The organism is Streptomyces sp. NPDC028635, assembly GCF_040637635.1.
Classification (GTDB): Bacteria; Actinomycetota; Actinomycetes; order Streptomycetales; family Streptomycetaceae; genus Streptomyces.
The window spans coordinates 170,662-226,601 of sequence record NZ_JBEZWX010000010.1 but is presented as its reverse complement, the minus strand read 5'-3'; the positions used below and the strand labels follow the sequence as shown (position 1 = coordinate 226,601).

55 protein-coding genes, 1 pseudogene and 1 riboswitch (1 of these 57 running past the window's edge) are annotated in these 55,940 nt (G+C 72.9%); of the genes and pseudogenes, 42 read left to right on the top strand and 14 right to left on the bottom strand.

What is annotated here, in order from left to right; translation table 11 throughout:
• Positions 1–32: 32 nt before the first annotated feature.
• Positions 33–902 carry a hypothetical protein gene (locus AB0E88_RS14325; protein ID WP_361629251.1) on the bottom strand — a complete coding sequence of 290 codons (870 nt, stop codon included), beginning with the start codon at positions 900–902 and terminating at the stop codon, positions 33–35.
• Between the two features lie 129 nt (positions 903–1,031).
• Between AB0E88_RS14325 and AB0E88_RS14320 the strand changes: the two genes are divergently transcribed.
• Positions 1,032–1,991, top strand: a complete 960-nt coding sequence (locus AB0E88_RS14320) for a GlxA family transcriptional regulator (protein ID WP_361629248.1) — start codon at positions 1,032–1,034, stop codon at positions 1,989–1,991.
• 10 nt (positions 1,992–2,001) lie between these two features.
• Positions 2,002–2,637 (top strand): DJ-1/PfpI family protein, encoded by a 636-nt coding sequence (locus AB0E88_RS14315; protein WP_361629245.1) that lies wholly within the window; start codon positions 2,002–2,004, stop codon positions 2,635–2,637.
• 99 nt (positions 2,638–2,736) lie between these two features.
• Here AB0E88_RS14315 and AB0E88_RS14310 read toward each other — a convergent pair whose 3' ends face one another.
• The gene (locus AB0E88_RS14310; RefSeq protein ID WP_361629242.1) at positions 2,737–3,486 is read right to left on the bottom strand and encodes an enoyl-CoA hydratase/isomerase family protein; all 750 of its coding nucleotides are present in this window, start codon (positions 3,484–3,486) and stop codon (positions 2,737–2,739) included.
• A gap of 314 nt (positions 3,487–3,800) precedes the next feature.
• On the opposite strand from AB0E88_RS14310, the gene AB0E88_RS14305 reads away from it, so the two are divergent.
• A complete protein-coding gene (locus AB0E88_RS14305; protein WP_361629239.1) occupies positions 3,801–4,310 on the top strand; it encodes an ATP-binding protein in 510 nt (169 codons plus the stop codon).
• Positions 4,311–4,518: 208 nt separating this feature from the next.
• Here AB0E88_RS14305 and idi read toward each other — a convergent pair whose 3' ends face one another.
• Together idi and AB0E88_RS14295 are read right to left on the bottom strand one after the other, a co-directional pair.
• Entirely contained in the window at positions 4,519–5,115 is a 597-nt protein-coding gene (gene idi / locus AB0E88_RS14300) for an isopentenyl-diphosphate Delta-isomerase (RefSeq protein ID WP_361629236.1), read from the bottom strand.
• 209 nt (positions 5,116–5,324) lie between these two features.
• Positions 5,325–6,269 carry a cation diffusion facilitator family transporter gene (locus AB0E88_RS14295; RefSeq protein ID WP_361629233.1) on the bottom strand — a complete coding sequence of 315 codons (945 nt, stop codon included), beginning with the start codon at positions 6,267–6,269 and terminating at the stop codon, positions 5,325–5,327.
• A gap of 715 nt (positions 6,270–6,984) precedes the next feature.
• Here AB0E88_RS14295 and AB0E88_RS14290 point away from each other — a divergent pair.
• The 20 genes from AB0E88_RS14290 to AB0E88_RS14195 all read left to right on the top strand — a co-directional run bounded on the left by AB0E88_RS14290 (position 6,985) and on the right by AB0E88_RS14195 (position 28,412).
• The gene (locus AB0E88_RS14290; RefSeq protein ID WP_361629230.1) at positions 6,985–8,835 is read left to right on the top strand and encodes a DUF5941 domain-containing protein; all 1,851 of its coding nucleotides are present in this window, start codon (positions 6,985–6,987) and stop codon (positions 8,833–8,835) included.
• Complete coding sequence (locus AB0E88_RS14285; protein WP_361629227.1) at positions 8,832–9,584, top strand: phosphocholine cytidylyltransferase family protein; 753 nt, start codon at positions 8,832–8,834, stop codon at positions 9,582–9,584. Before AB0E88_RS14290 ends, AB0E88_RS14285 begins: the two co-directional genes overlap by 4 nt.
• Positions 9,572–10,633, top strand: coding sequence for an iron-containing alcohol dehydrogenase family protein (locus AB0E88_RS14280; protein WP_361629224.1), 1,062 nt, complete (start codon positions 9,572–9,574; stop codon positions 10,631–10,633). The genes AB0E88_RS14285 and AB0E88_RS14280 overlap by 13 nt, the downstream gene beginning before the upstream one ends.
• 13 nt (positions 10,634–10,646) lie before the next feature.
• The gene (locus AB0E88_RS14275; protein ID WP_361629221.1) at positions 10,647–11,390 is read left to right on the top strand and encodes a CDP-alcohol phosphatidyltransferase family protein; all 744 of its coding nucleotides are present in this window, start codon (positions 10,647–10,649) and stop codon (positions 11,388–11,390) included.
• Between the two features lie 11 nt (positions 11,391–11,401).
• Positions 11,402–12,274 (top strand): glycosyltransferase, encoded by an 873-nt coding sequence (locus tag AB0E88_RS14270; RefSeq protein ID WP_361629338.1) that lies wholly within the window; start codon positions 11,402–11,404, stop codon positions 12,272–12,274.
• A 102-nt stretch (positions 12,275–12,376) separates the two neighbouring features.
• A complete protein-coding gene (locus AB0E88_RS14265) occupies positions 12,377–13,306 on the top strand; it encodes an ABC transporter permease (RefSeq protein ID WP_361629218.1) in 930 nt (309 codons plus the stop codon).
• On the top strand, positions 13,299–14,078 hold the full coding sequence (locus AB0E88_RS14260) for an ABC transporter ATP-binding protein (protein ID WP_361629215.1): 780 nt from the start codon (positions 13,299–13,301) through the stop codon (positions 14,076–14,078). The genes AB0E88_RS14265 and AB0E88_RS14260 overlap by 8 nt, the downstream gene beginning before the upstream one ends.
• Positions 14,079–14,408: 330 nt before the next feature.
• The gene (hpnC, locus tag AB0E88_RS14255) at positions 14,409–15,344 is read left to right on the top strand and encodes a squalene synthase HpnC (RefSeq protein WP_361629212.1); all 936 of its coding nucleotides are present in this window, start codon (positions 14,409–14,411) and stop codon (positions 15,342–15,344) included.
• Entirely contained in the window at positions 15,341–16,291 is a 951-nt protein-coding gene (gene hpnD / locus AB0E88_RS14250) for a presqualene diphosphate synthase HpnD (RefSeq protein WP_361629209.1), read from the top strand. Before hpnC ends, hpnD begins: the two co-directional genes overlap by 4 nt.
• Positions 16,288–16,602, top strand: a complete 315-nt coding sequence (locus AB0E88_RS14245; protein WP_361629206.1) for a DUF6380 family protein — start codon at positions 16,288–16,290, stop codon at positions 16,600–16,602. The genes hpnD and AB0E88_RS14245 overlap by 4 nt, the downstream gene beginning before the upstream one ends.
• Positions 16,599–18,032, top strand: coding sequence for a hydroxysqualene dehydroxylase HpnE (hpnE, locus tag AB0E88_RS14240; RefSeq protein ID WP_361629203.1), 1,434 nt, complete (start codon positions 16,599–16,601; stop codon positions 18,030–18,032). Before AB0E88_RS14245 ends, hpnE begins: the two co-directional genes overlap by 4 nt.
• A complete protein-coding gene (locus AB0E88_RS14235) occupies positions 18,032–19,168 on the top strand; it encodes a polyprenyl synthetase family protein (RefSeq protein ID WP_361629335.1) in 1,137 nt (378 codons plus the stop codon). The genes hpnE and AB0E88_RS14235 overlap by 1 nt, the downstream gene beginning before the upstream one ends.
• A gap of 119 nt (positions 19,169–19,287) precedes the next feature.
• Positions 19,288–21,312, top strand: a complete 2,025-nt coding sequence (gene shc / locus AB0E88_RS14230) for a squalene--hopene cyclase (protein WP_361629200.1) — start codon at positions 19,288–19,290, stop codon at positions 21,310–21,312.
• Entirely contained in the window at positions 21,312–21,953 is a 642-nt protein-coding gene (locus AB0E88_RS14225) for a 1-hydroxy-2-methyl-2-butenyl 4-diphosphate reductase (RefSeq protein ID WP_361629197.1), read from the top strand. The genes shc and AB0E88_RS14225 overlap by 1 nt, the downstream gene beginning before the upstream one ends.
• Positions 21,954–21,958: 5 nt before the next feature.
• Positions 21,959–22,981 carry an adenosyl-hopene transferase HpnH gene (gene hpnH / locus AB0E88_RS14220; protein WP_361629194.1) on the top strand — a complete coding sequence of 341 codons (1,023 nt, stop codon included), beginning with the start codon at positions 21,959–21,961 and terminating at the stop codon, positions 22,979–22,981.
• Between the two features lie 4 nt (positions 22,982–22,985).
• Complete coding sequence (ispG, locus tag AB0E88_RS14215; RefSeq protein WP_361629191.1) at positions 22,986–24,149, top strand: flavodoxin-dependent (E)-4-hydroxy-3-methylbut-2-enyl-diphosphate synthase; 1,164 nt, start codon at positions 22,986–22,988, stop codon at positions 24,147–24,149.
• Positions 24,150–24,180: 31 nt separating this feature from the next.
• Positions 24,181–26,082 (top strand): 1-deoxy-D-xylulose-5-phosphate synthase, encoded by a 1,902-nt coding sequence (gene dxs, locus AB0E88_RS14210; RefSeq protein WP_361629188.1) that lies wholly within the window; start codon positions 24,181–24,183, stop codon positions 26,080–26,082.
• Entirely contained in the window at positions 26,079–27,464 is a 1,386-nt protein-coding gene (locus tag AB0E88_RS14205) for an aspartate aminotransferase family protein (RefSeq protein WP_361629185.1), read from the top strand. Before dxs ends, AB0E88_RS14205 begins: the two co-directional genes overlap by 4 nt.
• A gap of 208 nt (positions 27,465–27,672) precedes the next feature.
• Positions 27,673–28,293 carry an XRE family transcriptional regulator gene (locus tag AB0E88_RS14200; RefSeq protein WP_361629182.1) on the top strand — a complete coding sequence of 207 codons (621 nt, stop codon included), beginning with the start codon at positions 27,673–27,675 and terminating at the stop codon, positions 28,291–28,293.
• On the top strand, positions 28,290–28,412 hold the full coding sequence (locus AB0E88_RS14195; protein WP_361629179.1) for a DUF6126 family protein: 123 nt from the start codon (positions 28,290–28,292) through the stop codon (positions 28,410–28,412). Before AB0E88_RS14200 ends, AB0E88_RS14195 begins: the two co-directional genes overlap by 4 nt.
• Before the next feature lie 59 nt (positions 28,413–28,471).
• Here the strand turns inward: AB0E88_RS14195 and AB0E88_RS14190 are convergent, their stop codons facing one another.
• The gene (locus AB0E88_RS14190; protein ID WP_361629176.1) at positions 28,472–29,269 is read right to left on the bottom strand and encodes a tyrosine-protein phosphatase; all 798 of its coding nucleotides are present in this window, start codon (positions 29,267–29,269) and stop codon (positions 28,472–28,474) included.
• Positions 29,270–29,693: 424 nt separating this feature from the next.
• A riboswitch (cyclic di-AMP (ydaO/yuaA leader) is annotated at positions 29,694–29,890 on the top strand.
• A 5-nt stretch (positions 29,891–29,895) separates the two neighbouring features.
• Between AB0E88_RS14190 and AB0E88_RS14185 the strand changes: the two genes are divergently transcribed.
• Both AB0E88_RS14185 and AB0E88_RS14180 read left to right on the top strand, forming a co-directional pair.
• Complete coding sequence (locus AB0E88_RS14185; protein ID WP_361629173.1) at positions 29,896–30,795, top strand: LysM peptidoglycan-binding domain-containing M23 family metallopeptidase; 900 nt, start codon at positions 29,896–29,898, stop codon at positions 30,793–30,795.
• 284 nt (positions 30,796–31,079) lie between these two features.
• Positions 31,080–31,865 carry an SGNH/GDSL hydrolase family protein gene (locus AB0E88_RS14180; protein ID WP_361629332.1) on the top strand — a complete coding sequence of 262 codons (786 nt, stop codon included), beginning with the start codon at positions 31,080–31,082 and terminating at the stop codon, positions 31,863–31,865.
• A gap of 49 nt (positions 31,866–31,914) precedes the next feature.
• Here the strand turns inward: AB0E88_RS14180 and AB0E88_RS14175 are convergent, their stop codons facing one another.
• The 3 genes from AB0E88_RS14175 to AB0E88_RS14165 all read right to left on the bottom strand — a co-directional run bounded on the left by AB0E88_RS14175 (position 31,915) and on the right by AB0E88_RS14165 (position 34,911).
• Entirely contained in the window at positions 31,915–33,129 is a 1,215-nt protein-coding gene (locus AB0E88_RS14175) for an immunity 49 family protein (RefSeq protein ID WP_361629170.1), read from the bottom strand.
• 410 nt (positions 33,130–33,539) lie between these two features.
• Positions 33,540–34,160: a TetR/AcrR family transcriptional regulator gene (locus AB0E88_RS14170; protein WP_361629167.1), complete on the bottom strand. Its 621-nt coding sequence runs from the start codon at positions 34,158–34,160 to the stop codon at positions 33,540–33,542.
• A 259-nt stretch (positions 34,161–34,419) separates the two neighbouring features.
• Entirely contained in the window at positions 34,420–34,911 is a 492-nt protein-coding gene (locus tag AB0E88_RS14165; RefSeq protein WP_361629164.1) for a MarR family transcriptional regulator, read from the bottom strand.
• Between the two features lie 160 nt (positions 34,912–35,071).
• Here AB0E88_RS14165 and AB0E88_RS14160 point away from each other — a divergent pair, with 160 nt between their 5' ends.
• The 7 genes from AB0E88_RS14160 to AB0E88_RS14130 all read left to right on the top strand — a co-directional run bounded on the left by AB0E88_RS14160 (position 35,072) and on the right by AB0E88_RS14130 (position 42,428).
• Positions 35,072–36,220 (top strand): PP2C family protein-serine/threonine phosphatase, encoded by a 1,149-nt coding sequence (locus AB0E88_RS14160; RefSeq protein ID WP_361629161.1) that lies wholly within the window; start codon positions 35,072–35,074, stop codon positions 36,218–36,220.
• A 145-nt stretch (positions 36,221–36,365) separates the two neighbouring features.
• Positions 36,366–37,265 carry an STAS domain-containing protein gene (locus AB0E88_RS14155; protein ID WP_361629329.1) on the top strand — a complete coding sequence of 300 codons (900 nt, stop codon included), beginning with the start codon at positions 36,366–36,368 and terminating at the stop codon, positions 37,263–37,265.
• On the top strand, positions 37,262–37,675 hold the full coding sequence (locus tag AB0E88_RS14150) for an STAS domain-containing protein (RefSeq protein WP_361629158.1): 414 nt from the start codon (positions 37,262–37,264) through the stop codon (positions 37,673–37,675). Before AB0E88_RS14155 ends, AB0E88_RS14150 begins: the two co-directional genes overlap by 4 nt.
• A complete protein-coding gene (locus AB0E88_RS14145) occupies positions 37,675–38,118 on the top strand; it encodes an ATP-binding protein (protein ID WP_361629155.1) in 444 nt (147 codons plus the stop codon). Before AB0E88_RS14150 ends, AB0E88_RS14145 begins: the two co-directional genes overlap by 1 nt.
• Positions 38,115–39,377 carry a SpoIIE family protein phosphatase gene (locus tag AB0E88_RS14140; protein ID WP_361629152.1) on the top strand — a complete coding sequence of 421 codons (1,263 nt, stop codon included), beginning with the start codon at positions 38,115–38,117 and terminating at the stop codon, positions 39,375–39,377. The genes AB0E88_RS14145 and AB0E88_RS14140 overlap by 4 nt, the downstream gene beginning before the upstream one ends.
• 10 nt (positions 39,378–39,387) lie before the next feature.
• Positions 39,388–41,121, top strand: coding sequence for a GAF domain-containing SpoIIE family protein phosphatase (locus AB0E88_RS14135; RefSeq protein ID WP_361629149.1), 1,734 nt, complete (start codon positions 39,388–39,390; stop codon positions 41,119–41,121).
• An 86-nt stretch (positions 41,122–41,207) separates the two neighbouring features.
• Complete coding sequence (locus AB0E88_RS14130; protein WP_361629146.1) at positions 41,208–42,428, top strand: PP2C family protein-serine/threonine phosphatase; 1,221 nt, start codon at positions 41,208–41,210, stop codon at positions 42,426–42,428.
• A gap of 207 nt (positions 42,429–42,635) precedes the next feature.
• Here the strand turns inward: AB0E88_RS14130 and AB0E88_RS14125 are convergent.
• The 4 genes and pseudogenes from AB0E88_RS14125 to AB0E88_RS14110 all read right to left on the bottom strand — a co-directional run.
• Positions 42,636–43,100, bottom strand: a pseudogene (locus tag AB0E88_RS14125) (MarR family transcriptional regulator); the annotation flags it as partial.
• A gap of 216 nt (positions 43,101–43,316) precedes the next feature.
• Positions 43,317–43,748 carry a PRC-barrel domain-containing protein gene (locus AB0E88_RS14120; RefSeq protein WP_361629143.1) on the bottom strand — a complete coding sequence of 144 codons (432 nt, stop codon included), beginning with the start codon at positions 43,746–43,748 and terminating at the stop codon, positions 43,317–43,319.
• Positions 43,745–44,356 carry a PRC-barrel domain-containing protein gene (locus AB0E88_RS14115; protein WP_361629140.1) on the bottom strand — a complete coding sequence of 204 codons (612 nt, stop codon included), beginning with the start codon at positions 44,354–44,356 and terminating at the stop codon, positions 43,745–43,747. The genes AB0E88_RS14120 and AB0E88_RS14115 overlap by 4 nt, the downstream gene beginning before the upstream one ends.
• The gene (locus AB0E88_RS14110) at positions 44,353–44,499 is read right to left on the bottom strand and encodes a hypothetical protein (protein ID WP_361629137.1); all 147 of its coding nucleotides are present in this window, start codon (positions 44,497–44,499) and stop codon (positions 44,353–44,355) included. The genes AB0E88_RS14115 and AB0E88_RS14110 overlap by 4 nt, the downstream gene beginning before the upstream one ends.
• A gap of 288 nt (positions 44,500–44,787) precedes the next feature.
• Here AB0E88_RS14110 and AB0E88_RS14105 point away from each other — a divergent pair, with 288 nt between their 5' ends.
• From AB0E88_RS14105 to AB0E88_RS14090, 4 genes are all read left to right on the top strand, one after another.
• A complete protein-coding gene (locus tag AB0E88_RS14105) occupies positions 44,788–45,222 on the top strand; it encodes a MarR family transcriptional regulator (protein ID WP_361629326.1) in 435 nt (144 codons plus the stop codon).
• A gap of 120 nt (positions 45,223–45,342) precedes the next feature.
• Positions 45,343–46,194 carry an RNA polymerase sigma factor SigF gene (locus AB0E88_RS14100; RefSeq protein ID WP_361629134.1) on the top strand — a complete coding sequence of 284 codons (852 nt, stop codon included), beginning with the start codon at positions 45,343–45,345 and terminating at the stop codon, positions 46,192–46,194.
• A gap of 107 nt (positions 46,195–46,301) precedes the next feature.
• Complete coding sequence (locus tag AB0E88_RS14095; RefSeq protein WP_361629131.1) at positions 46,302–46,727, top strand: ATP-binding protein; 426 nt, start codon at positions 46,302–46,304, stop codon at positions 46,725–46,727.
• Positions 46,728–47,569: 842 nt separating this feature from the next.
• Positions 47,570–48,766, top strand: coding sequence for an MBL fold metallo-hydrolase (locus AB0E88_RS14090; protein WP_361629128.1), 1,197 nt, complete (start codon positions 47,570–47,572; stop codon positions 48,764–48,766).
• 97 nt (positions 48,767–48,863) lie between these two features.
• On the opposite strand, the gene AB0E88_RS14085 is transcribed toward AB0E88_RS14090, so the two are convergent.
• Together AB0E88_RS14085 and AB0E88_RS14080 are read right to left on the bottom strand one after the other, a co-directional pair.
• Positions 48,864–49,199 (bottom strand): protealysin inhibitor emfourin, encoded by a 336-nt coding sequence (locus AB0E88_RS14085; RefSeq protein WP_361629125.1) that lies wholly within the window; start codon positions 49,197–49,199, stop codon positions 48,864–48,866.
• Between the two features lie 121 nt (positions 49,200–49,320).
• On the bottom strand, positions 49,321–50,529 hold the full coding sequence (locus tag AB0E88_RS14080) for a M4 family metallopeptidase (protein WP_361629123.1): 1,209 nt from the start codon (positions 50,527–50,529) through the stop codon (positions 49,321–49,323).
• A 753-nt stretch (positions 50,530–51,282) separates the two neighbouring features.
• On the opposite strand from AB0E88_RS14080, the gene AB0E88_RS14075 reads away from it, so the two are divergent.
• The 6 genes from AB0E88_RS14075 to tdh form a co-directional block, all read left to right on the top strand.
• Positions 51,283–53,451 (top strand): ATP-binding protein, encoded by a 2,169-nt coding sequence (locus AB0E88_RS14075; RefSeq protein WP_361629120.1) that lies wholly within the window; start codon positions 51,283–51,285, stop codon positions 53,449–53,451.
• Positions 53,452–53,501: 50 nt separating this feature from the next.
• Complete coding sequence (locus tag AB0E88_RS14070) at positions 53,502–53,936, top strand: roadblock/LC7 domain-containing protein (RefSeq protein ID WP_361629117.1); 435 nt, start codon at positions 53,502–53,504, stop codon at positions 53,934–53,936.
• Positions 53,937–53,938: 2 nt separating this feature from the next.
• A complete protein-coding gene (locus AB0E88_RS14065) occupies positions 53,939–54,310 on the top strand; it encodes a DUF742 domain-containing protein (protein ID WP_361629323.1) in 372 nt (123 codons plus the stop codon).
• Positions 54,288–54,977 (top strand): ATP/GTP-binding protein, encoded by a 690-nt coding sequence (locus AB0E88_RS14060; RefSeq protein ID WP_361629114.1) that lies wholly within the window; start codon positions 54,288–54,290, stop codon positions 54,975–54,977. The genes AB0E88_RS14065 and AB0E88_RS14060 overlap by 23 nt, the downstream gene beginning before the upstream one ends.
• Before the next feature lie 64 nt (positions 54,978–55,041).
• Positions 55,042–55,602, top strand: a complete 561-nt coding sequence (locus AB0E88_RS14055) for a GAF domain-containing protein (protein WP_361629111.1) — start codon at positions 55,042–55,044, stop codon at positions 55,600–55,602.
• A 202-nt stretch (positions 55,603–55,804) separates the two neighbouring features.
• Positions 55,805–55,940 carry the beginning of an L-threonine 3-dehydrogenase gene (gene tdh / locus AB0E88_RS14050; protein WP_361629108.1) on the top strand. Its footprint extends 893 nt past the window's final position, so the window shows 136 of its 1,029 coding nt (coding positions 1–136); the start codon lies at positions 55,805–55,807; its stop codon lies off the right edge, out of view.

The window sequence follows — 55,940 nt, the reverse complement described above, 5'->3', positions numbered from 1 at the left end:
GGCTGCGCCTCAGTCGCTGCCCGGTCCGCGGCTCAGCCCTTGCCGACCAGGTCCGCCGGGAAGGCGCCCGCGAGGGCGGCGGTGCGGGCGAAGGTGCCCGCGAGGTCGGTCAGCCGCGCGACGCCCTCCGCGCCCAGGTGCTCGTAGGGCGCCCGGTCCAGCCGGTCCGTCTGCTCCTCGATGTCCGCGCGCAGCGCCACGCCCTGTTCGGTCAGCTCCCCGGACGCGTCGAGCAGGCCGCGCTCACGCAGTCGCCCCTGGGCCGCCTCCCAGTCCGCGCGCGTCCAGCCGCGCGTGGTGAACACCCAGGACGGCGTCATGCCCTTGCCCGTCGCGGTGTGGGTCACCACGGCCTCCAGACCGTCCAGCTCGGCCGCCAGCAGCACCGCGAGGTGCCCGTCGCCCCGGTGCTCGCGCAACAGCGTCGCCGCGTGCCAGAACGCCAGGTGCGGCTCCTCCGGCACCGGCAGGTCCGCGTGGGCGGCGTACAGCGGCCGCCCGGGGCGGGAACAGGCCTCCGCGGCCCGCAGTGCCAGCCGTGCCGCCTCGGTCATCCCGTCCGAGGCGATCGTCTCCTCGCCCAGCAGCCGGCGCAGCGAGCCGTCGACGGCACGCGCGCGTGCGGCGAGCACCTCGGCGGGCGCGGCCGTGGACCACACCGCGGGCACATGCTCGGCGACCAGGTCGTACCGGTAGTTGTAGAAGGCCGCGGCGACCGTGCCGGCGCCCACCGGTCCGAGCGCCGCCGAACGGACGGCGAAGTTGGCCGCCCGGGGGTGCGTGATGCCCAGCGCGCCGAGCTCCTTCCCCAGTTCGGGCGCGAAGTAGTGCGTGGCGTGCAGTGTGTTGAGCGCGTTGTGGCACCGGCGGCCGGCGCGCGGTGCAAGGACGGCAGTAGTCATGGCGGGCACGTTACCGACCAGTCGGTATCCGGCTCCAGTCCCGTGCGTCTCCCGCGTCGGCGGGGCATGGCAGAAAAGGTGGGAAACTCGTCGTTGCCGCCATCACGCCGCTGCCGAAGAATCGTCGGCATGGCGCAGCGAACCGTTCTCTTCGTGCTCTTCGACGGCGTGCAGAGCCTCGATGTCACCGGCCCCCTGGAGGTCTTCGCGGGCGCCGGGAACCATACGCCGGGCAGCTACCGCCTGCGGACGGCGTCCCTGGGAGGCGCCCCCGTGCGCACCTCCAGCGGCCTGCTCCTCGTACCGGACGAGGCGCTGGAGGACACGCCCGATCCGCACACCCTGCTCGTCCCCGGCGGCCAGGGCACCCGCAGCCCCGACCCGCACCTGGTCGACTGGCTGCGCCGGCACGGACCGCGGGCACGGCGGCTGGTCTCGGTGTGCACCGGCGCGATCCTGCTCGCCCGGGCCGGCCTGCTGGACGGCCGGCGCGCCACCACGCACTGGGCGTACTGCGACACACTCGCCCGGGACCACCCGGACGTCCGGGTCGACCCCGACCCCATCTACGTCCGTGACGGCCACGTGAGCACCTCCGCCGGTGTCACCTCCGGCATCGACCTCGCCCTCGCTCTGGTGGAGGAGGACCTCGGCCGGGGCGCCGCGCTCACCATCGCCCGCCACCTGGTGGTCTTCCTGCGCCGGCCCGGGAACCAGGCGCAGTTCAGCGCCCAGCTCGCCGCGCAGACCGCCTCCCGCGAGCCACTGCGCGAGGTGCAGCAGTGGATCAGCGAGCACCCGGACGGCGACCTCGGCGTGGAGGCACTCGCGGCCCGCGCCCGGCTGTCGCCGCGTCACTTCACGCGCGCGTTCCAGGCCGAGACCGGCACGACACCCGGCCGCTACGTCGACCGCGTCCGTCTGGAGCACGCCCGCCGTCTGCTGGAGGACACCGCGGACGGCGTGGAGGAGGTCGCCCGCGCCAGCGGCTACGGCACCCCGGAGGCCATGCGGCGCGCCTTCGTCAAGGCCCTCGGCGCCTCCCCGGCGGAGTACCGCCGCCGGTTCCGACCCGCCACCACCCATTGAAAGGACCCTCATGCAGATCGCCGTGGTCGTCTACGACCGTTTCACCGCCCTCGACGCCGTCGGACCCTACGAGATCCTCAGCCGCCTGCCGGACGCGCACGTCGACTTCGTCGCCCAGGAGCCGGGCGCCGTCCGTACCGACACCGGTTTCCTCGCCGTCACGGCCGACCGGGCTCACCGGGAGGTCCCGAGCCCCGACGTCGTCGTGGTGGCGGGCGGCCCCGGCACGTTCGACCAGGCGGGGAACGAGGCCCTGGCGGAGTGGCTGCGCACGGCCGACGCGACCAGCACGTGGACGACCTCGGTGTGCTCCGGGTCGCTGCTGCTGGGCGCCGCCGGCCTGCTGCGCGGCCGCCGCGCCACGAGCCACTGGGCGGCGCTGGACCTCCTGCGGCAGTACGGAGCCGAGCCCACCGGGCAGCGGGTGGTCTTCGACGGCAAGTACGTCACCGCCGCCGGGGTCTCCTCCGGCATCGACATGGCGCTCGCCCTGGTCGGCCGGATCGCCGGTGACGAGCACGCGCAGGCCGTACAGCTGCTCACCGAGTACGACCCGCAGCCTCCCTACGACGCCGGGTCACCCGAGAAGGCTCCCGCGCACCTCGTCGAGGAGTTCCGCACGGCGAGCCGTTTCGCGCTGACGTGAGGACCGGCCGGACGTGGGGGGCTGACGTGGAATCTGCCTGACGTGGGAATCTTCCTGAGGGGGAAGCGGTCCGACGCGGGAATCGGCCTGATGTGAGGATCAGCCCGACGTCGTCCACGTGAAGCGCGGCGCGCGGCGCTCCAGGAACGCGGCGACGCCCTCCGCGGTGTCGCCGCTGCCGCGCGCCTGCTCGCTCCAGTGCGCCTCGCGGTCCGTACGGCCGTTCGCGAACTCCTTGGCCGCGGCCTGCGTCAGCTGTGAGCGGGCGGCCAGGACGCGAGTGAACTCGGCGACGCGCTTGTCCAGTTCGCCCTCCGGCAGCAGTTCGTCGACGAGTCCGGTCCGCAGGGCCCGCTCGGCGTCGATCAACTCCCCGGAGAACAGCAGGTACTTGGTGGTCGCCGGTCCGACGAGCGCGGCCAGCCGGCGGGTCGCGGAGGCCGGGTAGACGATCCCGAGCTTCGCGGGTGTCACCCCGAACAGCGCGCCCTGCTCCGCGAACCGCAGATCGCAGGCCGCCGCCAGCTGGGCGCCGCCGCCCACGCAGTGGCCCCGCACCGCGGCCAGTGTCGGTTTGGGGAACGCGGCCAGCGCCTCCTCGGCGAGCACCGCCAGACGCTGGGCCTCCTCGGGGGAGCCCTGGAGCGTGGAGATGTCGGCGCCCGCGCAGAAGGTGCCGCCCTCGCCGGTCAGCACCAGCACCCGCACGTCCGGATCGGCGGCCAGGGTGTCCAGCAGCGGGGGCAGTGCCCGCCACATCGCCGCCGTCATGGCGTTGCGCTTGGCCGGGTGGCGGATGACGACGGTGGCCACCGCGTCGGTGACGCTGTGCTGCAGCTCGGGCTCCATGGGCCGGATGCTATCGGCGCCACCCACCGGAGCCGGAGTGAGGCTGCGCACCGGGGCGAGGTGAAACGTCCCACGCTGGGCGAAGACCCCGCGAACGCCCCGGGCGTGCGGGCCGCGCGGAACCCGTACAACCCGAAGAGTTCCGGAAGGCGGCACGAGGGGGACACGAGCAGTCCCACATCTGACCGTGTCATACGCCAACGGTCACCAATGCTCGATATACGCCTACTTCTGGTCAGCTGTGCGGGGGAGAGGGACGTGTTCTCAACACTCGACGTGTGGTGACAATCGAGCGCAGAGGTGGCGACCGGACGATGGACGATCACGGGCGCGGGTCCGCCCCCCGCCCGGCGGGCGGGACGGACGTCCCCGCCGGCCCGCCGAGACCGGACCCGCTGCCGTACGAGGGCGTGTGGCGGTTCACCGCCCCCGCCGTCGACGCCTCCGTACCGCAGGCCCGGCACGCCGTGCGGGACCTGCTGTACCGCCAGGGCGTCCCGGTCACGTCGGATCTGCTGCAGGGACTGCTGCTGATCGTCTCGGAGCTGGTGACCAACGCCGTCCGGCACGCGGCGCTGCTGTCGCCGATGCTCGCCGTGGAGGTGGCGGTCGGCGCCGAATGGGTGCGGGTGTCCGTGGAGGACAACCACCCCTACCGCCCCACCGCCCTGGAGGCCGACCACGGGCAGCTCGGCGGGCGCGGACTGCTGCTGGTCCGCGAGATCACCCGGGAGGCGGGCGGGGTGTGCGACGTGGAGCACACGGCGAGCGGTGGCAAGGTGATCTGGGCGGCCCTGCCGCTCACGCCCGCGCGCGTGCCGTAACGTTCCTCGCCCGGCCCGGCGGCGCGCCCCCACCGGACCGGGTCGGAACTCACCGGACCGGGTCGGAGCCCACCGGACCGGGTCGGAGCTCACCGACCAGGCCCGGGCTCACCGGACACGGCCGGAGCCCACCGGACCAGGCCAGGGCTCACCGGACACGGCCGGAGCCCACCGGACCAGGCCAGGGCTCACCGGACCGGACGGGACCTCACCAGCCCGCGTTCGGGCCCGTCAGCTCCCTGACCGCCGGGCGCGCCGCGTCCAGCACGGTCATGAACCAGGCCGAGAACGTGTCCTTCGCGTGGCGCTCGGCCAGCTCGGCCGGGGTCACGAAGGCCGTCGCGCCGACCTCCTCCGGATCCGGACGCAGCGCGGACTGCACGAGCCCGACGAAGAGGTGGTTGTACTCCTGCTCCACCAGGCCCGACGCCGGGTCCGGGTGGTTGTAGCGCACCGTGCCGGCCTCGGCGAGCAGCGACGGGGACACGCCCAGCTCCTCGTGGGTGCGGCGGGCGGCGGCGGCGAAGGGCGCCTCACCGGGGTAGGGGTGGCCGCAGCAGGTGTTCGACCAGACGCCGGGGGAGTGGTACTTGCCCAGCGCCCGCTGCTGGAGCAGCAGCCGGCCGGTCTCGTCGAAGAGGAACACCGAGAACGCCCGGTGCAGCTGCCCGGGAGGCTGATGGGCGGCGAGCTTCTCCTCGGTGCCGATCGTCACGCCGTTCTCGTCGACCAGTTCCAGCAAAATCGCGTCCGCGGTGCCGTTCGACGACGAGGTGTGCGTCGCGGTGGCAGGTGTGATCGGCATACCCATCCTTCGCATCGTCCTACGGCCCCCAGTCTGCCGTACATTTCCGGCACTCCCGGCCCTTGACGGCACGCCGCATGTCCCGCGCCGAGGCGGTCCGCGGCCGTGACCGCCCGGTCACCGGAAGGAGGCCCGGTGGTTGATGCTGCCCGGGGCGACGGCCGCGGAACCGTCCTTTCCGGGTGAGCGGGGCGCGGTGGCGGGGGCGCTCAGTGGCAGAGACGCGCCTCGTGCTCCGCGTGACCGCCGGGCTCCAGCTGGAAGGTGCAGTGCTCCACGTCGAAGTGGCCGCCGAGGCACTCCTGCAGCTCGTGCAGCATCTTCTCGTGGCCGATCGCGTTGAGGACCTCGGTGCTGACCACGACGTGCGCGGAGAGCACCGGCAGGCCCGAGGTGATCGTCCAGGCGTGCAGGTCGTGGACGTCCTCCACGCCGTCCAGGGCCAGGATGTGCGTGCGCACCTCCGCCATGTCCACGCCCTTCGGCGCCGACTCCAGCAGCACGTCCAGGGTCTCGCGCAGCAGCTTGACGGTCCGCGGGACGATCATCAGGCCGATGACCAGGGAGGCGATCGGGTCGGCGGCCTGCCAGCCGGTGAGCAGGATCACCGCGGCGGCGATGATCACGGCGACCGAGCCGAGCGCGTCGGCGGCGACCTCGAGGAAGGCGCCGCGCACGTTGAGGCTCTCCGCCTGGCCGCGCATCAGCAGGGCGAGCGAGACGCTGTTGGCGACGAGGCCGAAGACGCCGAAGAAGATCGTGAGCCCGCCCTCCGTCGCGGCCGGGGTGACGAAGCGCTGGATCGCCTCGATGAGGACGTAGCCGCCCACGCCGAGCAGGAGCAGACAGTTGGCCAGCGCGGCGAGGATCTCGGCGCGGGCCAGGCCGAAGGTGCGGCGCTCGCTGGGCGGGCGGTTCGCGAAGTGGATCGCCAGCAGGGCCATGCCGAGGCCGAGGGCGTCGGTCGCCATGTGCGCGGCATCGGCGACCAGCGCGAGGGAGTCGGCGAGCAGACCGCCGACGATCTCGGCCACCATCACGGTGAGCGTGATCCCCAGCGCGGCCCGCAGTCGCCCGCGGTACGCCGCGGTCGCCGTCCCGGCGGTGTGCGCATGCCCGCCGTGACCGTGCGCGTGATCGTGCCCAGCCCCCATGAAAACTCCTCCTGTGAACGCCCGAGCCCCCAGTCAACTACGGGTGGGGGGTATCCGGCAACGCGGCACTGAACACCGTTGTCATGTGCCCTGACCTGCACAAACGATTCCCAGGTCAGGCGGTTGCGGGCGGCTCCGCCGGGTTCTCGGGGTCCAGGGCGCGCCTCGCCGGGAGCGCTCGGCCGAGTGCATACCGTGCCCGCGCTCATGCGGTGCCGGCGGCGCGTCGGCGCCCGGCTCAGCGGCTGCACGCCGAGCCGGACGAGCATCCGCTCCGGCGCTCCGGCGCTCCGTGCGCTCCGGAGCTCCGGCGGCCGGGGGGCGCGGGGCGCGGGGAGTGAGAGCAAGCCTTGCCCGCAGGGAAGCTCCGTGCGGTTCCGCACGCACGGGCAGCGCGCCCGCGGACCACCCGCCCCGGCGCCCGCCCGGCCCGCCCCCGCCCCGCCACACGGACCCCCGCCGCCTCTACCCGTATGTCCCCCGATGCGGTGTCTGTCCAGGGGCGGTTTGTGGGGTGGGGGTTCGATCACCGATGATGATCGCGGCAAAGGGCGGTGCAGTCCGCGTCGATCAGGTGTTGAACGGGCGGTGAACACGCGCTCCGCGGCATCCGATAGCCTCTGCCGACATGCCGCCCGCCTGGTGCACCCAGCGGCACCCCCCACCATGCACACGACCGGCGCCCGACGCGCCGGTGTCCAGGGAGTGAGTTCGGTTGTCGACCGCCATCCTCACCGGCCAGCCGGTCCCCGGAGCGTCGATCGAGGACGACCTGCGGGCGCTGGGTTTCGAGGTGCGGTCGGCCTCGGACGCCGCCGACGCCGAGTCCCTGCTCGCCGCCGTCCCCGGTGACCAGCGCGTCGCCGTAGTCGACGCGCGTTTCGTCGGCCACCTGCACGCCCTGCGCCTCGGCCTCACCGACCCCCGCTTCCCTCTCGCCGCGATCCCCGGTGCCGTCACCGCCCAGCCCGCGGGCCGCCAGGCCCTCACCCGTGCGATGGCCCGCGAGACCTCCGCGTCCGGTGACACCCCGGGCGCCCCGGGCTCCGCGTGCGCCACTCACACCGCCCTGGCCGGTCTCGCCGACCGTGTCACCGCCGCGCTCGACGCCGAGGGCACCGACGTCCACCGCCCCGCGCTCGGCAGTCTCGTCGCCGCCGTACCGGCCGACCCGCAGGCCCGCAACGAGGCACGGCAGGCCGTCGCCGCCGTCGACGAGGAGGCCGTACGCCTGAAGTCGGCGGTGAAGGCCGGCGACGGGTTCTTCACGACCTTCTTCATCAGCCCCTACTCGCGCCACCTCGCCCGCTGGTGCGCCCGGCGCGGCCTCACCCCGAACCAGGTCACCACGGCCTCGCTGCTCACCGCCCTGATCGCCGCGGGCTGCGCGGCCACCGGCACCCGCGCCGGCTTCGTCGCGGCCGCCGTCCTGCTCATCGCGTCGTTCGTGCTCGACTGCACCGACGGCCAGCTCGCCCGCTACTCCCTGCAGTACTCCACGCTCGGCGCCTGGCTGGACGCCACCTTCGACCGGGCCAAGGAGTACGCCTACTACGCGGGCCTCGCCCTCGGGGCGGCCCGCGGCGGTGACGACGTATGGGCCCTCGCGCTCGGCGCGATGATCCTGCAGACCGGCCGGCACATGGTCGACTTCGCCTTCCACGAGGCCACCGACGACGCGGCCCCCGCCACGGCCGGGTCCAAGCCGGCCGCCCCCACCGACCGGCTCGACGGCGTCGGCTGGACCCTGTGGGTGCGCCGCATGATCATCCTGCCCATCGGTGAGCGGTGGGCCATGATCGCGGTCCTCACCGCCGCGACCACCCCGCGCATCACCTTCTACGCCCTGCTCGCCGGCTGCGCCTTCGCCTCTCTCTACACCACGGCCGGCCGGGTGCTGCGTTCCCTGGCCCGCCGGGCCCACCGGGGCACCGACCGCGCCGCGCGCGCGCTCGCGGACCTCGCCGACTCCGGGCCGCTCGCCCACGCCCTCGCCCGCGTGCTGCCGGTGCGGCGGCTGCCCGGCCTCGCCGTCCCCGCGCTCGCCCTGCTGGGCGGCGCCGCGGTCGTCGCCGTCTCCGCGCTGACCGGCCAGGGCACGGCCTGGCCCGCCCTCGCGGCCGCCGGCTACGTCCTGACCTCCGCGCTCGCCGTCGCCCGTCCCCTCACCGGCCCCCTCGACTGGCTCGTCCCCCCGCTCTTCCGCGCCGCCGAATACGTCACCGTGCTCGTGCTGGCCGCGAAAGCGGACGTGAACGGGGCGCTTCCGGCGGCTTTCGGGCTGGTGGCGGCCGTCGCCTACCATCACTACGACACGGTGTACCGCATCCGCGGCGACGCCGGCGCGCCCCCGGCCTGGCTGGTGCGCGCCACCGGGGGACAGGAGGGGCGGACGCTGCTCGTGGCCGTACTGGCCGCGCTGCTCACCGCCCCGCAGTTCAAGGTCGCGCTCACGGCACTGGCCGTGATCATCGCCCTGCTGGTGCTCGCCGAGAGCATCCGCTTCTGGGTGTCCGCCCATCAGGGCGGCGCACCCGCCGTACACGACGAAGGAGAACCCGCATGATCGGCCTCGTGCTGGCGGCCGGCGCCGGACGGCGTCTGCGCCCCTACACCGACACCCTGCCCAAGGCGCTGGTGCCGGTCGGGCCCGAGGGCGCCGAGGACAGCCTCACCGTCCTGGACCTCACCCTCGGCAACTTCGCCGAGGTGGGTCTCACCGAGGTCGCGGTCATCGTCGGCTACCGCAAGGAGGCCGTGTACGAGCGCCGGGAGGCCCTGGAGGCCAAGTACGGCCTGAAGATCACCCTGATCGACAACGACAAGGCCGAGGAGTGGAACAACGCCTACTCCCTGTGGTGCGGCCGTGACGCCCTCAAGGACGGCGTGATCCTCGCCAACGGCGACACCGTGCACCCGGTCTCCGTGGAGAAGACCCTGCTCGCGGCCCGCGGCGACGGCAAGAGGATCATCCTCGCCCTGGACACCGTGAAGTCCCTCGCCGACGAGGAGATGAAGGTCGTCGTCGACCCCGCCAAGGGCGTCCAGAAGATCACCAAGCTGATGGACCCGGCCGAGGCGACCGGCGAGTACATCGGTGTCACCCTCATCGAGGGCGACGCGGCCGCCGAGCTGGCCGACGCGCTGAAGGCCACCTTCGAGCGCGACCCGCAGCTGTACTACGAGGACGGCTACCAGGAGCTCGTCAACCGCGGCTTCCAGATCGACGTGGCGCCGATCGGCGACGTCAAGTGGGTCGAGATCGACAACCACGACGACCTCGCCAAGGGGCGTGTGATCGCGTGCCAGTACTGACCCGGCTGATCCCCACGCCGGTCGTCGTGGACATCCGCCCGGGTGCCCTCGACGACCTGGCGGGCGTCCTCGCCGACGAGCGGATCTCGCACTCCGGGCGGCTCGCCGTCGCCGTCAGCAACGGCTCCGGCGCCCGGCTGCGCGAGCGCATCGCGCCCTCACTGCCCGGCGCGACCTGGTACGAGGTCGGCGGCGGCACCCTGGACGACGCGATCCGGCTGGCCGGCGACATGAAGGGCGGCCGCTACGACGCGGTCGTCGGCCTCGGCGGCGGCAAGATCATCGACTGCGCCAAGTTCGCCGCGGCGCGCGTCGGGCTGCCCCTGGTCGCCGTGCCGACCAACCTCGCGCACGACGGTCTGTGCTCCCCGGTCGCCACCCTCGACAACGACGCCGGCCGCGGCTCCTACGGTGTGCCGAACCCGATCGCCGTCGTCATCGACCTGGACGTCATCCGCGACGCCCCGGCCCGCTTCGTGCGCTCCGGCATCGGCGACGCCATCTCCAACATCTCCGCCATCGCGGACTGGGAGCTGGCCAACCGCGTCAACGGCGAGAAGATCGACGGCCTGGCCGCGGCCATGGCCCGGCAGGCGGGCGAGGCGGTGCTGCGCCACCCCGGCGGCATCGGCGACAACGACTTCCTCCAGGTCCTCGCCGAGGCCCTGGTGCTGAGCGGCATCGCCATGTCCGTCTCGGGCGACTCGCGGCCGTCCTCCGGCGCCTGCCACGAGATCAACCACGCCTTCGACCTGCTCTACCCCAAGCGGGCCGCCAGCCACGGCGAGCAGTGCGGCCTCGGCGCCGCCTTCGCGATGTACCTGCGCGGCGCGCACGAGGCGTCGGCCCACATGGCCGAGGTGCTGCGCCGGCACGGGCTGCCCGTGCTGCCGGGCGAGATCGGCTTCACGACCGAGGAGTTCGTCAAGGTCGTGGAGTTCGCGCCGGAGACCCGGCCCGGCCGCTACACGATCCTGGAACACCTCGACCTCACGACCGACCAGATCAAGGACGTCTACGCCGACTATGTCAAGGCCATCGGTAGCTGAACTCCGCCCGGTCGTGCACCCCGCGGGGGTCAAGGACCGGCGCAGCGGTGAGCACTGGGCGGGCCGCCTCTACATGCGTGAGGTGTCCCTGCGGATCGACCGCTACCTGGTGAACACCAGGGTCACCCCCAACCAGCTCACCTACCTGATGACCGTCTGCGGCGTGCTCGCGGCCCCGGCGCTGCTGGTGCCCGGGATCCCCGGCGCGGTCCTCGGCGTGGTGGCGGTCCAGCTGTACCTGCTGCTGGACTGCGTCGACGGCGAGATCGCCCGCTGGAAGCAGCAGTACTCCCTCGGCGGGGTCTACCTGGACCGGGTCGGCGCCTACCTCACCGACGCCGCCGTGCTGGTCGGCCTGGGGCTGCGCGCCGCCGACCTGTTCGGCAGCGGCCGTATCGACTGGCTGTGGGCGTTCCTCGGCACCCTCGCCGCGCTCGGCGCGATCCTGATCAAGGCCGAGACGGACCTGGTCGGCGTGGCCCGCCACCAGGCCGGGCTGGCGCCGGTCAAGGAGGCGGCGTCCGAGCCGCGCTCCTCCGGCATGGCGCTGGCCCGCAAGGCCGCCGCGGCGCTGAAGTTCCACCGGCTGATCCTCGGTATCGAGGCGTCGCTGCTGATCCTGGTCCTCGCGATCGTGGACCAGGCCCGGGGCGATCTGTTCTTCACCCGCCTCGGCACCGCCGTGCTCGCCGGGATCGCGCTGCTGCAGACGCTGCTGCACCTCGTGTCCGTCCTCGCCTCCAGCAGGCTGCGATGAGCGCCGCGGCCCTGAAGGTCGGCGCGGTCGTCATCACCATGGGCAACCGCCCCGACGAGCTGCGCGCGCTGCTCGACTCGGTCGCGAAGCAGGACGGCGACCGGGTCGAGGTGGTCGTCGTCGGCAACGGCTCACCGGTCCCGGACGTCCCCGCGGGCGTGCGCACGATCGAGCTGCCGGAGAACCTCGGCATCCCCGGCGGGCGCAACGTCGGCATCGAGGCGTTCGGGCCGGGCGGCCGGGACGTGGACATCCTGCTCTTCCTCGACGACGACGGTCTGCTCGCCCGCACCGACACCGCCGAGCTGTGCCGGCAGGCGTTCGCCGCAGACGAGAAGCTCGGCATCATAAGCTTCCGCATCGCCGACCCGGACACCGGCGTCACCCAGCGCCGCCACGTGCCCCGGCTGCGCGCCTCGGACCCGATGCGCTCCTCGCGGGTCACCACCTTCCTCGGCGGCGCCAACGCCGTCCGTACGCGTGTCTTTGCCGAGGTCGGGGCGCTGCCGGACGCGTTCTTCTACGCCCATGAGGAGACCGACCTGGCATGGCGGGCCCTGGACGCGGGCTGGATGATCGACTACCGGTCCGACATGGTGCTGTACCACCCGACGACCGCCCCTTCGCGGCACGCGGTCTACCACCGCATGGTCGCCCGCAACCGCGTCTGGCTGGCCCGCCGCAACCTGCCCGCCCCGCTCGTCCCGGTCTACCTCGGGGTGTGGCTGCTGCTCACGCTGGCCCGCCGCCCCTCCCGGTCGGCGCTGAAGGCGTGGTTCGGCGGTTTCCGCGAGGGCTGGACCACGGCGTGCGGTCCCCGCCGTCCCATGCGGTGGCGTACCGTGTGGCGGCTGACCCGGCTGGGCCGGCCTCCCATCATCTGAGAAGCTCGTTCCCGACGGCACGCCGGCGGCCCGACCCCTGGCCCCCGGCCCGTGCCCAGCCCGCACAGGCTGCGCATCGAAACGAAGACGAAAGTTTCCACTGTGAGTGAGACAACGCATGACGGCACCGTCGCGGTGAGCGCGGCACCGTCGCCCGACGAGGGCCTCACGGCGGCACAGCTCGCCGACCGGTTCGGGCTGTCCGTGAGCGGCGCCCGGCCGCCGCTGAGGGAGTACGTCCGTCAGCTGTGGGGCCGGCGCCACTTCATCATGGCCTTCTCCTCGGCCAAGCTGGCCGCCCAGTACAGCCAGGCCAAGCTCGGTCAGCTGTGGCAGGTGGCCACCCCGCTGCTGAACGCGGCCGTGTACTTCCTGATCTTCGGGCTGATCCTCAAGGCCGACAAGGGCATGTCCCGCGAGGTGTACGTGCCGTTCCTGGTCACGGGCATCTTCGTCTTCACCTTCACGCAGAACTCGGTGATGGCCGGGGTGCGGGCGATCTCCGGCAACCTCGGCCTGGTGCGCGCGCTGCACTTCCCGCGCGCCTCGCTGCCGATCTCGTTCTCGCTCCAGCAGCTGCAGCAGCTGCTCTTCTCGATGATCGTGCTGTTCATCTTCGCGATCGGCTTCGGCAGCTACCCGGACCTGTCCTGGCTGCTGATCATTCCCATACTCCTGCTGCAGTTCTGCTTCAACACCGGGCTGTCGCTGATCATGGCGCGGGCCGGAGCGAAGACCCCGGACCTCGCGCAGCTGATGCCGTTCGTGATGCGGACGTGGATGTACGCGTCGGGCGTGATGTTCTCCATCCCGGTGATGCTCGCCAACAAGCCGCAGTGGATCGCCACCGTCCTGCAGTGGAACCCGACCGCGATCTACATGGACCTGATGCGCTTCGCCCTCATCGACGGCTACGGCGCGGGCAACCTGCCCGACCACGTCTGGGCGGCGGCCGGCGGCTGGGCCGTGCTGTTCGCCGTGGGCGGCTTCGTGTACTTCTGGAAGGCGGAGGAGAGGTACGGCCGTGGCTGAGCAGCAGAGCACCGAACGCGTCCCGACGGTGATCGCGGACGGGGTGCACATCGTCTACCGCGTCAACGGCGCCAAGGGCGGCAAGGGCAGCGCGACCGCCGCCCTCAGCCGCATCGTGAAACGCGGCGAGGAGCGGGGCGTGCGCAAGGTGCACGCCGTGCGCGGTGTCTCGTTCGTCGCCTACAAGGGCGAGGCCATCGGTCTGATCGGCTCCAACGGCTCCGGCAAGTCGACCCTGCTGCGCGCCATCGCCGGGCTGCTGCCCTGCGAGAAGGGCCGGGTCTACACCGACGGCCAGCCCTCGCTGCTCGGCGTCAACGCGGCGCTGATGAACGACCTGACCGGCGAGCGCAACGTCATCCTCGGCGGTCTGGCCATGGGCATGTCCCGCGAGGAGATCAAGGCCCGCTACCAGGACATCGTCGACTTCTCCGGCATCAACGAGAAGGGCGACTTCATCACGCTGCCGATGCGCACGTACTCCTCCGGCATGGCCGCCCGGCTGCGGTTCTCCATCGCGGCCGCCAAGGACCACGACGTGCTGATGATCGACGAGGCGCTGGCCACCGGTGACGCCAAGTTCCAGAAGCGCTCCGAGGAACGCATCCGGGAGCTGCGCAAGGAAGCCGGCACGGTGTTTCTGGTCAGTCACAGCAACAAGTCCATCCGTGACACCTGCGACCGGGTGCTGTGGCTGGAACGCGGTGAGCTGCGCATGGACGGCCCCACCGAAGAGGTCCTCAAGGAGTACGAGAAGTTCACGGGCAAGTGACCCGCCTGCCGCAGGGCCCCGCCGGAACCGGACCGGCGGGGCCCTCGCCGTGCAAAGGAAACGTCAACTCCGGCCAGCATGAGGAATCTTGACGGAAATCGGTGTGTTGTTGTGATGCGCAGGACACCCCGGGGATCCCGGACGCGTTGTACAACGTAAGCTGGAACAGTCCCCAAAGGCGGCAAGTGGGGAGATAATGCGCGACACCCTGCGCCGGGGACGCCGCGCGGGGGGTCGGGCGGCGTGTCCGAAATAGTGTGTATCGGGTCCGCGGTGTAGAACGGGAGATGTGACGGCAATGGCTACGGATACTCCCCAGCTGGGCGCAGCATGTGCCGTCCCCGCCCCGGGCAGCCGGCGGTGACGGACACGGCGACGACGCGACCCCGTACGGATCCGGAGCGCGGCACTCTCGCCAAGGCCGCGGACGAGAACTTCCCCGTGGCCCCCTTCTTCCTGCCCCGGGCCTGGCGGGACGACCTCATGGCGGTCTACGGCTTCGCCCGGCTTGTCGACGACATCGGAGACGGCGACCTCGCCCCCGGTGGCGCCGACGCGGCACTGCTCGGCGTGCCGGACCGCGACGCCGAGGACCCCCTGGTGCTGCTGGACGCCTTCGAGGCCGACCTGCGGCGCGTCTTCGACGGCGTGCCCCGCCACCCGCTGCTGCGCCGGCTCCAGCGCACGGTCCGCCGCCGCGCGCTCACCCCCGAACCCTTCCTCGGCCTGATCGCGGCCAACCGCCAGGACCAGCTCGTCACCCGCTACGAGACCTACGACGACCTCCTCGCCTACTGCGAACTGTCCGCCAACCCCGTGGGCCGGCTGGTGCTCGCCGTCACCGGCACCGCGACGCCCGAGCGGATCCGCCGTTCCGACCAGATCTGCACGGCCCTGCAGATCGTCGAGCACCTCCAGGACGTGGCCGAGGACCTCGGCCGTGACCGCATCTATCTGCCCGCCGCCGACATGAAACGCTTTCACGTCGGCGAGGCGGATCTCGCCGCGGCGAGCGCGGGCGCATCGGTGCGCGCGCTCGTCGCGTTCGAAGCGCAACGCGCCCGCCGGCTGCTGAATGAAGGCGCCCCCCTGGTGGGTAGCGTCCACGGCAGGCTGAAACTGCTGCTCGCGGGGTTCGTGGCGGGGGGAAGGGCGGCGATCGACGCGATCGCCGCCGCCGAATACGACGTACTTCCCGGCCCTCCCAAGCACGGCAAGGTGCAGTTGCTGCGCGAGGTGGGCGTGACCCTGCGAGGAGAGGGGTGATCCGGACCGTGGAGCCTCCGTCACACGTGTCCGCACCGGTACTCGCCGCCTACCGCTACTGCGAGGCGGTGACCGGACAGCAGGCCCGTAACTTCGCCTACGGCATCCGGCTGCTGCCCACGCCCAAGCGGCGCGCCATGTCGGCGCTGTACGCGTTCTCACGCCGCGTCGACGACATCGGCGACGGCGCGCTCGACGACGACGTGAAGGCGGCGCGGCTTCAGGAGACGCGGTCGGTGCTGGGCCGTGTCCGCGCCGGTGAGGTCGGCGAGGACGACACCGACCCGGTCGCGGTCGCCCTCGCCCACGCCGCCGCGCAGTTCCCGATCCCGCTGGGCGGCCTCGACGAGCTGATCGACGGCGTCCTGATGGACGTACGCGGCGAGACGTACGAGACCTGGGACGACCTGAAGGTGTACTGCCGCTGCGTGGCGGGTGCCATCGGCCGCCTCTCGCTCGGCGTGTTCGGTACCGAACCGGGGGCGCGCGGCGCCGAACGCGCGCCGGAGTACGCCGACACGCTCGGGCTCGCGCTGCAGCTCACCAACATCCTCAGAGACGTCCGGGAGGACGCCGAGGGCGGCCGTACCTATCTGCCCGCCGACGACCTCGCCAAATTCGGCTGCTCCGCCGGGTTCCAGGGGCCGACGCCACCGGAGGGCTCCGACTTCGCGGGCCTCGTGCACTTCGAAGTGCGACGGGCCCGCGCCCTTTTCGCCGAGGGCTACCGGCTGCTGCCCATGCTCGACCGGCGTAGCGGCGCCTGCGTGGCGGCGATGGCCGGCATCTACCGCCGGCTGCTGGACCGCATCGAGCGCGAGCCCGAGGCCGTCCTGCGCGGCCGGGTCTCGCTGCCCGGACACGAGAAGGCCTACGTCGCCGTGCGCGGCCTGTCCGGACTGGACGCCCGGCACATCTCCCGGCAGACCGTCAGGAGGCGCGCGTGAAGGAGCCCGCCATGCGGGACGGCATCAGCCGTGCCGCCGGTGACGAGACGGCGCGCCTGTCGGCGGCCGCCCTGACGGATGGCGCGGGCCGCGTCGCCCGGCGGGACGGCGGCCGCGCCGTCACCGCGCACGTCGGCGCGTGCCGCGCCACGCAGAGTGTCGGCCGGCCCACGGCGAGCCGCGGACACGTCCGCGCGCCCGGGGGAGGCGTCCGCGCAACCCTCGCGGTCGCGACGGCGTCCCTGACGGCGACGGCTGACCGCGCGGTGCTCTCCGGGCGGGCGGCGATCGCGGGGGAGGGGGCGCGATGAGCGACACCACGCGGTCCGGGAGACCGCACGCGGACGCGCCGGAGCCGGCCGGCTCCGGGCGGCACGCCGTCGTGGTCGGCGGCGGACTCGCCGGCATCACCGCGGCGCTCGCCCTCGCCGACGCGGGCCTGGGCGTCACCCTGCTGGAGGGCCGGCCCAGACTCGGCGGCCTGGCCTTCTCCTTCCAGCGCGGCGACCTCACCGTCGACAACGGCCAGCACGTCTACCTGCGCTGCTGCACCGCCTACCGCTGGTTCCTCGACCGCATCGACGGCGCCGCGCTGGCTCCGCTCCAGGACCGCCTCGACGTGCCCGTGGTCGACCTCGGCAAGCCGGCGGGGCGGCGGCTCGGCCGGCTGCGCCGCGACGCCCTGCCCGTACCGCTCCACCTGGGCCGCAGCCTCGCCACCTACCCGCATCTCTCGCTCGCCGAGCGGGCGAAGGTGGGACGGGCCGCACTGGCGCTCAAGGGACTCGACCTCACCGACCCGGCCCTGGACACCCGGGACTTCGGCAGCTGGCTGGCCGAGCACGGCCAGTCGCCGCGCGCCGTGGAGGCCCTGTGGGACCTGGTCGGGGTCGCCACCCTCAACGCGGTCGCCGGCGACGCCTCCCTCGCGCTCGCCGCGATGGTGTTCAAGACCGGCCTGCTGTCCGACCCGGGCGCGGCCGACATCGGCTGGGCGCGCGTCCCCCTGGGCGATCTGCACGACCGGCTGGCCCGCAAGGCGCTCGACTCCGCGGGCGTGCGCACCGAAGTCCGTACACGCGTCACCTCCGTCTGTGAAGACGGAAACGGACGCCTGCGCGTTCAGGTTCCCGGCGAGACGCTCACCGCGGACGCCGTCGTCCTCGCCGTAGCGCAGCGCGAGACCCACGACCTGCTGCCGCCCGGCGCGCTCGACGCGCCCGAGGAGCTGCTGCGGATCGGGACCGCGCCGATCCTCAACGTCCATGTCGTCTACGACCGCAAGGTGCTCGACGCGCCCTTCCTGACCGCGCTGGGCACCCCGGTGCAGTGGGTCTTCGACCGCACGGAGTCGTCCGGGCTGCGTTCGGGGCAGTACCTCGCGCTGTCCCAGTCGGCCGTGCACGACGAGATCGACCTGCCCGTCGCCGAGCTGCGCGCACGCTATCTGCCCGAGCTCGAGCGGCTGCTGCCGGGCACCCGCGGCGCCGTGGTGCGGGACTTCTTCGTGACCCGGGAGCGCACCGCCACGTTCGCTCCCACCCCCGGCGTCGGGCGGCTGCGGCCCGGCGCCCGCACCAGAACCCCCGGCCTGTACCTGGCCGGAGCGTGGACCGCCACCGGGTGGCCCGCGACCATGGAGAGTGCGGTCCGCAGCGGTGTGAGCGCGGCGGAGGCCGCCCTCGGCGCCCTGGGCCGGCCCCGCCCCCGCCGTCTCTTCCCCGTGGAGGAGGCGGCGTGATGCTCGGCGAGCGCGGCGAGGCAGGCCCCCGCACCCCCGGTACCGCAACAAGAGGAGTAACTGTGCCCCCTGTCCCCCCGGCCTCGACGGCCGCTCGTGCCACCGAGGTGGACGTGGCCGCGCTGTTGGAGCGCGGCCGGACACTGGCCACGCCGGTACTGAGGGCGGCCGTCGACCGCCTGGCGCCTCCCATGGACACCGTCGCCGCCTACCACTTCGGCTGGATCGACGCGGCGGGCAACCCGTCCTCCGGCGACGGCGGCAAAGCGGTCCGTCCCGCCCTGGCCGTGCTGTCCGCCGAGGTCACGGGGGCGGCGCCACAGACCGGTGTACCCGGCGCGGTCGCGGTCGAACTCGTGCACAACTTCTCCCTGCTGCACGACGACCTGATGGACGGCGACGAGCAGCGCCGCCACCGCGACACCGTGTGGAAGGTGCACGGCCCCGCCCAGGCCATCCTCGTCGGCGACGCCCTGTTCGCGCTGGCCAACGAGGTGCTGCTGGAACTGGGCACCACCGACGCCGGCCGCGCGACGCGGCGCCTGACCACCGCCAGCCGGTCCCTGATCGACGGTCAGGCCCAGGACATCTCCTACGAGCACCGCGACCGCGTCAGCGTCGAGGAGTGCCTGGAGATGGAGGGCAACAAGACCGGCGCCCTGCTCGCCTGCGCCAGCTCCATCGGCGCGGTCCTCGGCGGCGCCGACGACCGCACCGCGGACACGCTGGAGAAGTACGGCTACCACCTCGGCCTGGCCTTCCAGGCCGTCGACGACCTCCTCGGCATCTGGGGCGACCCCGACGCCACCGGCAAGCAGACCTGGAGCGACCTGCGCCAGCGCAAGAAGTCGCTGCCGGTCGTGGCCGCGCTCGCGGCGGGCGGCTCGGCGTCCGACCGGCTCGGCGACCTGCTCGCCGCCGACGCCAAGGCGAGCGACTTCGAGAACTTCTCCGAGGAGGAGTTCGCGGAGCGCGCCCGCCTGATCGAGGAGGCCGGCGGCCGGGAGTGGACCGCCGAGGAGGCCCGCCGCCAGCACACCATCGCCATCGAAGCCCTCGACGCCATCGACATGCCCGACCGGGTACGGGCGCAGTTCACGGCGCTCGCCGACTTCGTCGTCGTACGAAAGAGATGATCACTATCGGGCGGACCACCACCCTCGCGTAGTCGCCGGCCGGCAGCTCCACCACGAGAGCACCGGCCGACGGCGGACCCACAGCAGCACGACTCGCACGACTGCACGAAGGGGAAGCCATGACAGCGACGACCGACGGAAGCACCGGGGCGACCTTGCCGTCCCGCGCTGCCGCGGCCAGCGAAACCGACACCCACACCCCCGGGGCGGCCGGGGTGCACGAAGCCGCCACCCGCGCCGTACGGCGCGCCACCGACTTCCTGCTCTCGAAGCAGGACGCCGAGGGCTGGTGGAAGGGCGACCTCGAGACGAACGTCACGATGGACGCCGAGGACCTGCTGCTGCGCCAGTTCCTGGGCATCCGCGACGAGGCGACCACCCGCGCCGCCGCCCTGTTCATCCGCGGCGAGCAGCGCGAGGACGGCACCTGGGCCACCTTCTACGGCGGCCCCGGCGACCTGTCCGCCACCGTCGAGGCGTACGTCGCCCTCCGGCTGGCCGGCGACGCGGTCGACGCCCCGCACATGGCGAAGGCCTCCGCCTGGGTCCGCGCGCAGGGCGGCATCGCCGCGGCCCGCGTCTTCACCCGGATCTGGCTGGCCCTGTTCGGCTGGTGGAAGTGGGAGGACCTGCCCGAACTCCCGCCGGAGCTCATCTGGTTCCCGCACTGGCTGCCGCTCAACATCTACGACTTCGGCTGCTGGGCCCGCCAGACGATCGTGCCGCTCACCGTCGTCTCCGCCAAGCGCCCGGTACGCCCCGCGCCGTTCGCGCTGGACGAGCTGCACACCGACCCGGCCCACCCCAACCCGCCCGGACCGCTCGCACCCGTTGCCAGTTGGGACGGCGCCTTCCAGCGCCTGGACAAGGGCCTGCACGCCCTGCGCAGAGTCGTCCCCAAGCGGCTGCGCAAGGCCGCGATGGACACCGCCGCCCGCTGGATCATCGAGCGCCAGGAGAACGACGGCTGCTGGGGCGGCATCCAGCCCCCGGCCGTGTACTCGGTCATCGCGCTGCACCTGCTCGGCTACGACCTCCAGCACCCGGTCATGCGCGCGGGCCTGGAGTCGCTGGACCGTTTCGCCGTGTGGCGCGAGGACGGCGCCCGGATGATCGAGGCGTGTCAGTCGCCGGTGTGGGACACGTGCCTGGCCACCATCGCGCTCGCCGACGCCGGAGTGCCCGCCGACCACCCGCAACTGGTCAAGGCCGCCGACTGGATGCTGGGCGAGCAGATCGTGCGCCCCGGCGACTGGTCGGTGAAGCGGCCTCAACTCCCGCCCGGCGGCTGGGCGTTCGAGTTCCACAACGACAACTACCCCGACATCGACGACACCGCCGAGGTGGTCCTCGCGCTGCGCCGGGTCGCGCACCACGACCCCGAGCGCGTCGAGAAGGCCATCTCCCGCGGCGTGCGCTGGAACCTCGGCATGCAGTCGAAGAACGGCGCCTGGGGCGCCTTCGACGTCGACAACACCAGTCCCTTCCCGAACCGGCTGCCGTTCTGCGACTTCGGCGAGGTCATCGACCCGCCCTCGGCCGACGTCACCGCGCACGTGGTGGAGATGCTCGCCGTCGAGGGACTCGCCCACGACCCGCGCACCCGCCGCGGCATCGAGTGGCTGCTGGCCGAACAGGAGCCGGACGGCTCGTGGTTCGGCCGCTGGGGCGTCAACTACGTCTACGGCACCGGGTCCGTGGTGCCGGCCCTGGTGGCCGCGGGCTTCCCCGGCTCGCACCCCGCGATCCGGCGGGCCGTGGCCTGGCTGGAGTCCGTGCAGAACGACGACGGCGGCTGGGGCGAGGACCTGCGCTCCTACCAGGACAGCAAGAAGTGGAGCGGCAAGGGCGCCTCCACCGCCTCCCAGACGGCGTGGGCGCTGATGGCGCTGCTCGCGGCGGGGGAGCAGGACTCCAAGGCGGTCGAGCGCGGCGTCGCCTGGCTCGCCTCGGCCCAGCGCGAGGACGGCTCCTGGGACGAGCCCTACTTCACCGGCACCGGCTTCCCCTGGGACTTCTCCATCAACTACCACCTGTACCGGCAGGTCTTCCCGCTCACCGCGCTCGGCCGGTACGTCCACGGCGACCCCTTCGCCGACCGGCTCCCCGCACACCGGGCCCGCGCCGAGGCCAAGGGGACCTGATGAGCATCCAGCCCGCCCCCGCCCCGCTGCTGATCGCCTGCGCGCTCGGCATCGAGCACCTCGCTCTGCGCGCCGGCGACAGGAGCGGGGCGGGCGGGCCGGTCACCGTGCTGCGCACCGGCATGGGGCCCAGGGCGGCCGAGCGGGCGGTCGGGCGGGCCCTGGCCGGCCCGGAGCTGGCCGACGCCGCCGTGCTCGCCACCGGCTTCTGCGCGGGGCTCGCCCCCGGCATGCACCCCGGTGACCTGGTCGTCGCCGAGGAGGCCCGGGACCCGCGCTCGACCGTTCCCTGCGTCGGCACCGAACTGCTGGTGAAGGAACTCTCCCGCACCCTGCCCGGCCGTACCGTCCACACCGGCCCGCTCACCGGCTCCGACCACGTCGTACGCGGCGCCGAACGGTCCGCGCTCGCGGCCGGCGGGGCGATCGCCGTGGACATGGAGTCGGCGGCCACGCTCTTCACTGCCGTCCGGGCCGGTGAGCGCCCGGTTGCGGCCGTCCGGGTGGTCGTGGACGCTCCAGAACATGAGCTCGTCCGGATCGGCACGGTACGCGGGGGAATATCGGCTTTCCGCGTTCTTCGATCCGTATTGCCTACTTTCTTCGAATGGCACCGCAATGTGCTGCTCCCCCGGAGGTGAGCCAGATGGCCATGCCGCTGCGCCAGTCCATCAAGGTCGCTACATACCTGGCCGAACAGAAGCTGCGCAAGCGGGACAAGTTCCCGCTGATCGTGGAGCTGGAACCGCTCTTCGCCTGCAACCTCAAGTGCGAGGGCTGCGGCAAGATCCAGCACCCGGCGGGCGTGCTCAAGCAGCGCATGCCGGTCGCGCAGGCCGTGGGCGCCGTGCTGGAGTCGGGTGCGCCGATGGTGTCCATCGCGGGCGGTGAGCCCCTGATGCACCCTCAGATCGACGAGATCGTGCGCCAGTTGGTGGCCAAGCGGAAGTACGTCTTCCTGTGCACCAACGCCATGCTGCTGCGCAAGAAGATGGACAAGTTCACGCCCTCCCCGTACTTCGCCTTCGCCGTGCACATCGACGGGCTGCGCGAGCGGCACGACGAGTCCGTGGCGAAGGAAGGCGTGTTCGACGAGGCGGTGGAGGCCATCAAGGAGGCCAAGCGGCGCGGCTTCCGGGTGACCACCAACTCCACCTTCTTCAACACCGACACCCCGCAGACCATCATCGAGGTGCTCAACTTCCTCAACGACGACCTCCAGGTCGACGAGATGATGATCTCGCCCGCCTACGCCTACGAGAAGGCCCCCGACCAGGAGCACTTCCTCGGCGTCGAGCAGACCCGCGAGCTGTTCAAGAAGGCCTTCGCGGGCGGCAACCGCAGGCGCTGGCGGCTCAACCACTCCCCGCTGTTCCTCGACTTCCTCGAGGGCAAGGTCGACTTCCCGTGCACCGCCTGGGCGATCCCCAACTACTCGCTCTTCGGCTGGCAGCGCCCCTGCTACCTGATGAGCGACGGGTACGTCCCGACGTACCGGGAGCTGATCGAGGACACCGACTGGGACAAGTACGGCCGCGGCAAGGACCCGCGCTGCGCCAACTGCATGGCGCACTGCGGCTACGAGCCCACCGCCGTGCTGGCCACCATGGGATCGCTCAAGGAGTCCCTGCGCGCCATGCGCGAGACCGTCTCCGGGAACCGGGAGTGAGGCGATGACCGCCGTCTCCCTCGGGGTCCCCGAGGTGCCGGCCCGGCCGGTCGCCGCGCGGCGGGTCTCGCGGCAGATCCACGTCGGGCCGGTGCCGGTCGGGGGCGGCGCCCCGGTGTCGGTGCAGTCGATGACGACGACCCGCACGTCCGACATCGGCGCCACGCTCCAGCAGATCGCCGAGCTCACCGCCTCCGGCTGCCAGATCGTGCGGGTGGCCTGCCCCACGCAGGACGACGCCGACGCGCTCGCCACCATCGCCCGCAAGTCGCAGATCCCGGTCATCGCCGACATCCACTTCCAGCCGAAGTACGTCTTCGCCGCGATCGAGGCCGGCTGCGCCGCCGTGCGCGTCAACCCCGGCAACATCAAGCAGTTCGACGACAAGGTCAGGGAGATCGCCAAGGCCGCCAAGGAGCACGGCACCCCGATCCGGATCGGCGTCAACGCGGGCTCGCTGGACCGGCGCCTGCTGCAGAAGTACGGCAAGGCGACGCCCGAGGCCCTGGTCGAGTCGGCCCTGTGGGAGGCGTCCCTCTTCGAGGAGCACGACTTCCGCGACATCAAGATCTCGGTCAAGCACAACGACCCGGTCGTCATGATCGAGGCCTACCGCCGGCTCGCCGAGCAGTGCGACTACCCCCTCCACCTCGGCGTGACCGAGGCCGGCCCCGCCTTCCAGGGCACGATCAAGTCGGCCGTGGCCTTCGGCGCCCTGCTCTCCCAGGGCATCGGCGACACCATCCGCGTCTCGCTGTCGGCGCCGCCCGCCGAGGAGGTCAAGGTCGGCATCCAGATCCTGCAGTCCCTGGGGCTGAAGGAGCGCCGGCTGGAGATCGTCTCCTGCCCGTCCTGCGGCCGCGCCCAGGTCGACGTCTACAAGCTCGCCGACGAAGTCACGGCCGGTCTGGAGGGCATGGAAGTCCCGCTGCGCGTCGCCGTGATGGGGTGCGTGGTCAACGGCCCCGGCGAGGCGCGGGAGGCGGACCTCGGCGTCGCCTCCGGCAACGGCAAGGGCCAGATCTTCGTCAAGGGCGAGGTCGTGCGGACCGTGCCCGAGTCGAAGATCGTCGAGACCCTGATCGAAGAGGCGACGAAGATCGCCGAGCAGATGGAGCGGGAGGGCTCCGCACCCGCCACCGGGACACCGGCAGTGACGGTGAGTTGACATACGGCACGGACCGAGAGGGGGCCCGAGCGTGACGATCCTGGAGACCATCCGGCAACCACGCGACCTGAAGGCGCTGTCCGAGGCGGAACTGGGCGCACTGACCGAAGAGATACGCGAGTTCCTGGTGCAGGCGGTCACCCGGACCGGCGGCCACCTCGGGCCCAACCTGGGCGTGGTCGAACTGACCGTCGCCCTGCACCGGGTCTTCGAGTCGCCGGCCGACCGCATCCTGTGGGACACCGGCCACCAGTCCTATGTCCACAAGCTCCTGACGGGACGTCAGGACTTCTCCAAGCTGCGCGGCAAGGGCGGCCTGTCCGGCTACCCCTCGCGCGAGGAGTCCGAGCACGACGTCATCGAGAACAGCCACGCCTCCACCGCGCTCGGCTGGGCCGACGGCCTCGCCAAGGCACGCCAGGTGCAGGGGGAGAAGGGCCACGTCGTCGCGGTGATCGGCGACGGCGCGCTGACCGGCGGCATGGCCTGGGAGGCGCTGAACAACATCGCCGCGGCCAAGGACCGGCCGTTGATCATCGTCGTCAACGACAACGAGCGTTCCTACGCGCCCACCATCGGCGGCCTCGCCAACCACCTCGCGACCCTGCGCACCACCGACTCCTACGAGAAGGTCCTCGCCTGGGGCAAGGAGGTGCTGCTGCGCACCCCGGTCGTCGGCAACACGATCTACGAGTCCCTGCACGGCGCGAAGAAGGGCTTCAAGGACGCCTTCGCACCGCAGGGCATGTTCGAGGACCTCGGGCTGAAGTACGTCGGCCCGATCGACGGGCACGACATCCGGGCCGTCGAGTCGGCTCTCAGGCGCGCCAAGCGCTTCCACGGCCCGGTACTGGTGCACTGCCTCACGGTCAAGGGGCGCGGCTACGAACCCGCCCTGCGCAACGAGGAGGACCACTTCCACACCGTCGGCGTGATCGACCCGCTCACCTGCGCGCCGCTCGTCCCCTCCGACGGGCCGTCGTGGACGTCGGTGTTCGGCGACGAGATCGTCAGGATCGGCGAGGAACGGGACGACGTCGTCGCGATCACCGCGGCCATGCTCCACCCGGTCGGCCTAGGCAAGTTCGCCGCCCGCTTCCCGGACCGGGTGTGGGACGTCGGCATCGCCGAACAGCACGCGGCCGTCTCCGCGGCGGGCCTGGCCACCGGCGGCCTGCACCCGGTCGTCGCCGTCTACGCCACGTTCCTCAACCGCGCCTTCGACCAGCTGCTGATGGACGTCGCCCTGCACCGGTGCGGGGTGACCTTCGTCCTCGACCGGGCCGGCGTCACCGGCGTCGACGGGCCCTCCCACAACGGCATGTGGGACATGTCCGTCCTCCAGGTCGTGCCCGGTCTCAGGATCGCCGCCCCGCGCGACGCCGACCAGCTGCGCGCCCAGCTGCGCGAGGCCGTCGCCGTGGACGACGCGCCGACCCTGGTCCGCTTCCCGAAGGAGTCCGTCGGGGCGTCGATCCCGGCGATCGACCGGGTGGGCGGCCTCGACGTGCTGCACCGTTCCGCCGAGAGCCCCCAGGTCCTCCTCGTCGCGGTCGGCGTGATGGCGCCGGTGTGCCTGAAGGCCGCGGAGCTGCTGGCGGCCCGGGGCATCGGCTGCACGGTCGTCGACCCGCGCTGGGTCAAGCCCGTCGACCCGGCGCTGCCGGGCCTCGCGGCCGAGCACCGGCTGGTCGCCGTCGTCGAGGACAACAGCCGCGCCGCGGGCGTCGGCAGCGCGGTCGCCCTCGCCCTCGGCGACGCCGACGTGAATGTACCGGTACGGCGCTTCGGCATCCCGGAGCAGTTCCTCGCCCACGCCAAACGCGGCGAGGTGCTGGCCGACATCGGCCTCACGCCCGTCGAGGTGGCCGGCCGGATCAGCGCGAGCCTGGCCGTCATGGACCTCGACGGCACAGCCAAGGAGAGTGAATGACCACCGAGTTCGACCTCGGCGCCCTGCTCGCCGAGCGCGGAGCCGAACGCTACGAGCTGCATGCGCGCCACCTCAACCCGCAGCTCCCGCGCATGCTGCGCACCATCGGCTTCGACAAGGTCTACGAGCGTGCCGAGGGCGCCCACTTCTTCGACGCCGAGGGCAACGACTACCTGGACATGCTCGCCGGGTTCGGGGTGATGGGCCTCGGCCGCCACCACCCCGTCGTCCGCAAGGCACTGCACGACGTCCTCGACCTCGACCTCGCCGACCTCACCCGTTTCGACTGCCAGCCGCTGCCCGGCCTGCTCGCCGAACGGCTGCTCGCGCACAGCCCCCACCTGGACCGGGTGTTCTTCGGCAACAGCGGCACCGAGGCCGTCGAGACCGCCCTGAAGTTCGCCCGGTACGCCACCGGCAAGCCGCGCGTCCTGTACTGCGACCACGCCTTCCACGGCCTGACCACCGGCTCGCTGTCGGTCAACGGCGAGTCCGGCTTCCGGGACGGCTTCGCCCCGCTGCTGCCCGACACGGCGGTCCCGCTCGGCGACCTCGACGCGCTCGAGCGGGAGCTGCGCAAGGGCGACGTCGCCGCCCTGATCGTCGAGCCGATCCAGGGCAAGGGCGTGCACGAGGCCCCGCCCGGCTCGCTGCGCGCCGCACAGGAGCTGCTGCGCCGGCACAAGGCGCTGCTCATCGCCGACGAGGTGCAGACCGGCCTCGGGCGCACCGGCGACTTCTACGCCTACCAGCACGAGGACGGCGTCGAACCCGACCTGGTGTGCGTCGCCAAGGCCCTCTCCGGCGGCTATGTGCCGGTCGGCGCCACCCTGGGCAAGGAGTGGATCTTCAAGAAGGTCTACTCGTCCATGGACCGCGTGCTGGTCCACTCGGCGAGCTTCGGCTCCAACGCCCAGGCGATGGCGTGCGGCCTCGCCGTGCTGTCGGTCATGGAGCAGGAGCAGATCGTCGCCCAGGTGCGCACGACGGGGGAGCTGCTGAAGTCCCGGCTAGCCGCGCTGACCGAGAAGTACGAACTGCTCGCCGACGTCCGCGGCCGCGGGCTGATGATCGGCATCGAGTTCGGCCGGCCCGCCTCGCTGAAGCTGCGCAGCCGCTGGACCATGCTCCAGGCCGCCCGCAAGGGGCTGTTCGCGCAGATGGTGGTCGTCCCCCTGCTCCAGCGGCACCGGATCCTGACCCAGGTCTCCGGCGACCACCTGGAGGTGATCAAACTGATCCCGCCGCTGATCATCGACGAGGCGGATGTGGACCGCTTCGTCGACGCCTTCACCGCCGTGATGGACGACGCGCACAGCGGGAACGGTCTGATGTGGGACTTCGGCAAGACGCTGATCAAGCAGGCGGTGACGAACCGGTAGCGGCGGGTGCCGGCGGCCCCGTGATCGGGGCGGACCGGCGGGGCCCGTGGTCCGGGCCGGCCGGCAGGCCCGGTGGTCCGGCGGCAGGCCGGCGGGCTGTGCGGGGGCGGCGGGCCGGGCGGCCGTTGCGGACGGGGCGACACCGCTGCGGCTTTGCCTCTGAGGCAAGGAATTTGCCGCAGAGGCAAACGTGCGGCTGAATGGAGACATGAGCTCCTCAGAGCCCCCCGCGGAACCGGCCGGCGCACTGCCCGCCGTGGCCCCGCAGCTGCGGTCCCTGCGCCGCCGCGCCGGCCTCACCCTGGAGGCCGCCGCCCGCGCCGCCGGGCTGTCCCCGGCCCATCTGTCCCGTCTGGAGACCGGACAGCGCCAGCCCTCGCTGCCGATGCTGCTCGCGCTGGCCCGTATCTACAGTACGACCGTCTCGGAGCTGCTCGGCGAGAGCGTCGCCGAGCGGGACGCCGTGGTGCGTGCCGCGGACATGGAGCCGACGGTGGCCGGCGGCTGGACGTACCGGCAGGCGGGCGCCCCCGGTCGCGGCATGCAGGCCCTGCGGGTGCAGGTGCCGTACGGCGCGCAGGACGACATCGTGCGCGTGCACCCCGGCGAGGAGTGGCTGTACGTCCTGGCCGGACGGCTCAGGCTGCGCCTCGGGGACACCACCCACCGGCTCGGCCCGGGGGACAGCGCGCACTTCGACTCGCTGACCCCGCACCGGATCGCCGCCGAGGACCCCGGAGGCCTGGAGCTCCTGTTCGTCCACACCCTGCTGCAGAGCCCCACGGCCACACTGTGCCTGGGGCCCGCCCACCCTGGAGAGGCACGATGAGCAACTTCGAGGAGAAGTTCCCCCGGACCCTGTGGATCCGCCTCATCATCTACATCGCCGTCGGGCACGTCCTGGCCGGGTTCATCTGGCTGCTGTTCGAGCTGGGCGCCCAGCAGTAGGCGTACCTCCGTGAGCGACCCGGCGCCGGCCGGGCGCCGCCGCGGCTCGGGCGCGGCCGTCAGTCGAGCAGGCGTGCCCGCAGCCGCTCCCGGCTCTCGGGGGTGAGCCCGAGCCCCTGCTCCAGGTAGGCGTCGACGCCGCCCCAGGTCTCCTCGATGGTCTCCATGGCCGCCGTGAGGTACTCGGCGCGCGCGTCGAAGAGCGGGCTGAGCAGCTCCATCACCTCGGGAGTGTAGGCCGACTCCGCCGAGCCGCTGCGGCGCACCTTGTACCGGCGGTGTTTCTCGTTGGACTTCAGGTAGTCCTCGACGATGGCGTCCTTCTCCACGCCCAGGGCGAGCAGGGTGACCGCTATCGACAGGCCGGCGCGGTCCTTGCCCGCGGCGCAGTGCATCAGGGCCGGGACGTTGTCCTCGGCGAGCGCGTGCAGCACCCGGGAGTGCTCGCCGGTGCGCTCCTTGATGATCGTGCGGTAGGAGGCGATCATCCGGTTCGCGCCCTTGCCGTCGGCGAGGATGCCGCGCAGCTGGTCGAGATCCCCGTCGCGGACCATCTTCCAGAACTCCGCGCCGTCCGCCGGGTCCGACAGCGGCAGGTTGACGTTGCGCACGCCCGGCAGCTCGACGTCCGGGCCCTCGAGCTTCTGGTCGGCCGCGTTGCGGAAGTCGAAGATCGTGTGCAGCCCCAGGGAGGACAGGTACGCCGCGTCCTCGGCCGTGGCGTGGGCGAGGTGGCCGCTGCGGAACAGTACGCCGTGCCGCACCCGCCGTCCGTCGACCGTGGGCAGCCCGCCCACGTCTCGGAAGTTGCGCACTCCGGTCAGCTCGGGTTCGGTCGACGGCACCTGCTGCGTCACGAAGGGCTCCTCCCGCTCGTACCCGCCGACGCGGCTCGAATGGCCGACGGGTGCCCTTCGACGATACGACATGGATTCCCGGGGCAACCGGTTGTCCCCGCCCCCCGGCGACGGCGGTCGAATGGGACGGATATCCATCCACGTCGCATCTGGGCTTTCTGCCCGAATTGGCGCCTTCCTTCCAACTCGCAATGAATTGAGGGTCCCTGGGGGCGGGTGGCGTGAGGAGGGTCATAACGGTGACCGTCCGTCGTACGTCATGTCCACGTAATGGAGGCGTATTTCCCGGTGAATTGACGTACGGACAGCAGATCGAATGCACGCAGTGTGACGGCGTGTTCCGGTAGTGGATCACGAGAAACGCCCGTTCACGCAACCTTTCGCTTGTCCCCGTGCGTCTTGCTCGCTTACGTTCCCCACCGAATCCGGACGGACGCCGAATCCTGCCGCCGTCCGGCGCACCGCACCCACCCACCCGACGTACGGCAGGAGCGGGGGACCCACAGGTACGACCGCCTGTTCCGGTTCCCGGAACGGCTCTGGGGTGAAGCCGCGCCCAGCGCGGCCGGGCATCTCCAGCCCGAACCCGACAGCTCACCTCGCAGGCGCCGGAGAGGAAAAGCGCCATGCCCGCAAAGGGTAAGCACCGTCGTCCGAAGTCCCAGCGTTTCGCCCGCACCCTCGCCGTCGCCGGCACCGGTGGCGCCGCCCTCGCGCTGCCGCTCATGGGCGCCGCCGGTGCGCACGCCGCCACGCCGCAGACCGCCGCCCAGTCGGTGTCCGGCAAGGCCGTCCAGAGCCTGCCGTCCGCCGAGAAGAAGGCGCCGCGGTCCGGCGTGCGCGTCTACACGGTCAAGTCCGGCGACTACCTGTCGAAGATCGCGAACGAGCAGCACGTCGCCGGCGGCTGGAAGAAGCTCTACGAGGACAACCGCGAGGCCGTCGGCAGCGACCCGTCGCTCATCCACCCCGGTCTGAAGCTGACCCTCGGCAAGAAGGCCGCCGTGGCGCACAAGGCCGCGCCGTCGCACAAGAGCGAGGCGCCCGCGCACAAGCCCGCCGCCAAGGCCGCCGAGCCCGCGAAGGCCGAGCCGGCCCGGTCGGCGAGCACCGCCGCCGGCTTCACCCTTCCGGTCAGCGGCGCCACCATCGGCACCGCGTACCACACCCCCGGCAGCATGTGGGCCAGCGGCTACCACACCGGTGTCGACTTCGTCGTCCCGACCGGCACCACCGTCAAGGCCGTCGGCGCGGGCACCGTCGTCTCCGCCGGCTGGGGTGGCGCCTACGGCAACCAGGTCGTCATCAAGCTGAACGACGGCTACTACGCCCAGTACGCGCACCTGTCGCAGATCTCCGTCTCGGCCGGTCAGAGCGTCACCGCGGGTCAGCAGCTCGGCCTGTCCGGCGCGACCGGCAACGTGACCGGCCCGCACCTGCACTTCGAGATCCGCACCACGCCGGACTACGGCTCCGACGTGGACCCGGTCGCCTACCTGCGCGCCCACGGCGTCACCGTCGGCTGACCCCGCGCCGCCCCGGCGGCCACCCGTCTGACACGCCACCAAGGCCGGACCCCGACCCACGGGTGTCCGGCCTTCGGTGTGCCCGGCCTTCCGTGCCCGGTGCGGCCGGCGTCTCACGGCCGTCACGCGGCCCTCACGGCCGGGGCGCTTATTCCCGACGGGGCCGGACACCTGAAGTGGCTTATCTCACCGACCGTCAACCCCTGCCTACGGTCGCGTAGGTCACATTGCAGGGTGAATCATGGTCTGCCGTGGCAGACGATTCGAAGAGTGACAGCAGAGCAGTGATCGGGTCGTACGTGGCGGTGGGGGACAGCTTCACCGAGGGCGTCGGTGACCCCGGCCCCGACGGGCAGTTCGTGGGCTGGGCCGACCGTTTCGCCGTACTCCTCGCCGACCGGCGGCCCGAGGGAGACTTCACCTACACGAACCTCGCGGTGCGCGGCAAACTCCTCGACCAGATCGTGGCCGACCAGGTCCCGAGGGCCGTCGAACTCGCCCCCGATCTCGTGTCGTTCTGTGCCGGCGGCAACGACATCATCCGCCCCGGCACCGACCCCGACGAGGTCGCCGAGCGGTTCGAGAGGGCGGTCGCGCAGCTCGCCGCCGTGGCCGGCACGGTCATGGTGACGACCGGCTTCGACACCCGGGGGGTCCCGCTGCTCAAGCATCTGCGCGGCAAGATCGCCACCTACAACGGGCACGTCCGGGCGATCGCCGACCGTTACGGCTGCCCGGTGCTCGACCTGTGGTCGCTGAAGTCCGTGCAGGACCGGCGCGCCTGGGACGGCGACCGGCTGCACCTGTCGCCCGAGGGGCACACGCGTGTGGCGCTGCGGGCCGGCCAGGCGCTCGGCCTGAGGATCCCGGCCGATCCCGAGCAGCCCTGGCCGCCGCTGCCGCCGCGCGGCACGCTCGAGGTGCGGCGCGACGACGTGCACTGGGCGCGCGAGTACCTGGTGCCGTGGATCGGGCGGCGTCTGCGCGGCGAGTCCTCCGGCGACCATGTGACGGCCAAGGGCACCCTGTCCCCGGACGACATCAAGATGCGCATCGCAGCCGTCGCCTGAGCCGCGCCGCGAGGGGCGGTGCCGTACCGCGACCGCCCCTCGCCCGCCGTCAGGTCGGGAACTCCCCGTACCAGGAACCCAGGACGAGATGCCTGGGCACGTACGGCGACGAGGTGTCCACCGGGAAGCCCGAGTCGTGGGCCACGCAGGCGAGTGCCAGCGGGCCCAGGGCGACCTGGGCACGCGGGTCGCCGGAGCCCTGCCAGTAACGGGCGTGGTGCGCGAGCGCCTCGGTGAGGGCGGCCGCGAACTTCTCCTCGTCGCGTGCGATGAACCGGTGGAACAGCGCGATCGGCTGGTAGTCGACCAGGTTCAGCAAGTCGTCCGGCGTACGGGTCGCCACCTGCGGGTCGGACGCCTGGATCGTGGCGATCAGCCGGTCGGCGACCTCGTCCATGGGGCGCCGCCCGATGAAGGCCTGCAGGGTGCCGATCCAGTGGAAGAGGTAGTCGTCCGCGTCACCGGCCCGGCGCAGCGCCTCCACCGGCACCTGGCTCAGCCGCGTCAGCCGCTCGCCCTCCCGGCACACCAGCGCCAGCCAGAACGCCTCCAGCCAGGCCCGCCCGTCGCCCTGCGGAGCCTCGGGCGTGGCGAACAGCGCGGTGCCCTCCTGCATGGCGCGCACCCATGCCTCCCAGCTCTGCAGCGTCCCCGCGGTGGGGTCGTCGGCGGCCTGGGCGTGGGCGTGCGCGAGCGCCGCGGCGAAGGGGGAGGGCTTCGGGGCGCCGCGCAGCCCCTTCATCAGGTCCAGCAGCTCCTTCGGGGCCTGCACGGACAGCGAGCGCGTCCGGTCGTCGATGTGCGTGAGACACACCAGCCGTCCGCGGTGCCACCAGTACAGCCGCGGGGTCAGCGAGCCCGGCCCGTCCTGGCAGGCGCCCAGCGCGTAGGCGCCCAGGTCGTTGACCGCGTCCACGACCGTGCCGTCCACGATCGGATGGAACGCCAGCAGATGCCGTGTCGGTACGGCCACCAGCGCGCCGGCCTCCGGCAGGTCCCGGCCGGTCACCTCCCGCACCAGCTCCGGCAGCACCAGCGCCTTGCCGGCGACGAAGTGCGAGTCGCCGTGGACCGAGTGCAGCACCGCCCCCGACGCGGTGCGCACCTCCTCGTGCCGCACGGGCTCCGCGAGCAGGTTGGCCCGGCCCGCCGCCCACAGCCGATCGGCGCCCGCCCGGGCCACGTCGCCGTCGTGCAGGACGCGCACCGAGTCGTCGGTGTCCAGGGCGAGGGCCGCGAGGAGTCCCTCGGCGACCGGACGCACGTAACGGAAGTTGCCCGCCGCCTCCTTGGGGGAACGCGTCGTCGGGCAGCAGCCGCAGCCGCGTCCCGCGCAGCAGCTCCTCGGCGCTCTCGTCGCCCCGCGAGGCGTTCTCCAGGCGCGCGAAGTGCTGCCGTACCAGCTCCGGCCAGTGTTCCCCGGGCACGTCACGGCAGCGCTGGGCCAGCGTCGTGAGCGGGCTGCGGCGCCCGTCGTGCAGGAGGTCCGCGCCGGAGACGACGACGTCGTCACCGTGGCGGGCGCGCAGGTGGTCGACGGCGAGGGAGCGCAGCCACGCGGCCTGCGGCTGGGTCAGCATGGGCAACGAGGGGTCAGATGTGTGCAGTTGGTCCACCCCGGGACTCTACGAGGCGGCAGCGGACCGCCCGGCGGCGCCCCCGGGGCGGTGTCGCTCACCGTCCCTGCGTCAGCAACGCCTCCCGGGTCAGCCCGAGTTCACGGGCCAGCGCCTCATCGACCCACTCCTGCGCCCGGATCCTGGAGACCGTGCCGCCGTACGCGGTCAGCTGCACCGCGAGCCCGTCCAGCAGAGCGGTCAGCCGCAGCGCGGCGGCGGCCGGATCGGGACAGGTGAACTCGCCCGCGGCCACCCCCTCCGCGACGACCTCGGCGAGCGCCGCCTTCCACTGCCGGTCCAGGGCGCGGCCCACCTCGCGCAGCGGCGGCTCGCGCAGGGCCGCCGACCAGCCCTCGATCCACAGCCGCCAGCCCTTGGCCTGTCCCGTCGGCGCGTACCAGCGCACCGCCGCGCGCAACCGGCGCAGCGCGGTGGTACGGCGGCCGAGCAGCTCCCGCAGGCGCGCGAGGTCGGCCTCGGCGGCGTAGGCGAAGGCCGCCGCGACCAGCTTCTCCTTGGTGGAGAAGTGGTACAGCACCAGCGCGTTGCTCACGCCGAGCGCCTGGGCGACGTCGGCGATCCGCACCGCCGCCACGCCCCGCTCCTCGATCTGCTCCACGGCCGCCCGCAGGATCTCCTCCCGCCGCTCCGCCACGCTCAACCGCACTCTCGCCACGGCTGTTCACCCTAGTGCAGCGCACGGGGCCGCATACCGCGAACGCCCGGCCCTGTCCTCGGGGCACGGCCCGCACCGGAGCCCTCGTGGTGGGCGCCCCTGACTGTTGCCGTTTGACAATAATAGTCGTGAGGCAACAAAGTAGCCGTGTCATACGTGCGCGGGAAGGATCTGGGATGTTCCGGTGGGCGGGCGCTGTTCCGTGCGCCGGCGGCCCGCGCCGGTGGGCGCCGGCGGACCCGGAGCCGCGCTTTCCGTCTCAGGCGGACCGGCTGTCGGCGTCGGCCTCGCCCGCGTCATGGCCTATCTGCGTGGCAACGGCGTCGCAGAAGGCCTCCAGGCCCTCCAGGAGGGCCGCACGCTTCGCCGCGGGCATCACGTCCAGTACGGCCTGCAGCTCTCGCTGTCTGCGCTCACGCAGGTCGGCGAGGAAGGCGCGGCCGCGACTGCTCAGGTGCAGGCGTACCTCGCGCCGGTCGGCGGGGCTGGTCTCGCGGTCGACGAAGCCGGCCGCCTGCAGCCGGTCGCACAGCCGGCTGGTCGAGGGAGGCGTGGAGGCCAGGGAGTCGGCGAGGGTGCGCAGATTGATGCCCTCGTGGTGCTCGAGGATGAGCAGCACACGCAGCTGGGACGCGGAGGCGGGCGCGGTGGAGGCCCGGCCCCAGACCACTTCCAGCAGCTCCGCGGCCGTGGAGGTCACCCGCGCGACCTCGTCGGGCTGCGGGCGGGCGCGGAAGGACGTCACGATCACACTCTCGTAGGCGCTGGGACGGCAGCCAGCGTACTAGGCGAGCGGGTCGGCTACTGATGACCCGGCAACCGGGTAGACGGATGGCACGACCGAAGTCCCCGAGTGATGTCCGGTATCCCACCGGCAAAGGATTGGTGTTTTTTACATCGTGAAGAGATTCGTGGTCGCTGAACGCGCTGTACGTACGGCGGCTCCGCACGAGCTGCTCGACGCCGTCCGTCGTGTACTGCTGGAGCAGTACGCGGCGGAGTCCGTCGAGCTGTTGATGGCCGACTACAGCCTCACCGTGCTGCAGCCGGTGTCGGTGCTGCCGCACACCCTGGAGCCGGTGTCGGTGCACAACAGCCCGGCCGGCCGCGCGTTCGGAGCCCAGCAGGCCTTCGTGGAGACGCTCGACGAAGGCCTGGCACGGGTCCACCTGCCGGTCACCGTGCGGGGCGACCGGCTCGGCGTGCTGTCGGTCACCCTGCCGGACGGCGGGCACGTCAAGGAGTGCCTCGCGGAACTCGCGGAGATCGCCGAGGTCCTCGCGCACGAGGTGATCGTGGCCGAGCGGGACACCGACCTGTACCTGCAGGCACGCCGCAAGGACCGGCTCACCCTGGCCGCGGAGATGCAGTGGCAGCTGCTGCCCGGACGCTCCTGCGCCCGCCCGGAGTACGAACTGGGCGCGCAGCTGGAGCCCGCCTACGCGATCTTCGGGGACAACTTCGACTGGTCCCTGACCGCGGACCGCCTCATGCTCTACGTCACCAACGGCATGGGGGAGGGCATCGAGGCCTCCCTGCTGACCAACCTGGCGATCAACGCGTTGCGCAACGCACGGCGGGCCGGCATCTCCATCGCCGACCAGGCGGCACTCGCCGATCAGGCGGTCTACGCGCATTACCAGGGCCGCTGCTATCTGTCGGTGCTGATGCTCGACTTCGAACTCGCCACCGGCCGGGTCCGGGTGGTGGACGCGGGCTCCCCGCAGATGCTGCGGCTGCGCGGCGGCGTGGTGGAACGGGTCCCCTTCGAGGCGCAGCTGCCGCTCGGCATGTTCGAGGAGACCGACTACGTCGTCCAGGAGTTCCAGGTCGAGCCCGGTGACCGTCTGATCTTCGTCAGCGACGGGGTGTACGCCGTCGCCTCCCCCAAGGGAGAGCCCTACGGCGACACCGCGCTGGCCCGGGCGATCCAGGCCACCCGGCTGCTGCCCGCCGCCGAGGTGCCCCGGGCCATCCTGCGGGAGCTGTCCGGCCACCGCGGCCGGCCCGCCCCGGACGACGACGCCCTGGTGGTCTGCCTCGATTGGCGGGGGCGGTGACCGGCGGCGCCGTTCGCGACGAGCCGCTCGCGGATTGCGGTGGTGTGTTGTTCGTGTCACCCGCCCGGCGCTAATGTTTGTCATGCGGCAATAATCGGCGGTGGATGAGCCGATCAGGGGCGTGGACCCTGTACCGAAGGAGAAGATGCAGGTGTCGGAGCAGGACGCGGCCCGGGAATCGGCGGCGCAAAGACTGGCTGTCTTCCTGGAACAGCGGCGGGAGCAGCTCGCCCAGCGCTGGGCGGACGCCCCCCTGTTCCGCACGGTGTTCACCGTCTCACGCGATGAGGCGGTGGAGGCGTGCAAGGCCGTGGTGGCCGCCCTGGCCGCCGTCGCGGCCACCGGCCGGCTGGAGGACATCGCGGCGCCCGGGTTCCAGGCTGCCCGCGACCAGCTGGGGCGGATGGCGGCCTCCCGTACCCGCAGCGGGTCGAGCGCGGCGCAGATCGCCGACGAGGTCGCCGCTCTGCGGGTCTCGGCCGCCGACCTCCTGCGCGGCGAGTTCCCCGACGGCTCCGAGGCCGACGCGCAGGAGTGCGCCCTCGCGCTCGCGCTGGTGATGGGCACGCTGCGGCTGGTGGTCATGGAGACCACGCTCAGCGCCGGCGAGGAGCTCATCGAGCGGCAGCGCCAGCAGCTTCTCGAGGTGGCCACCCCTGTCATCAAGCTCTGGGACGGAGTCGTCGCCGTCCCGCTGATCGGCACCCTCGACAGCGCCCGCAGCCAGGTCGTCATGGAGAACCTGCTGGAGGCGATCGTCGACCAGGAGGCCGACTTCGCGATCCTGGACATCACCGGCGTGCCCACGGTCGACTCCCTCGTCGCCCAGCACCTGATGAAGACGGTGGCCGCCGCCCGGCTGATGGGGGCCGAGTGCGTCGTCTCCGGCATCCGCCCCGCGATCGCGCAGACCATGGTCCACCTCGGCATCGACCTGGGGACGATCATCACGCGCAGCAGCCTGGCCGACGCCCTGGCGTACGCCCTGAGCAAGCAGGGCGTCGAAGTGTCCTCCCGGGCACCCGCCCTGTCGGGCCGCCCGTGACCTCGTCCCCCGCCGGCCAGGCGACCGCGGTGCCGGTCCTGGCGCTGGGGGACGTCCTGCTGGTCACCCTGCAAGGAGAACTCGAGGACCGAGCGGCAGAGCGACTGCAGCAGGACATCGCGCACCGCGCCGGCCGCCGACCGGTGCGCGCCGTGGTCATCGACATCTCCGGGGTGGAGATCGTCGACTCGTTCCTCGGGCGGGTCCTCGCCGAGATCGCCGCCGGCGGGCGACTGCTCGCGGTGTCCACGGTGCTGGCGGGGATGCGTCCCGCGGTGGCGATCACGCTGGCCGAGCTGGGCCTCACCCTGCCCGGCGTGCACACCGCTCTGAACGTCGACAGGGCGCTGTCCCTGCTGGGCCGGGCACCGTCGGACGGACCGTCCGCAGCCCCGGAGAGGGGCGCCTGATGTGCGCCCGGCTCACCGCCACGAAGACGGTCCCGATCGGTTCGGACGCCGACCTGGCCTGGGTGCGGCAACTGGTCCGGCAGGCCGCGGCCGACCTCGGTCTGAGCCTGGTCCAGCAGACCAAGCTGATCACCGCCGCCAGCGAACTCGCCCGCAACACCCTCATCCACGGCGGGGGCGGCCACATGGAACTGACCGCGCTCGACGACGGGCAGTCCCAGGGTCTGCGGCTGTCCTTCACCGACGAGGGGCCGGGCATCCGCGACATCGAGAAGGCGATGACCGACGGCTACACCACGGGCGGCGGCCTCGGTCTCGGGCTGAGCGGTGCCCAGCGGCTCGTGCAGGACTTCCAGATCGACAGCCGCCCCGGACAAGGCACCACCGTCACCATCGCGGTCTGGCTCTCCGGCCTGCCTTCCCCCCGCCCGGGTTCCCGATGAGCCGGGTGTGGGACGTCCCGGTCCCCGACACCACCCGCGTGCGCGACGTGCTGGTCGCCACCGAGGCGGCCTGTGCCCGGGCCGGGCTCGACGCACGGCGTACGGCCGCCGCGGTCCAGGTGGCCACGGAGCTGGCCACCAACGCGCTCCAGCACGCGGGAGGAGGGCACACCGTGATCCATCTCGTCGCCCCGCCCGACGCCGAACCCCGCACCGATGAGGCGTGGGTGCAGATCGCCTCCCTCGATCACGGGCCCGGCATCGGTGACGTGCGGGCGGCGCTCAGGGACGGCTTCACCACGCGCCCGGCCTCGCGCGGAGCCGGACTGGGGGAGTGCCTGCGGCAGGCCAACGCCTTCGACCTGTACGGCAGGCCCGACCGGGGCACGGTCGCCGTCGCGCGCGTCGGCCCCCTGCCCGCAGTGCGCGTCGGCCCCCGGGAGGCAGCCCCGCCGCCCGCGGAGTCCACCGGCTCCCGCCCGGCCGTGGGCGTCGGCCCTACGCCTGCAGAGGGCACCGGCCCCCGTCCCGCAGTGGGCGCCGGCCAGCCGCCCGCGGACGGCACCGGCCCCCGCCCGGCCGTGAGCACCGGCCCGCCGCCCGCAGAAGGCACCGGCACGCCGCCCGTCGCTCGGCAGGCCGTCCCGCCGGGCCGGCACACCCGTGAGCGGGTCGGCGGGCTCAACGTCCCGCTGGGCCTGGCCGAACACTCGGGCGACGCCTTCACCTGGGTGCGTTCCGGCACCCGCCTCACCATGATGCTGGCCGACGGACTCGGCCACGGGCCCAAGGCCGCGCACGCCTCGACCACGGCGGTGGCACAGCTGCGCCGCACCGCCGGCCTGCCGCCCGACGAGATCCTTCGCGGCCTGCACACGGCGTTGCGTCCCACCCGCGGCGCGGCAGTGGCCGTAGGACAACTCGACGAGTCCACGGGCCTGTTCACCTTCTGCGGAGTCGGCAACGTCGGTGCCCGTCTGCGCGTCGGCGACTCCTGGCAGTCGCTCCTGTCCCACCCGGGCATCGTCGGCGCCCATTTCCCCGCCCGGCTCCCGGTGCGCCGGACGCCCTGGCAGAGCGACAGCCTGTTCCTCCTGCACAGCGACGGCCTGCCCGGCCGCTGGACACCCCCCACCGATCCGCGGCTGTTCGCCCATGACCCGGCCGTGATCGCCGCGTCCGTCGTACGGGACGCCCGCGGCGCCGGCCGGCCCCTGCGCGACGACACCAGCGTGGCCGTACTCGTCCCCGAGCGCTGAACGGACCCCCATGACCGCTCCCGATGTCTGGATGATCCGCTCTCCCCACGACGCGGCCGCCGCCCGGACCGCGCTGACCCGGCTCCTGGCGGACGCCGACGTACCCACGCTCGACCGCCTGCGCTTCGTGACCGGTCTGACGACGCAGCTGCGCCGATGCCTCGCGCAGGGCGAGCACACCGAGCTGCGGATCGGTCTCCGGCCGGCGACGCCCCACGAGCCCGGGCAGGTACACGCCGCCCTGGTGTGCCCGGGGCGCGACGGACGCGATCCCCGGTGGCAGCGGACCATCAGCTACCGCGGACCCGGAGGCCCGAGCCCCGGCCGCCGGCCGGACGCCGACGTCACCGATCTCGCCGAGACCCTGCTCGCCGCGGACGAGGACACCGCGGACGTGCTGCGCCGGCTCGACGAGCACCTGGAGCTGGTGCGCTTCCACCGCGAGGAGATGCACCACACCAACCAGGGCGTCCTGGCACTGCACGCCGAGCTGGACGCCGCGGCACTCGCCCAGCGTGAACTGCTCGACGCGGAGCGGCAGGCGCGCGCCGAGGCGGAGAACGCGCGCGGCCTGCTCACCTTCCTCGCCGACGCCAGCGCGGCCGTGACCGCCTCCCTCCAGCCCGACGACATCGTGCGGCGCCTGTCCGGACTGCTGGTTCCGGACTTCGCCGAGCACCTCGACGTCTGGCTCTTCGGCGATGAGCAGCGCGACGACTTCACCGACGCGACCCAGGTGCGCCCCGCCTGCGCGGTGATCGCCGCCCGCACCGGCCGGCCGCAGCATGCCGCCGGCCACCCGGGCGGCGCGCCCGGCATCGCCGACCTCCCGCCGTCCGCGCTGGCCCCGGACAGGGCGCTGCTGTCCATCCCCCTCACCGCCCGCGGAGTCGTCGGTGTCCTCACCCTGACCGCGCCAGGGCCCCGCTTCGACCCGGACGCCTGCGTCATGCTGATCGAGCTGGCCCGCCGCGTCGGCATCGCCCTCGACCACGCCCGTCGCTACGAACAGCACCGCGACGTCGCCGAAGCCCTGCAACGGGCGCAGCTCACCGACCTGCCCACGGTCCGGGGCCTTCGGCTGGCGGCGCGATACCTGCCCGCCACCCACGGACTGAACATCGGCGGGGACTGGTACGACGCCTTCACGCAGCCCGACGGCAGTCTGCTCGCCGTCATAGGCGACGTCACCGGTCACGGACTGCGCGCCGCCGTCCTCATGGGCCAGCTGCGCACGGCGCTGCGCGCCTACGCCGTCGAGGGCGGCGGCCCGGCGGAGATCCTCACCCGGCTGCACGCCATGCTGCGCCACCAGCAGCACGAGCTGTACGCGACGGCGGCCGTGGCCCGCTTCCGTCCCGGCGAGACCACCGTCACCTGGGCGGCTGCCGGACACCCGCCCCCCATCGTGCGGCTCGCCGACGGCAGGGTGCGTCCGCTCGACGCCAGACCCGGGATCATGCTCGGGGTCCCGATGCCCTACACGTACCGGGAACACGCCGTCGACCTGCCGCCGGACTCCACCCTGGCCCTGTACACCGACGGGCTGGTCGAACGCCGGGCGCGCGGGATCGACCCGGGGATCGAGCGGCTGGCCCAGGTGCTCGGCGGGCTCGGTGCGGCGGAACTGGGGCACGACCTCGACGCGGCGGCCGAGTCCGTGCTCAAACCGCTGCTGCACGACTCCGACCGTGACGACGACGTCTGCCTGCTGCTCTGCCACACCACCGACGAGGCCCTGTGACGCGTGCCCGGCGAAGCACTGCATGGCGGATCCGCCGCCGCGATAGCGTGGAGACCGCAAGGGGAGATGGTGAACAAGGGGAGAAGGTGAACGCCGTGCATGCCTCTGAGCCCGTTCCCTCCGTGGAGAGCCGGCTGCGGGCCGTGCCGCCTCACGCCCTCGTCGCCACGGCCCAGCGTCTCCTCGCGGAGGAGACCGGCGCGCTGGAGACCACCCTCTTCCTCGCCGACTACGGTCTGCGGGTCCTGCAGCCGGTCACCCATCTGCCGCACACGGGGGAGCCCGTCCCCGCCCATGACGGTCCCGCCGGCAGCGCCTTCATCACCCAGAGCCCGGTGGTGGAGGTGATCCCCGATCCGACCGTCCACGTGGTGCACCTGCCCATCACGGTGCGCGGCGACCGACTGGGCGTCCTCAGCGTCCGGCTGCCCGCAGCGGCCGCGGATCCGGTCACCGTGCTCCGGCTGGGCGACTTCGCCACGGCGCTCGGCCACGAGGTGGTCACGGCCGGCCGCGACACCGACCTGTACCTCCTCGCCCGGCGCACCCGCCGCCTCACCCTCGCCGCCGAGATGCAGTGGCAGCTCCTGCCGGGCCGCGGCTGCGCCCGCGACGAGTACGTCATCGGCGCGCACCTCGAACCCGCGTACGCCATCGGCGGGGACAACTTCGACTGGTCCACCGGAGCCGATCACCTGACCCTGACCGTCACCGACGGCATGGGGCAGGGCGTCGACGCGTCCCTTCTGACCAGCCTCGCGGTGGGCGCCCTGCGCAACGCCCGCCGGGCCGGGATCTCCCTGGCCGACCAGGCCTGCCTGGCGGACCAGGCAATCTTCGCCCACTACGGCGGCAAGGTGTACGCGTCCACGCTGCTGCTGCACTTCGACCTGACCACCGGCGTAGTGCACGCGGTGGACGCGGGATCGCCCATCCTGTACCTCCTGCGCGACGGCACCATCCGGCAGGTCGATCTGGAGGCCCAGCTGCCCCTCGGCATGTTCGAGGAGACCCCCTACGAGGAGCAGACCTTCCGTGTGGAACCCGGCGACCGGCTCGTCGCCGTCAGCACCGGCGTCCACAACACCCGCTCCGCGCTCGGCGACCTCTTCGGCGAGCACGCCCTGCGTCAGGTACTCAGCGCGACGCGGCACACGTCTCCGCACGAGACCGCGCGTGCCGTCGTCTCCGCGCTGTGGGAGCACTTCGGGGGCCGCGACCTGATGGCCGACGCCGCGGTGGTCTGCCTCGACTGGTCCGGCCGTGGTGCGCGGAGCGCCGTTCAGGACCCGCGCACGGCCGGGTGAGCGGACGCGTCACCGCTGCGCGGGCGGAGACGCACCGGTTTCCCGCGAGGCGACGTCCTGCGCACCCTGCGCCTCGGCTTCCTGCGCACTCTGCGCTCCGGCGTCCTGCGCACCCCGCGCGCCGGCGTCCTGCGCACCCCGTGCCCCGGCGCCCTGTGCACCCCGCGCTCCGGCCTCTCGCGCACCCGCGTCCGGCTCACCGGCTTCCCGCGCGGCCAGGAAGGCGCGCATGCCGCGGCTCAGGGCCGCGCGTTCCTCGGGCGCCATCGACGCCAGGGCGGCGCCCAGGGCCTGTGCCCGCCGGGACGCCACGTCGTCCAGCACCCGGTTCCCCTGCCCGGTGAGCCTCAGCCGCACCTCCCGCCGCTTGTGCGGATGGGACAGGCGTTCGAGGAGACCGGCGGCCTCCAGCCGGTCGCACAGCCGGCTCGCCGTCGGCAGCCCTATGCCCAGCTGCTCGGCGAGGGCCGTGAGGTTCACGTCCGGAGCCGCTTCCAAGGCGCGCAACGCCCTCAGCTGGTGCAGGGACAAGCGCAGGGCGGCCTCCTGGGCGGCCACGGTCCAGAGGTCGGTGAGACTGTCCACGGCATCGGCGATCTCCACCGCGACAGCCTCGACGCCGTCGCGCGATCCCCTCGCTTCGTCGCCTCCGGGGCTGCCGAGACGGGTCACCAACACATCACTTTCCGTAAACTCCAGGACTGGGTACGCGTCCCCATCCCCACGCTGTACCCGAAGTGGCGAGGGGCAAGCGGTACTACCGTCTGCCTCTTCGCCCGTCCGGCGGATCCGGCGGCATTCCGGCAGCACACGGCTCACGGGCCGGCCCGGCCGGTCGCGCCGCCACCACTGCCGCGCAGCGCGCTCTCGGCCCCCGGCGGTCCGGGATCACCTGCTCTCCGCGCGGACCACCACGGCGTACGAGCCCGCGCCGATCAGCCGCTCACCGGGAATGTCTCCCAGCGCGGTGAACAGGGTGAGCACGCGTCCCGAGTCCGGGTCGTACGCCACGTCCTTGACCGTGCCGTGTTCGCTCCCCTGATCCGTCAAGACCCGGCGTCCGACGACCTCGTGATGTGCGGGCACATCGGGCGCGGTGCGGTCGGCGGCCATTCGGGAGCGCACGATGACGGCATCCGGGCCCACGGCTTCGACCGCGCTCCAGGAGACGGCGTCGGTGTGGTCGGGAGCTCCCGACAGACGCAGGTACGAGACGGTGCCCGTGGTCGCGTCGACCGACAGCGCCTCCACCTTGCCGAGGGAGGCGGCCTCGACGGCGGTCAGCACCGGCAGCCCGCGCGTCTGCGAAAAGAGCATCATCCGCGTCCTCCTGTGTCCTCACCGGGGGTGACGGTGTCCGCGGAACCCTGCCGGCTCCGCACCTGGAAGGCCTCGACCTGGGCCGCGAAGTGCGGCAGGTCATCGGCGAGGAAGTGACGCGCGGACGTGGGAACGACCAGCGCCTGTCCGGACACGGCGAGCGTCTGGCCGCGCGGGATGAACACCTTGCGCTGCCGCCGCTCCAGACGCGCGTGGGCGGCGATCTCGAACCCCACCACCCGGCCGCCGGCACCACTCGCGACGACGAGGTCGAGCACGGTGCCCACCTCCGTGCCCTGGTCGGTGAGGACCGGCGCGCCCAGCACATCGCCGTGCGCGGCCTCGCCGGACCCGATGACCGCCCGCCGTTCCACCAACGCCGTCTCGTCACGGACCATCACGGCGGACGGCCCGACGGCATGGACGCCGGCGAACGGCAGACTCCTGCGCAACGGCCCCGCCAGCAGCCCGCGCCCGTTCAGCGTGAAGCCGATGACACGGCCCGCCGGAGCGTCGAACACGGTGTCCTTGACCTTCGCCAGGGCTTCACCGCCCAGCGTCACCACGACCCGCCCGGTCAGCTCGGAGGCCAGCAGAAGCGTGCTCACCGGGCACCTCCCCGACGGGGCCGCCGCTCGCGCCGCACCACCAGGACCGTGCCGGAGCGGCGGCGCGCCTGCAGGGCGACGGCTCCCACGGTGAGCAGCAGCACCAGCGCGACGAGGAGAAGCGTCCAACCCCACCACGTCATTGTCGGTCTCCTTCGCGTCGTCACCTTCAGCAGCGCAAGCCGTCCCCCAACCACCCGCGCTAGTGCGGTTGCCCGCACCGGGAGACCTCAACCCACGCTGCCGGCCTGGCCAGTTGGCCGCTCGCGGCAGGCGGGAAACAGCACGGGCGTCCCGCCGCAGGAGCGGCAATGTCCAAGTCGCCTGTGCCCGGCTCCGGCCCCCAGTAGGCTGGCAGCCCTCCCAGCGCCTGCGAGAGTGTGACCGTGACCGACTTCCGACACCCGCCTCAGCCCGTGGAGATCGCGCGTGTGACCTCCATGGCCGCGGAGCTGCTGGAAGTGGTCTGGGGCCGGGCCTCCACCGCGCCCGCCTCCGCTTCCCAGCTCCGTGTCCTGTTCATCCTCGAACACCACGAAGGCATCAACCTGCGCACCCTCGCCGAATCGCTCGCCTCCACGTCGCCGTCGACCAGCCGGCTCTGCGACCGGCTGCGGGCCGCGGGTTTCGTCGACCGGGTCGTCAGCCCGGCCGACCGGCGGGAGGTGCGCCTGCGGCTGAGCGGTCGTGGCCGCGCGTTCCTCGTCGATCTGCGGGCTCGCAGGGAGAAGGAGCTGCAGGCCGTCCTGGCGCTGATGCCGGCGGCGCAACGCGCCGCCCTGCTGTCCGGGCTGGAAGCCTTCTGCGACGCGGCCGCCACCCGGATACACGACGGCGCCGAAGGCCCTGGCAGCCGGACCGCTTGACGCGCTCTCCCCCCTGGCGGCGCGGGCGGGCCGGAGGGCGCGCGCATGCTTGCCGCGAACCGGGGTAAGCGGGCGTCACTGACCGCTTTCGGTCGGGGAGGTCACGAGAAGGGGAGAGGGATGATCGCAGCGACGGCGTCACGCACGGAGGCGGACGGCAAGACGGCCGGCCTGCCGGAGGTGACCGACCCCCGGACGGTTGCGCCCAAGGACGCCCGGCAGCTGACGAAGGCGTTCCTCGAGCGGCTGGCGGTACTGGAGGAGGGCACTCCGCAGTACCAGTACGCGCGCAACACCCTGATCGAGATGAACACCTCTCTCGTGCGGTACGCGGCGGGGCGGTTCCGCAGCCGTGGCGCGGAGGAGATGGAGGACATCGTCCAGGTCGGCACGATCGGCCTGATCAAGGCGATCGACCGCTTCGAGCTGTCCCGGGAGGTGGAGTTCACCTCCTTCGCCATCCCCTACATCGTCGGCGAGATCAAGCGCTTCTTCCGGGACACCTCCTGGGCCGTCCACGTGCCCCGCCGCCTGCAGGAGGCCCGGGTCGAGCTGGCGCGGGCCACCGAGGAACTGCGTTCCCGGCTCGGCCGCACCCCCACCGTCCGGGAGCTGGCCGAGCTGATGAGCCTGTCGGAGGAGGAGGTCATCGAGGCCCGCATGGCCTCCAACGGCTACAACTCCTCCTCCCTGGACGCCACCATCGGCGGCGAGCCGGACGGAGAGACGGTGCTGTCCGACTTCATCGGCGCGGAGGACCCCGCCATGGGGCTGGTGGAGGATTTCCACGCCCTGGCGCCCCTGATCGCCGAGCTCGGTGAGCGCGACCGGCAGATCCTGCACATGAGGTTCGTCGAGGAACTCACCCAGGCCCAGATCGGTGAGCGCCTGGGGTGCTCGCAGATGCATGTCTCACGGCTGCTGTCACGGACCCTGAAGCGCCTGCGGGAGGGCATGCTCACCACGCGCTGAACCGCTGCCGGTGCGTGCACCGGAGTGAGGAGTGGCGTCGCCGGAGCCGGGCAGGCGCACGGGAACGTGGTGAACAGGTACCCACCGGCCAGTCAGGGAGGCAGCGCGTGATCCGCCATCGTCCGGGAACGGGAGTCGGCCCGTCGCGGCAGACGGTCCTCGACAGCGACCCGGAAACGCCCGTCCGGGCTCGGCGCCTGTGCCGGCGGTACCTGCGCCAGCTGGTACCGCCGGTCGAGGGCCGCGCGGCCGACGACGTGGAGCTGGTGGTGTCGGAGCTGGTCACCAACGTGGTGCGGCACGCGCGCAGCGCGACGTGCGTGGTGAGCCTGGACGCCCGGCCCGACGCGGTCGAGGTGACCGTACTGGATTCCGACCCCACGCCTCCGTGCTCACGCGTCCCCGACCTGAGCGGGCAGGCCGGAGGGTTCGGCTGGCCCATGGTCCGCCGCCTGGCCAAGCGAGTGACGGTAGTGCCGGTCCCGAGCGGCAAGGCCGTGTGCGTACTGATGCCGCGGCCGGCCGCCGGCTGAGGCATTCGGGGCAGGATCCTGCCGATCCCGACCTCGCGTGGTTTACCCGGCACGGTACGTGGCACCCGGATGACGCATGGTAGCTGCGGCTCCGAAGGCGAAGTCGGGCCGCAGCGTGCGTCTCCCCTTCGGAGGGGCGGCGGGGCCGGACGGCGAACCGGCCGCGCCGCCCTTCTGCGTGACGGGCCGCCGCCTCGCGGGCAACCGGGGCGGCGAGATCCACCGGCGCGGCGCCACTGCGGCAGGGCCGCAGGCCGCCCGGCCCTGACCCCGGTCCAGCCCGCGCGCCCCCTGGGCCCCGGCCCCGGTCCGGCCTCTGGGCCCCGGGCCCTGACCGCCACCGCAGGTCTGCGGTTGCTGCCTTCGGGTCCGCCTGCCCCGGCCGCGTGCGGTGTCTCGCCCCAAACCGCGGTGCTCTGATCCTGGCTTTGACGGCCGGCCCGGCCCCGGCCCCTGCTCCTGTCCTGCGGGCATGCCGCCGGTTCGGTCTCCGCGCCCCCTCCGGCCACCCGGCCCCCGGCCCGCGGTCCCCGGCCGCTCGGCCCGTGGTTCCTCCGACTCCGGGCCCTCGGCCGCCGGGCCTCCGGCCCGCGGTCCCCGGCCGCCCGGCCCGCGGTCCCCGGCCCTCGGCCCCGCGGGCCGTCCACCCTCAGCCCCTCCGCCCGGGGCTTGCGGCCTGCGGCCCTCCGCCCTCGGGCCCCTCCACCCCCGCTTCTCCGGGCCCCGAGCTCCCCCGCTCCCGCCCCTGGCGTATGGCGTCCGGTGCCCCCGGGTGCCGTCCTCGCCCGGCGTTGTGCGTGGGGCGGACCATAATGGAACGCCCCGACTCTTCTGGAGGTGCCGTGACCGGCTTGCGTTCCACGAGCTCCGCGCTGCGTGCGCTGAGGCCGGCGGCCTTCGGCGCCGACCCGGCCGGTGAGCGCCTGGCGCGCATCCGGCGTTCGCCCCACTTCAAGGACGGCGTGTTCGTGAACCCGGGCGGCGCCGCCCGCACCCGTCCGTCCGGCTCCGCGGTGGACTTCGCCAAGGTCTACTTCGACAAGGAGGCCCGCCCCCGGCGCTCCCCGACGGGCACGGTCCCGGTGCACGCCACCACGCTCGCCGACCTCGCCCGGCCACCGGCGACGGGGCTGCGGCTGACCTGGATGGGGCACTCCAGCGTGCTCGCCGAGATCGACGGGCAGCGGGTGCTCTTCGACCCCGTGTGGGGCGAGCGCTGCTCGCCGTTCCCCTTCGCCGGCCCCAGACGGCTGCACCCGGCGCCGCTGCCGCTCGCCGCGCTCGGCCCGGTGGACGTCGTCGTCATCTCCCACGACCACTACGACCACCTCGACATGCCCACGATCAAGGCGCTGGCCGGTACGGACACCCTGTTCGCCGTGCCCCTCGGCGTGGGCGCCCATCTGGAGCGCTGGGGCGTCGCGGAGAGCCGGCTGCGCGAGCTGGACTGGCACGAGGACACCAAGGCCGGCCCCCTCACCCTGACGGCCACCCCGGCCCGCCACTTCTGCGGCCGTGGCCTGCGCAACACCCAGCACACGCTGTGGGCGTCCTGGGTCGTCGCGGGCGAGGAGCACCGGATCTACCACAGCGGCGACACCGGCTACTTCGACGGCTTCCAGGAGATCGGCGCCGCCCACGGCCCGTTCGACGCGACGATGATCCAGATCGGCGCGTACAGCGAGTTCTGGCCGGACATCCACATGACCCCGGAAGAGGGCGTACGGGCCCACCTCGATCTCCAGGGCGGCGCGCCGCACGGGGCGCTGCTGCCGATCCACTGGGGCACCTTCAACCTCGCCCCGCACCCGTGGGCCGAACCGGGGGAGTGGACGAGCCAGGCGGGCGCCGAGGCCGGCCAGCCGGTGGCGCTTCCCCGTCCGGGCGAGCCGTTCGAACCCACGGGCGAGCTGCCGGTCGATCCGTGGTGGCGGGCAGTGGCGCGCCCCGGCGTGTATCCGTGGCGTCGCCCCGAGACGGCGGACGTGGTGGCGGACGACTCACGGCACGGGGATCTCGACCTGGCGGGCGACCGGTGACGCCGGTCACGGATCCGGCACCGATCACTCGCTCCTGAACCGCTCCGGCGCCCGGGGCCGCGGAACGGGCCGCGTGAGCCACCGGCGGCCCCGCTCCTCACCGCTGCGCGAAGTGCTGCTCGAGCCAGTCGAGCAAGGCTGCGAACTCCGGGGTCATGGTGGTGTCCGACTGGGTGAGGACGGTCGTACGGCCGCCGGTCTCCAGCGTGACCGTGTAGCTCATGGCGTCCCGCGCCCGGTTCGGCGTCGGCGGTCGTTCGGACTCGGCGGCGATGCCGGTCGCGGTGTCGGCCGCCGAGGAAGCCGCCGCCACCAGCTCGGCCAGCTCCGCCGCGGTGTTCGCGGGGAGCGTGCCGGTGTCCAGCACCTCGGGCGGGAGCCCGAGCCGGAGGGCGGCCGCCTGCCCGCCGTGCGTCGCCAGGGTCACCCTCATCGTCCACAGCCCTCCATCCCGGCCGGGCGGCCCTGCCCTCGCCCTCCCCGTCGACCGGACGGCTCTCGTGCGACTTCAGGGGCGGACCGGGACCGGCCCGCCCTCCGTGTCCCGCCGACGGTCACCTGCCCTTCAGTGCGGCCAAGTCCTTGGCCAGTCCTCCCACTTGGGCGGCCAGTGCCCCGACCTGCTTGGTCAGGGAGGCGACGCCCTCGTCACGGCCGGCACCGCCGTTGCGGCCGGCCGCGAGGCCCTGCGCCCGGGCGACCCCAGCCGGAACGCCGCTGATCTGGATCCCCACCTCCTGCCAGGCGGCCAGCACGGCCAGTTGTTCGGTGCCGCCGGCCCCGAAGAGTTCCCCGGCCTTCTGGTACGTGGTGTCCGCGAAGTCCTGGAACTGCGTGTCCGGGCTCGACGCCCTGAGCGACTCGTACCAGATGAGGCCGGGAGCCTCCCAGGCGAACCCGCCGATACCCCGCGCCGTCTCGTAGAACGCCTTGTTCGGAATGCCCGAGTTGATGTGCACGCCGCCGGAGTCACCGGCCTCGGTGTCCGGCAGGTTGACGTACCGGCTCATGTGGTCGGGCTGGGGATCCTTGCCGAACAGGGCGTTGTCGTAGGCGTGCCCGGGCTCCTTCATCGAGCGCAGGGCGTCGGCGTCGATGCCGGGGGTGAAGATCTCGGTCCCGATCAGCCAGTCCGCCTCCTCGACCGTCTGCTTCCGCGACCACTGCTTGACCAGTGTTCCGAAGACGTCCGAGACGGATTCGTTCAGCGCCCCGGACTGGTTGTGGTACTCGAGTCCCGCGGTGTTCTCGGTGACTCCGTGCGTCAGTTCGTGGGCGATGACGTCGAGGGCCCCGGTGAAGTCGGTGAATATCCTTCCGTCGCCGTCGCCGAACACCATCTGGCGGCCGTCCCAGAAAGCGTTGTTGAAGTGCGAGCTGAAGTGGACGTATCCGTCCAGGCGCATCCCCCGGCCGTCGATCGAATTGCGGTGGAACAAGGCCTGGTAGAAGTCGCGTGTCGCGCCGAGCCCGTCGAACGCCCTGTTGACGGACTCGTCGCCGGAGGCCGGCCCGTCCTCCGAACGGGCGTGCACGGCGAGGGGCAGAGACCTGCCGTGCCGGCAGTCGAAGACGGTCCTGCGGCCGCCGGCGAGGGCGGCGGTTCCGCTGAGGGACGCCCGGACCGTGCGCTCGCCGCGCAGGGCCGCGGTGGTCAGCATGGTGGCCACCGCGGCCTGATGCACCTCGCTGTCGTCGCTTCGCATGAGCTTGTCGAGCAGGTGCGGGGGGATGATGCAATGGAGGCGGTGGATCCTGGTCATGGGACACCTCGCGTGCAAGAGGAGGGGGCGGTGGCGCCGCGCTCCTCCGGTGTTCGTACATGGGTCGTTCCTCGCATCGCGGAACAACCGTGCCCGTCCCGACCGGCATGACCACTGCTGTCGCGGAGCGCCGATGCGCGCTGATCCGGGGAAGGGCGGTGGCGCCGTGACCCGACGGTCACGTCCGACAAACTGGACGGCACCCGTGAACGCGCCTGCTTCCAGTATCCGCTCGTTGTCCTCGGCGCGCACCTCGGACCTCCGCCTTCCGACCAGGTGTGAGGGGGCGTCAGGGACACGCCGTCGGCGCCGGGGAACGTTCCGGCCACCGGCGGGTCAATCCCCTGCGAGCGGCCGGCGACGACCGTGCCCGGACGGCGTCGACCGCGCCGATGTTGACGCTGAGTGATGCGCAGGGGAGGGCTCTGCGGGGCGCGGACCGGTCCCGGGTGATCTCCGGCGGGTGCCGGCCGAACCGGGGACGGGAGGGGGCGAGGGTCGGCAGGCGAGACACCTCCCGACCCTCGCGCTTTGCTCACGACCGCTCCTGAACAGCTCTGATCGCGAAATGATCGCCACTGTCCGCCCGTCGTGCGAGGTTATCGGTCTGTCGTACGAAGGCTCATACCAGAGCGGGATGCTGTGCGTGGGACTTTGTCAACTGCCCACCGCACATGATGCGTTGCCGACTACTGTGAGTGTCCGTCGGGCGACACCGGCCCGACGGACCAGGCCCCCAGTACGAGGACACCGATGTCTCACCTCCGCGCACCGGCCGCACGCGCAGACCGCCGTGAGGGCGGCGGGCGGCACGGGCGGCCGGCAGTCCGCACCCACCCCTCCGTCCCCGAGGCCCACATACGGCCGCAGCTGCTGCGCCTCGCCGTGCTCCCGCCGACCGCCGTCGCGCTGAGCGCCTGCGCGGCCGTGCTGTTCACCGTCCGCACCTCCGCGCCACGCCCCGGCACCGGCCTGTGGGCCGTGCTGGCCGGCGCGGCCGCCGTCGCCCTCGCCGGCATCGTCATCGCCGCCGTCGCCGCCGACCGCACCGCCCGCTCCGTCGGCGACCGGGTCGGAGCCCTGCGCCGCGGCAGCGCGCGCGGCGAGGCGGACCTGCGCGCCCTGGTCGAGGCGCTGCGTCGCGGTGAGACCCCGCCCGCACCCCCGCAACGCCGCGCGCCGGGCGCCGACGCCGACGACCTCGACCTGCTCGCCGCCGACCTGACCCGCGCGCACGACGCCGCCGTCACCGCCGTCGTCCAGGCCGCCCAGCTGTCCAGCCAGACCGGCAGCGAGCAGAAACTGGAGGTCTTCGAGAACCTCGCCCGGCGCCTTCAGTCCCTGGTGCACCGGGAGATCTCCATCCTCGACGAGCTCGAGAACGAGATCGAGGACCCCGACCTGCTGAAGAGCCTCTTCCACGTCGACCACCTCGCCACCCGCATCCGCCGCCACGCCGAGAACCTCGCCGTGCTCGGCGGCGCCGTCTCCCGCCGGCAGTGGAGCCACCCGGTCTCCATGACCGAGGTGCTGCGCTCGGCGATCGCCGAGGTCGAGCAGTACTCACGGGTCAAGCTGGTCCCGCCGATCGAGGGCACCCTGCGCGGCCACGCCGTCGCCGACGTCATCCACCTGCTCGCCGAACTCGTCGAGAACGCCAGCGTGTTCTCCGCCCCGCACACCCAGGTCCTGCTGCGCGCCAGCCTCGTCACCTCCGGCCTCGCCGTCGAGGTCGAGGACCGCGGCCTCGGCATGCCCGTCGAGGAACAGCAGCGGATGAACCAGCTGCTCGCCGACCCCGACCAGGTCAACGTGGCCCGGCTGCTCTCCGACGGTCGCATCGGGCTGTACGTGGTCTCCCAGCTCGCGCGGCGGCACGGCATCCGGGTCCGGTTGCAGAGCAACATCTACGGCGGGGTCCAGGCCGTCCTCGTCGTCCCGCAGACCCTGCTCGGCACCGACGCCGACAGCGGTTCCGGCGCCGTCCCGGCGGCCCCGACCGGGCACCACGACTCCGGCACCGGCCAGGTCCCGGCGGCCGGAATCCGGCCGCACGCCTCCGGCACCGGCGCGCACCCCGTCGTCGTACCGCCGCAGCAGGCGCATCCCACCGGGCTGTACGCCGTGCCACCGCACCAGCCGCAGCCCGCGCCCGCGAGCGCGTCCCACGCCACGGCCCCGGACGGCGACGACGGTGCCGTGCCGGTCGTACGGCCGACGCAGGGCGACCGGCACACCGGCGCCGGGAGGCCGGGCGCGGCGGACTTGGGGCCGTCCGCCTTCCCGCTGCCCGAGCAGCCCGCTTCCCCGCCCCACGACCGCGCCGCACCCCCTGCCGGCGGCCCCGGGCGTGCCGCCGGCGGGGGGAGCGCCCACGAGGAGAGTGCCCGCGAGGGAAGCGTTCCTCCGTTGCCCGTGCGGGGACGGCAGCAGGAGCGGCCCACCCCGGCCGCGGCCGTGCCCGGCATCCGGCCCGAGGACCGGGCGGCCGTCGAGGAGATCGCGGGCGCCCCGCCGCTCCCGCGCGCCGGCGCCGTCCGCGGCACCATGGGCAAACCCCGGCTGCCCCGGCGCCGCGCCCAGGAACACATCGTCCCGCAGCTGCGCGGCGGCCCCCTGCCCCGCCCCGAGGACGACGCCGCCGGACCCGACCCGGGTCTGATGGCCGCCTTCCGGCGCGGCATCACCCTGGCCGAGACCCAGCAGAGCCCCGACCCGGTCCCCGGCCCCCGCCCGCAACCGGCCACCGGGCCCACCGCCCTGCACCTCCCGGCCGAGCACGCCGCGCACGCCCCGTACACCGGGCTGCGGGCCGTGCACCTGCCCGCGCCGCTCGACGCCCCCGGTGCCCGCGACGGCGGGCCGGCCTCCGCGCCCGACCGTCTCACCACCCGGCACGACGGGAGCGCACCGGCCGGATGACCACCCCCACCGCTCCCGCCCCACCACGTACCCCAAGGAGTCGATCCACCATGGCGAGCGATGCGCCGACCGCCCAGGCAACCGACCTCGACTGGCTGTTGAGCGGCCTCGTCCAGCGCGTACCCCACACCCGCAGCGCCGTCCTGCTGTCCTGCGACGGGCTCGTGAAGTCCGTCCACGGGCTCGACGTGGACAGCGCCGACCACATGGCCGCCCTCGCCTCCGGCCTGTACTCCCTCGGCCGCAGCGCGGGAGTGCGCTTCGGCGACGGCGGCGACGTGCGGCAGGTCGTCGTCGAACTCGACGCGACCCTGCTGTTCGTCACCACCGCCGGCTCCGGCACCTGCCTCGCCGTGCTCGCCGGCCGCGACGCGGACGCCGCCGTGCTCGGCTACGAGATGGCCATGCTCGTCAAGAGCGTCCGCCCCTACCTGGTCACCGCGCCCCGCCAGCAGTCCGCCGAACCCCCGGTGATGCGGCCTTGAGCGTGGCGGCGGCCGGGGAAGGGCCCTGGCTCGACGACGCGGCAGGCCGGCTGGTGCGCCCCTTCACGGTCAGCAACGGCCGCACCCGCCCCAGCGTCGCACTCGACCTGATGTCACAGGTGATGGCCACCGGGGCGACCCCCCTCGGCTATCTCGGCCCCGAACACGCACAGGCACTCGACCTGTGCCGGGCACCCGTCTCGGTGGCCGAGATCTCCGCCCACCTGAAGCTGCCGGCGGTGGTCACCAAGGTGCTGCTGTCCGACCTCGTCGACACCGGGGCGGTCACCACCAAACCCCCGGCGTACCACCACCAACCCACCGACCGGGCCCTACTGGAGGCAGTGCTCGATGGACTACGACGACAGCTCTGAGATGTCCTACGACCGCTCCGGTCACGGCGGCCACCCCGAGTACCGCGGCGGCACGCCCCCGTACCCGGGGCCCGACCACGACGGCGACGCGGACCCGTTCCCGACCGCGCTGAAGATCCTCGTCGCGGGCGGATTCGGAGTCGGCAAGACCACCTTCGTCGGCGCGGTCAGCGAGATCGCCCCGCTCAGCACCGAGGAGCTGCTCACCACCGTCAGCGCGGCCACCGACAGTCTCGAGGGCATCGAGAACAAGATGGAGACCACGGTCGCCATGGACTTCGGCCGCATCACCCTCGACTCCGAGCACGTGCTGTACCTGTTCGGCACCCCCGGCCAGGAGCGGTTCTGGTTCATGTGGGACGAACTGTGCGAGGGCGCCCTCGGCGCGGTCGTCCTCGCCGACACCAGGCGGCTGCAGGACTGCTTCGCCGCCGTCGACTTCTTCGAGGAGCGCGGCCTCGGCTTCATCGTCGCCGTCAACGAGTTCGACGGCGGCCACCGCTACGACCCCGAGGAGGTCCGCGCCGCCATCGACCTGGCCCCGGAGATCCCCGTCGTGCGCTGCGACGCCCGGATCTCCGCCTCCGGTGTGCAGACCCTGCTCACCCTCGTGCGGCACCTCATCGCCTACGCCCCCGTCGCCCCCGCCTCCACCCGCGGCGCCTGACAGGAGAGACCGTGACGCCCGCAGACCCTCCCCTGAACCACCCCCGGACCGCTGGAGAACGGCCATGAGGTACGAGCCGCCGAGCCCCGTCGGCCGGCTGCTGCTCACCCCCGAGGACCGCGACGCGCCCGCCCGCGCCCGCCGGCTGCACCTGCTCGGCCTCGGGGACCGGCCCGAGCCCGCCCTCGACTCCTACGCCGGCCACCTCGCCGACCTCACCGGGGCGCCCTTCGGGATGGTCAACTTCCTCGGCGCGCACACCCAGTTCTTCGCCGGACTGCACGCCCCGCCCCCGCCGCCGCCCGTGCCGGGCGAGCCGCCGCGCCCCGCCCTCGGCCGGGTCCTGCCGCGCGACCACGGCTACTGCCCGCACGTCGCCGTGCGCCGCCGCGCCCTGGCGCTGGAGGACGTCGCCGACTACCCGCGCTTCGCCGGCAACCCGGTCGTCGACGAGTACGGCATCCGCTCCTACCTCGGCGCCCCGCTCATCGACTCCACCGGAACCGTCCTCGGCACCGTGTGCGTAGCCGACCGCGAGCCCCGCTCCTGGGGCACGGCCGGCCTGGAGACGATCAAGTCCGCGGCCGCCGACCTCGCGGGGCGACTGGAACACGGGCTGGTGTGACCCCGGACCACCGGCCGGCGGGCGCCGGTGTGACGACTGGACCGAAGGCGTGAAGGAAAGCTGAGCCGCCGCTTAAGAAAAGCTCGATGGACCCCGGCGTGCGCTATACGGCAGATTGCTGAACGCATTCCCATCCCTCTTCCCGCACGCGGGCTTCTTCGGCCTGCCCGCGCCCGGGCCCGAGCACCACAGGAGCCGTAGCGTGAAGGCGCTGGTCAAGGAGAAGGCGGAGCCCGGACTGTGGCTCACGGACGTGCCGGAGCCGGCCATCGGCCCCGGAGACGTCCTGATCAAGGTGCTGCGCACCGGCATCTGCGGCACCGACCTGCACATCCGGG

What these genes read in the sequence shown, in the direction of transcription:
- AB0E88_RS14325 (WP_361629251.1), bottom strand. Translation starts at nt 902, where the DNA reads ATGACTACTGCCGTCCTTGCACCGCGCGCCGGCCGCCGGTGCCACAAC.
- AB0E88_RS14320 (WP_361629248.1), top strand. Translation starts at nt 1,032, where the DNA reads ATGGCGCAGCGAACCGTTCTCTTCGTGCTCTTCGACGGCGTGCAGAGC.
- AB0E88_RS14315 (WP_361629245.1), top strand. Translation starts at nt 2,002, where the DNA reads ATGCAGATCGCCGTGGTCGTCTACGACCGTTTCACCGCCCTCGACGCC.
- AB0E88_RS14310 (WP_361629242.1), bottom strand. Translation starts at nt 3,486, where the DNA reads ATGGAGCCCGAGCTGCAGCACAGCGTCACCGACGCGGTGGCCACCGTC.
- AB0E88_RS14305 (WP_361629239.1), top strand. Translation starts at nt 3,801, where the DNA reads ATGGACGATCACGGGCGCGGGTCCGCCCCCCGCCCGGCGGGCGGGACG.
- idi (WP_361629236.1), bottom strand. Translation starts at nt 5,115, where the DNA reads ATGCCGATCACACCTGCCACCGCGACGCACACCTCGTCGTCGAACGGC.
- AB0E88_RS14295 (WP_361629233.1), bottom strand. Translation starts at nt 6,269, where the DNA reads ATGGGGGCTGGGCACGATCACGCGCACGGTCACGGCGGGCATGCGCAC.
- AB0E88_RS14285 (WP_361629227.1), top strand. Translation starts at nt 8,832, where the DNA reads ATGATCGGCCTCGTGCTGGCGGCCGGCGCCGGACGGCGTCTGCGCCCC.
- hpnC (WP_361629212.1), top strand. Translation starts at nt 14,409, where the DNA reads ATGTGCCGTCCCCGCCCCGGGCAGCCGGCGGTGACGGACACGGCGACG.
- hpnE (WP_361629203.1), top strand. Translation starts at nt 16,599, where the DNA reads ATGAGCGACACCACGCGGTCCGGGAGACCGCACGCGGACGCGCCGGAG.
- AB0E88_RS14235 (WP_361629335.1), top strand. Translation starts at nt 18,032, where the DNA reads ATGCTCGGCGAGCGCGGCGAGGCAGGCCCCCGCACCCCCGGTACCGCA.
- shc (WP_361629200.1), top strand. Translation starts at nt 19,288, where the DNA reads ATGACAGCGACGACCGACGGAAGCACCGGGGCGACCTTGCCGTCCCGC.
- AB0E88_RS14225 (WP_361629197.1), top strand. Translation starts at nt 21,312, where the DNA reads ATGAGCATCCAGCCCGCCCCCGCCCCGCTGCTGATCGCCTGCGCGCTC.
- hpnH (WP_361629194.1), top strand. Translation starts at nt 21,959, where the DNA reads ATGGCCATGCCGCTGCGCCAGTCCATCAAGGTCGCTACATACCTGGCC.
- ispG (WP_361629191.1), top strand. Translation starts at nt 22,986, where the DNA reads ATGACCGCCGTCTCCCTCGGGGTCCCCGAGGTGCCGGCCCGGCCGGTC.
- AB0E88_RS14205 (WP_361629185.1), top strand. Translation starts at nt 26,079, where the DNA reads ATGACCACCGAGTTCGACCTCGGCGCCCTGCTCGCCGAGCGCGGAGCC.
- AB0E88_RS14200 (WP_361629182.1), top strand. Translation starts at nt 27,673, where the DNA reads ATGAGCTCCTCAGAGCCCCCCGCGGAACCGGCCGGCGCACTGCCCGCC.
- AB0E88_RS14195 (WP_361629179.1), top strand. Translation starts at nt 28,290, where the DNA reads ATGAGCAACTTCGAGGAGAAGTTCCCCCGGACCCTGTGGATCCGCCTC.
- AB0E88_RS14185 (WP_361629173.1), top strand. Translation starts at nt 29,896, where the DNA reads ATGCCCGCAAAGGGTAAGCACCGTCGTCCGAAGTCCCAGCGTTTCGCC.
- AB0E88_RS14155 (WP_361629329.1), top strand. Translation starts at nt 36,366, where the DNA reads ATGCAGGTGTCGGAGCAGGACGCGGCCCGGGAATCGGCGGCGCAAAGA.
- AB0E88_RS14145 (WP_361629155.1), top strand. Translation starts at nt 37,675, where the DNA reads ATGTGCGCCCGGCTCACCGCCACGAAGACGGTCCCGATCGGTTCGGAC.
- AB0E88_RS14140 (WP_361629152.1), top strand. Translation starts at nt 38,115, where the DNA reads ATGAGCCGGGTGTGGGACGTCCCGGTCCCCGACACCACCCGCGTGCGC.
- AB0E88_RS14135 (WP_361629149.1), top strand. Translation starts at nt 39,388, where the DNA reads ATGACCGCTCCCGATGTCTGGATGATCCGCTCTCCCCACGACGCGGCC.
- AB0E88_RS14120 (WP_361629143.1), bottom strand. Translation starts at nt 43,748, where the DNA reads ATGATGCTCTTTTCGCAGACGCGCGGGCTGCCGGTGCTGACCGCCGTC.
- AB0E88_RS14110 (WP_361629137.1), bottom strand. Translation starts at nt 44,499, where the DNA reads ATGACGTGGTGGGGTTGGACGCTTCTCCTCGTCGCGCTGGTGCTGCTG.
- AB0E88_RS14100 (WP_361629134.1), top strand. Translation starts at nt 45,343, where the DNA reads ATGATCGCAGCGACGGCGTCACGCACGGAGGCGGACGGCAAGACGGCC.
- AB0E88_RS14085 (WP_361629125.1), bottom strand. Translation starts at nt 49,199, where the DNA reads ATGAGGGTGACCCTGGCGACGCACGGCGGGCAGGCGGCCGCCCTCCGG.
- AB0E88_RS14080 (WP_361629123.1), bottom strand. Translation starts at nt 50,529, where the DNA reads ATGACCAGGATCCACCGCCTCCATTGCATCATCCCCCCGCACCTGCTC.
- AB0E88_RS14075 (WP_361629120.1), top strand. Translation starts at nt 51,283, where the DNA reads ATGTCTCACCTCCGCGCACCGGCCGCACGCGCAGACCGCCGTGAGGGC.
- AB0E88_RS14070 (WP_361629117.1), top strand. Translation starts at nt 53,502, where the DNA reads ATGGCGAGCGATGCGCCGACCGCCCAGGCAACCGACCTCGACTGGCTG.
- AB0E88_RS14060 (WP_361629114.1), top strand. Translation starts at nt 54,288, where the DNA reads ATGGACTACGACGACAGCTCTGAGATGTCCTACGACCGCTCCGGTCAC.
- AB0E88_RS14055 (WP_361629111.1), top strand. Translation starts at nt 55,042, where the DNA reads ATGAGGTACGAGCCGCCGAGCCCCGTCGGCCGGCTGCTGCTCACCCCC.